The organism is Amphritea sp. 1_MG-2023, assembly GCF_030547545.1.
In the GTDB taxonomy this organism is placed as follows: Bacteria; Pseudomonadota; Gammaproteobacteria; order Pseudomonadales; family Balneatricaceae; genus Amphritea.
In genome coordinates, this window is the sequence record NZ_JAUOQE010000002.1 from 1 (window position 1) to 57,671 (window position 57,671).

Below are 57,671 nucleotides of genomic sequence, written 5' to 3' on the forward strand. Positions count from 1 at the left end.
CGGCGGTACACTTCATCGAGGCTGACGATGAGGGTTAGATCACCCACTTTCACGGCTTGATTGCTGCTATCGGTGTAGTTGAGGGGGTAATGTCGTTCGACGATCGCGCCGACTTGAGGTTTATGACCGGCAGTATACTGATCATCAAAAGGGGTTTTTAGCGCCAGATAATGGACATCGGGTAGCTGCAAAATACCATCTAATTGTACCTGAATCTGAGTTGGACTGATCTCCCACAGGCTATTAGCGAGGCTGTTGAGTGAACTGGCTTCAATCTGTTGCAAACGCTCTTCGATGGCGGATCGTTCATAGCGATAATCGAGCCAGAGTTGGGTGGCGGTGGCGACTAGGGTAATGACGGAGCTGTAGAGCAAAATCGCGGCAAGCAGGCGTAATCCCAACGGTTTTTGGTTGCATAATTCGTAAAAACGTTGGCTTAGAGGTGATCTATTCAATCGGCTCATCGAACATTGATCTCAGCCCTTAAACCGATAACCTTACCGACCGTGCGGTTCCAGTTAGCAGCACATTCAGGGCCACAGCGCTGCGTCCAGCGGGGTAATATAACATCTTTGGCAATCTGATCACGAATGGCGAGATCTGCTTCGGAGGGCGCAACGAGTATCATATTGCCAATGTCGCCGATCGGGCAAGGCCCTCTTGATAAACAGGTCAGTGCGCTGTCGTCAACGGTTGCGGTTTCCTGCCACATGTTGTCTGTGAGGGTGGTGATCTCCTGTTGCAGTAATACTTTTTGAGGGGCACTTAAGCGATTCCATTTATCCAAGTTCATGGCGCCGAACGCCAGCCCCCAACCGACTCTGAGGGTAAAGCCATAGGGTGTTTGTGAATACAGCTTGGCGGTATAAGCCGACATGCTGCCGGTGATGACACAATCGATTTTGTGCTGTGCGAGTGCATCAGGCACATCATGATAAGGCACGCTGACCGGAATTGCGCCAGCGCCATCAACGAAGTCGGCGAGGGTTTTTAGGAAGACTCTGATGCGTCGTCCTTGCAGGTCCTTAATGTTGTTGACCGGCTCCGTACACCAGATCATCTGGCTTGGAAATGGATAGAGCATCATTAACTTAGCATTGTACTTCTCAGAAAACGCCCGCTCTAACGTCGGGAAGTAAGCATTCGCTACTTTTCGTTGGATGGCTATATTCTGCACCAGTGAGGAGAGGTCGGCGCCTTCGAATATTTCACTTTCTTCCATGGTGTAAGCGGGTAAACCAAAGGCGAAATCGAACACGCCATTCTTTAACAGGCGCATGATTTCGAAGCCCCGTACACCGAGTTCATCCTGAGGTTTTATCTCACCGACAATTTGTCCCTTGGACACTTCGGCAATATGTTGATTCCAAAAAGGTCCTTCATGTTTTGGGTAGTTATGGAAATAGCTCCAAGTACCCACGGCTTTGATAATGATGGTATCGTTAGCCACACTTAAACGGCTGATGCCGGTGATGACTAGGCCGATTAACAGTACCGCTATGTAGTATTTAATGGTTTTCATATCTGCCGTTTTTATACACAGGGGGCGCTCGATGCGTCATGTCGCCTAGCCTATTATGATAAGAGTTGAGTATAACCTACTGTCTTAGGGAAGGTGAGAGGTGGATTTTTAATTAACTGCTGAAATAGCTATTATTCAGTATCGTTTTATTATGGCGTCCTTTTTATGAAGAGTGGTTATAAGTTAGGTATTAGAGGACGTTTTTTCTTAGCCTTTGGTGCCTTGAGTGCGCTGACTCTGTTGGCAACGATGATTAGTTGGATCTCCTTTGACCGTTTAGGGGATGAACTGAGCCGTTTGGTTGAAGGCAATATCCAGACCCTCAGTCTGATCTCTGATTTAAAGGAGGGCGGCACCAAAATAACCCTTATGGCACCGACCCTGCTGGCGGCAGAGGATGAATCGAGCCGCCAACAAATATTGGCGGATCTTGATCTCAGTATCACGATGATGAAGGGCTTGTTGCCGTTGATTGCTGCGGTGACGCCCGATCCACAACGGCAAGGCTCTTTGCTGAAACAGATAATAAAACTGCAGACGACCCTGTCTGAACTCGATCAGAATGTTGGCAATAAACTCGCCATACAGCAGCACAAAGCACAGGAGAACCGGCGTCTTCGGTGGGCGGGTGCGAGTTTCCTGGCGGATATTAAAACGGTCACTGAAAATGCCCAGTTACACTTGTTTAGTCGTATAAATGAGGATTATCCCGACGGCTGGGCGGTCACAAACTATTTTGGTAAAGCGTCGGTACGGGAGATCAATACTGATCTGCAACGTTTGTATCGTATTGAGGCGGATGTCAATTTACTGACTAACTTAGTTGATCGTGCCGGACACCTGCCGGATCTTAACTCTCTGATCGCCACCCAGTTGCATTCCGCCGATATTGTTAAACGCATTCAGCAAGATTTACAGGCCGTGAATGAACTGTATGCGCTGCAACACTTGAAACAGTCGGTGGACAATATCGTGTGGCTGGCTCAGGGAGAGGGAAATATTTTTACCATCAGACGTGAAGAGCGATTGATAGGGCAGGCGGGAGAGCAGTTGTTATTAGCGATTAGCCAAGAACTGGATGATTTAAATCAGCTGATTGCGGTGCAGACGGCAAATACCGAGGCTGCGGCGCAGAGCTCGGCTAATAACGTGCGAGCAACCATTAAGAAAGGTCGCGTGTGGATGTTGCTGCTGGTGGCCATGAGCTTATTGTTATCTATTTTGATTGTTTGGTTATACGTTGGCCGAAATATGGTGGCCAGAATCACTAGCTTAGATGCCAGTATGCGTTCAATTGCGAGTGGTAATCTTGATCAGCAGGTGGTTGTTAAAGGGGGCGATGAGATCGGCACAATGGCGGGCGCGCTCGTTAGCTTTAGGGATCAGCTCTCTAATCTGCAAGAAGAGTTGGTTCAGGCGGGTAAATTAGCCGCCCTTGGTCAGCTTTCGGCGGGTATTGCCCATGAGATTAATCAGCCATTATCTGCCATTGGGCATTACTCCCACAACGGCATTCGTTTTCTTCACGCCGGCAAGCTTGAGGAGGTCGAGAAAAATCTCAATCAGATCTCTAACCTTAAAAAGCGTGCGGCGACCATTATTACCCGGCTGAAGTCATTAGCTCGACCACAAAAAGAGAATTGGGAGGCGGTTGAACTGCAACAGGTGGTGGATAATGTATTGCTCATGTTGGCGGGGGACGAGGTCAGAAAGCTAACCGATATCCACGTTACCTTTGAAGACCCGCAAAACGTGGTCAATGCCGATCCGGTCCAGTTGGAGCAGGTGGTTTTGAATTTGGTCACGAACGCTTTGGATGCCATACATGAGCAGCCGGAGAAACAGATCCATATTGATTGCCGACATCATAATGATTGGATAACCATCTATGTCAGCGATAATGGCCCGGGTATTAGTCGTGAGCTGCGGGAGCAGATCTTTGAACCGTTTTTTACCACCAAACGCCGAGGGCAGAGTCTTGGGCTTGGATTATCGATCTCTTATAACATCATTAATAGTTTGGGTGGTAAGTTGAGCGTCGACCTTGAATCTCGTCAAGGGGCCTCATTTTCTATCCAGTTACCCGAATACCGGAGAAGCAAGTCATGAACTCATCGACCTATGATGGCCAGATAATCGTTATCGATGATGAAGAGATCGTCCGTGAATCGATGATTCAGACGCTGGAGCTAGAGGGTTATAACGCCCAAGCTTTTGAAAACCCATCGGAGGCGATAGCTGAATGTTCGTTGGGCTGGTTCGGTGTGGTGATCTGCGATGTGCGGATGGGTAGCATGGGTGGGCTTGAGGTATTGCAGAAAATAATAGACGTGGATGCTGAAATACCGGTCATTATGTTTAGTGGTCATTCGGATATTGCTATCGCGATACAGGCCATCAGGATGGGGGCTTATGATTTTTTGGAAAAGAATGATGACCCTCAACACCATCTGAATACTGTTCAGCGCGCTTGGAAGAAACGCCAACTGGTGTTGGAAAACCGTGCTTTACGGCAAGCGGTCGAGGGACAGCATGAGATCCATAATCGCTTGATTGGTCAGACCGCCAGCATCACGCGCTTGCGGGAAACCGTTATACAGTTGGCTCAGGTGGATGTTGATCTGATTATCAATGGTGCAACCGGAACGGGTAAGGAGGTGGTCGCCCGCTGTTTGCATGACTTCAGCCCGAGAGCCAAGAAGCCATTTGTTGCGCTTAACTGCGGTGCGCTAGCGGAAACGCTGATAGAGAGCGAGTTGTTTGGCCATGAAGCCGGTGCCTTTACTGGGGCCAATAACAAACGTATCGGTAAAATCGAATATGCCAGCGGTGGGACCCTGTTTCTCGATGAGATTGAAAGCATGCCGGCTTCGTTGCAGGTACGTTTAATCCGGGTGCTGCAAGAGCGAGTGTTGCAGCGGCTCGGTGGTAATGCCGATATTAAGGTGGATATCCGGGTGCTCGGCGCCTCGAAAGTTGATCTACGGGTGGCGGCAGATGAAGGCTCTTTTCGAGAAGATCTGTATTACCGTTTAAATGTTGCCAGTATTGATATTCCTCGTCTCGATCAGCGCAAGCAGGATATTCCCTTTTTGTTCAGTCATTTTGCCGATCTGGCATCTCAACGTTTTAATCGCGATAGTCAGCCGATACCGGAATCCCTTCTGTTAGCGCTCGCTTCGCGGACTTGGCCGGGGAATGTGCGTGAATTGCGTAACGTGGCGGAACGCTGGGTCTTGGGGTTAGGGGTTGATGACAGTGAACCGACTTCTCTTGACAGTGAGGGGCAGTTGGATGAGATGGTTGCCGGCTATGAAAAGCGGGTCATTACGGCGGCACTAAAGGCCAACAAGGGACAGGTGGAGTTAACCGCCGATAAGCTAGGTATCCCACGGAAGAAGCTCTATCTACGTATGAAAAAACACGCTATCGAGCGAAGCGACTTTACCAGCGGTTGAGTCAAAAGTGACTCATTGGCTTTAAATGAGTCGAGTCAAAAGTAACTCATTAGTCTTGTGATATTTGTTTTTTATTTATCTAACTCTTTGTATTTTAATTAATTATTTTATTTTTGTCGGTTTGGTATAACGATTGCTTTAGTCAGTGTTAGTGAATGGTCATTAATGCCACTGCTATTGCAAGCCAACCTATACTTGGAGAATAAAAATGAAATATCTAATTAAGCGAGCCGCGGTACTTTGTGCTTCTGTCATGATGTTGGGTTCATCCGGTGTGGCCACAGCCGCCTCTCAATGGCATATGCCAACCCCCTATGGGGATGCAAACCTACCGACAAAGATTGCCTATCAATTTGCTGAAGAGATCAAAAGCAAGACCGCTGGTGAGTTAGATATTGTGGTGCATTCCGGTGCCTCTCTGATTAAACACCCAGAAATTCCACGCGCGGTGAAAACCGGTCAGGTGCAGCTTGGTGAAGTCTTTATTGGCATCATGGGTAATACCCACCCGGTGTTTAAGCACGACAATATTCCATTTTTGGCGACCTCTTTCGATAGCGCTGAAAAACTTTGGAAAGCGGCTAAGCCTGAAGTTGAAAAGCAGTTGAACAAAGAGGGCATGATGCTGTTGTATACGGTGGCATGGCCTGCCCAGAGTCTCTACACTAAAGCCCCGGTCAATTCATTAGCCGACCTTGAAGGCTCAAAAATGCGCGCCTATAGCCCGTCGACCTCGCGCTTGGCAGATTTGATGAATACTTCACCGACTACCGTTCAGGTGCCGGAAATTCCACAAGCCTTCAGTACCGGTATTATCGACGCGATGATCACCTCACCGTCGACCGGCGTGAATGGTCAAGCATGGGATTATCTTAGCCACTACACCGATATTCGTGCTTGGATTCCAAAGAACATTGTGGTGGTAAATAAGCGTGCGTTTAAACGTCTCAATAAAGATACCCAAGCGGTCATTTTAGCTGCGGCGGCGAATGCCGAAGCGAAAGGCTGGGTCGGTGTGCGGGAGAAAGCGAAAGAAGACACGAAAACCCTAGCCGACAACGGCATTGTTGTGACTGAACCTTCTGCCGAGCTTATGAGCGAGTTGAATAAGATCGGTGCAATCATGATCGACGAGTGGCAAGCCGAAGCGCCTGAAATTGAAACTATTTTGGCTAATTTCAAACAGTAATTTTGCGACCAATAAGCCCTGTCATACTGGCAGGGCTTCCAGGCAATAGGGGAGTACTATGCGTTCTCTACTGAATAAGCTTTATCTGGCATCCGGGTATCTATCGGGAGGCTGCATTGTCCTGATTACGCTGATTATCACCGCCCAAATTGTCGCTCGGTTATTTGGCTTTATTGTGCCATCTGCCGAGGATTTCTCCGGCTATGCGCTGGCCGCCGCAACCTTCTTTGGTTTGGCCTATACCTTCCGTGAAGGAGGGCATATCCGAGTGACGTTGGTGATTCAGAGATGGCGTAAAGGGGGGCGATATTATCAGGAGTTGTTAGTGCTGCTATTGGCACTGGCGCTGGTGAGTTTTATGTCTTTCTATGCGGTTCATATGGTATGGGAATCCTATATTTTTGAAGAGGTGTCGTCCGGTTATGTATCGGTGCCGATCTGGTTACCGCAGGTGCCCGTTGCGTTGGGGATCTTGATGTTAAATATTGCGGTTGTGGATGATGTTATCGCCTTATTAAGGCGTCAAAGTCCGTCCTACCAGGTATATGAAACAGCGTTGCAACTGGAGGACGTGTAATGGATATCACTGTGATAGGCATCACGCTTGCTGTGTTGATGCTAGCTATGCTGGCGTTGGGTTTTTGGGTCTCACTGGCGTTATTCGGGGTGGGTATCCTAGGACTGTTTTTATCGGGCAATGATCAGATCGGCCTGCTGTTTGCGACCTCTACTTGGGGCGCCAGTACCTCATGGTCATTGACGGCGCTACCGCTGTTTATTTGGATGGGCGAGATACTGTTTCGCACCCGGCTGTCGGAGGATCTGTTCAAAGGTCTATCGCCTTGGCTAAGCGGTCTTCCTGGTAAGCTGTTACACGTTAATGTGCTCAGCTGTGGCATTTTTGCCGCGGTGTCTGGTTCATCGGCGGCGACAGCGGCGACCATCGGCCGCATGACGCTGCCGGAATTAAAGGCACAGGGCTATAGCGATCGTATGGCGGTTGGTACCCTGGCGGGGTCGGGCACCTTAGGGCTATTGATTCCTCCGTCGATCATTTTGATTGTTTACGGTGTGGCCGCGGAAGTCTCCATTGGTCGTTTGTTTATTGCCGGTGCGTTGCCGGGGTTATTGTTGGTCACGCTATTTATGGGCTATACGGTCATTTGGGCGTTGCTGAATAAAAACGAACTGCCGCCGCATGATAAAACCCATGTTTCACTGGCGGCAAAGATTAAAGCGCTGCGTTTACTGCTGCCGATTTTGTGTCTGATTGGTTTTGTACTGGGGTCAATATACGGTGGTTTTACCACCCCAACTGAAGCGGCGGCGTTAGGGGTTATTGGTGCACTCTTTTTAGCGGCTGTAACTGGTTCATTAAACGCACAAAGCTTTGGGGCGAGTTTGACTGGCGCGGTTAAGAGCTCCTGCATGATTGGGATGATTCTCGCCGGGGCGCACTTCCTCACATTGGCGATGGGTTTTCTCGGTATCCCTCGGGCTTTGGCCGAATGGATTGGGCAGATGTCGTTGTCACCGGGCATGCTGTTGATCTATTTGACGGTGTTGTTTGTTGCCCTGGGCTGCTTTCTCGATGGTATCTCGGTGGTGGTGTTAACGGTGGCGGTGGTGTTGCCAATGGTTCAGCAGGCCGGTATTGATCTGCTCTGGTTTGGTATCTACATCGTGTTGGTGGTTGAAATGTCGCAAATCACCCCGCCGGTCGGTTTCAATCTGTTCGTTATTCAGGCATTAACCGGTAAAAATATTTTATATGTCGCCCGTGCGGCACTGCCGTTTTTTCTGCTGATCATGTTCGCGGTGGTATTGATCTATCTGTTCCCGCAGATCGTTACCTATTTGCCGATGTCTATGAGTCAGTGAAGCTTAGAGTCAATTAAGCTTGGAGCCAGAGACGATTAACAATGCTGCGGCACTATGCTGTACCGTTGAGCTGTAAAGCGGTTGTCCTCCACTATCTACATCAAGAGAGTGATAACCGTTTTTTATTAAGGAGGAGTCTGTGTTTTGTCAGTGGTTTATTCGCCGTGTTTTTCATCTTATTAAGCCTGCTTGGCATACAAGGAGGTTTAATTGGCATGAAAGGGAGTTATTAAAAGTGCTTGCCAGCTATATTGTATTAGTATCTTCTGGGCAGCTCTCTGTCTGCACTTATATAAAATAATAAGAAGGTTTAAAAATGCCTGATCGCTCATCTGATAAATCAGTGCTGCTTACGCCGCTGAATGACTTAATTATCGAAAAACTCCCAGCAGAGATGGCCAGTACAGCGGTCAATTTCGCTTATTACTACTACCAGACGTCGACCTATGACGAGCTCAACGAACGCTCATTAGATAATCTCTATGGCTCAACCATGTCCTGTTGGCAGTTCCTGCAAAACTTTGCAGGCAGCGAGCCGAAAGTGCGGGTGTATAACCCTGATCTTGAGCAGTTTGGCTGGTGGTCACAACATACAGTGATCGAGATTGTGCAACGGGATATGCCATTTTTGGTTGATTCTGTCCGCATGGAGTTGAATCGTCGCGGGTTAGGCATTCACACCGTTCATAACGCGGTGCTTCACGTTGAGCGAGATGAGGGCAAATTGGTCAGCATTGTAGATGCTGATCATGAAACGGCCCAGGCGGAATCGATTATTTATTTGGAAATTGACCGCACCAGCGATCCGGTTGAATTAAAAGCGATACTGACATCATTGCTGTTGGTGCTTGAAAATGTCCGTATTGCGGTTGCTGATTACGCTTTGATGCAGACACAGGCTCAGACTCTGCTTGATGAGCTATCCCAAGCATCGGCCCAGCCCGATGACCTAGAGGCACAGGCATTTTTAAGTTGGATGCTTGATAATCATTTTACCTTTCTCGGTTACGATGAGCTGAGTGTCGAAGGTGAACGTGTGCGTCGTTGCGAAGGCAGCGAGTTAGGCACCTTAAAATTACATAAACATGCCGGCCAGGGACATTCGAGCCTGCTAGAGGATTTACGTGATGATGAACGGGATTTTCTCTTAGAGCCTAGCCGGCTAATGTTCGCGAAAGATTATCATTATTCTCTCGTGCACCGACCGGCCTATATGGATCGAGTGGTCATTAAGCGTTTTGATGCGCAGGGGAATGTCATTGCTAAGTGCCGCTTCCATGGGTTGTATACCTCATCGGTGTATTCCGAACCGATGCTGATGATCCCGGTGATCCGCCGTAAAGCGGAAGCGGTGTTGAAACGTGCGGGTTTTGAGCGTCGTAGTCATAATGGCAAAGAGCTTCTGCAAATCATGAGTGATTTGCCCCGTGACGAGCTGTTTCTCTCCAGTGAGCAAGACTTGCTCGATACGGCGATGGGTATTTTCAGCTTACACGATCGCCGCAAAGTAAAACTGTTGGTGCGTAAAGACCGCTGTCATCAATTTATTACTTTTCTCTACTATGTACCGCGAGATATTTTTTCCACGGCGTTGCGACGGCAGGTTCAGGATCTGTTAGTGAAGGCTTGTCATGCCGGTGAGGCTGAATTCACCACCACCTTTAGTGAGTCTATTTTGGCGCGGGTGCAATATGTCCTGCGTATCGATCCAGAGACGGCTGACGCCCTTGATCTGTCTCAGTTGGAAGCGGATGTGATTAATATTTCCCGTGACTGGCGGGATGAGCTGCATACCGCATTGACAGGGCTATGTGGCGAAGAGCAGGGTAATCGGCTGCATAACTATTATGGTCATGCTTTTACCAGTGCTTACCGAGAGCACTTTCCGGTTTTGAGTGCGGTATATGATATTCAACGTATCGAAGCCTTGAGCGATACTAATCCCGTGACCATGAGTTTTTACCGGGTGTTGGAGCAGAGCCAAGACGTTTTGCGCTTTAAATTGTTTCACGCGAACGAGCCGTTGGTGCTGTCGGATGTGATCCCGGTGCTGGAAAACCTCGGTATGCGGGTGATCGGCGAGCATCCTTATGCGGTGAGCCGCAGTGATGGCAAGCAGTTCTGGATGCATGATTTCACCCTGATCAGTCAAGGGGCTGCACCGGTTGTGCTGGAAGAGGTGAAAGACTTTTTTCATGAGGCCTTTGCTAATATTTGGAGCGGTTGCGCCGAAAATGATGAGTTTAACCATCTGATCATTGGCGCTAACCTGAGTTGGCGAGAGGTGGCGATGCTGCGAGCCTATGCTCGTTATAATAAACAGATTCGGTTCGGCTTCTCACAATCCTATATCGCCGGTACGCTGGCACGACATATTCATGTGACTAAGTTGCTGGTGACTCTGTTTCGGGCGCGTTTTGATCCGAGTCGCTGGGACAGTCCTAAAGCTGAGGCGCTGGTGGAGCGTATTAGCAATAGTGTTCTTGAAGCCCTAGAGAAGGTGGATAATCTCAATGAAGATCAGATCCTGCGGCGCTTTCTTGAGTTGATCAAAGCCACCCTGCGTACGAGCTATTTTCAGCGTGATGTCGCCGGTGAGTTGAAGGACTATTTTGCCTTTAAACTCAATCCTCGGGCGATCGCGGGTATTCCTCAACCTCGACCCATGTTTGAAGTATTCGTCTATTCGGCGCGGGTTGAAGGGGTGCATTTACGTGGCGGCAAAGTTGCCCGTGGGGGGCTGCGTTGGTCAGATCGATTAGAAGATTATCGTACCGAGGTGCTGGGGCTGGTTAAAGCGCAGCAAGTGAAAAACTCGGTGATTGTGCCGGTCGGTGCGAAAGGCGGCTTTGTCGCGAAAAAGTTACCTACAACCGGTGGCCGTGAAGCCTTTCAGGCGGAAGGTATCGCCAGTTATCAGATCTTTATCTCGGCGTTGCTGGATATTACCGACAACTTGGTGGGTGGCGAAGTGGTTCCGCCCGTTGATGTCGTGCGACATGATGAAGATGATCCCTATTTTGTGGTGGCGGCCGATAAAGGCACCGCGACTTTCTCTGATATTGCTAATGCTATCGCCGAAGAACGCGGCTTTTGGTTAGGCGATGCTTTTGCGTCCGGTGGCTCACAGGGCTATGACCATAAAGGTATGGGCATCACGGCACGGGGCGCATGGGAGTCGGTTAAACTGCACTTCCGTGAACTCGGCAAAGATATTCAATCGGAAGACTTTACGGTGGTTGCGATTGGCGATATGGCCGGAGATGTCTTCGGTAATGGGATGCTGCTGTCCGAGCATATTCAGCTCTGTGCGGCCTTTAACCATTTGCATATTTTCATCGATCCGACCCCGGATGCCGCTAGCAGCTTTATTGAGCGTAAGCGTCTATTTGAGCTGCCACGTTCTAGCTGGGAAGACTATAACAAAGAGTTGATCTCCGCCGGCGGTGGAATCTTTTCCCGTGGGGCTAAGTGGTTGGATATCAGCCCGCAGATGCAAGCCCGTTTTGATATTCAGGAGAGCCGCTTATCACCTAATGACCTGCTTACCGCGCTGTTGAAAGCACCGGTTGATCTGATTTGGAATGGCGGGATTGGCACCTATGTGAAAGCCTCCCATGAGAGTCATGCCGAGGTGGGTGATAAGGCCAATGATGGTTTGCGTATCAATGGCAATCAGCTGCGTTGTCGGGTGTTAGGGGAAGGCGGTAACCTTGGTTTTACTCAATTAGGTCGGATAGAGTTCTGTGCCCATGGCGGTAAATCCAATACTGACTTTATTGATAATGCCGGTGGTGTGGATTGTTCCGACCATGAGGTAAACATCAAGATACTGCTGAATGAGGTGGTTGCTAACGGTGATATGACCGTCAAGCAGCGTAACGCCTTGCTGCGTGAGATGACCGATGAAGTCGGTGATCTGGTGTTGCAGAATAATTATAAGCAGGCACAGGCGATCAGTATCGGCCATAGCCATGCGCGTCGTTCGATGGATGAATACATTCGTTTGATTCATCGTCTTGAAGCCTCGGGTAAGCTGGATCGAGAACTGGAGTTCATGCCTTCCGATGAGCTGCTGCAGAACCGTAAACAAGCCCGAGAGGGATTAACCCGGCCAGAACTCTCGGTGTTGATCTCCTATGTGAAAGCGGAGTTGAAAGAGGCGCTGAGCGAGTCTTGGATTACCGAGGATAGCTATCTGAGTCGCGAGGTGGTCTCTGCTTTCCCGCAACGGCTGGTGAATGAGTTTGGCCTTGAGATCTCGCAGCACCGACTGCGTTCTGAAATTATCGCCACCCAAATCGCCAATGGCATGATCAATAGCATGGGGATCACCTTTGCGGATCGGCTCTGTCAAATTAGTGGTGCTGGTTTTGGTGATGTCGCGGCGTCCTTTGTGATCGCCCGAGATGTGTTTAATATCGATGCCCTGTGGCACCAGATTGAATCCTTGGATAACCAAGTGGATTCGGCGCTACAACAGCAGATGATGGCAGATGTTATTCGTTTAATACGCCGTGCCACCCAGTGGTTCCTGCGCTATCAACGGCCTTTGGATGTTACCGGTGCGGTGGATAAGTTTAGTGAGGGTGTCGCGACGCTGAGCGGCCAGCTATCGCAGTTGCTCAAAGGTGAGCCGCTTAATCTCTGGCAGCATAAGCATGATCAACTCACGGGTGCGGGTGTGCCTGGTGATCTGGCGGCGATTGTTGCCGGTGCCGACAGCCTCTACGCGTTACTCAGTGTTATTCGGTCAGCCGAACAGACGGGTAAATCACCACAGCAGGTTGCGCAGATTCACTTTGATTTGGGTGAGCGGCTGCAGTTGCAATGGTTTGATGAGCAAGTGAAAGAGCTCGCGGCGAGTAACCATTGGGAGTCGATGGCACGGGATGGCTTCCGTGAAGATCTGACCAGCCATCAACAAGCGATTACAGTCAGTGTGTTGATGGCCGCCGATGGGACGGCATCCGACGCTGAACTAGATGGCGATGCGCTAGTTGAACGTTGGCTGAGCAGTCATGATCGTCTGTTAGATCGGTGGCAGTCGCTGCTGAACGAAGTGCGAGGCAGTGCACAGCAGGATTTCGCGATTATTACCGTGGCAATCCGTGAGTTGTTAGAGCTGGCTCAGGCGCAGTAATACTAAATGGGCAGAGGGCTATTGTTAGTCCTCTGCTACTATTCAATATGAAATATGAGTAAACCAGCGTTAATACCCGCAGGCTTAGCAGCAAGTAAATAATATTAATAATAAACGGGCAGAATGCTGAAAAATGCTAACGCGCTTTTAGCGATAAACACGTTGCAATACGCGCTGAATATCAAGCAGATGGCCGCCGATAGTTGGTGGGTTTATCGGCATGAAATTAGTGGAAACGGCACACTCAAACCGATGTCACGGGTGGTCTTCTTTGGCCGCACCCAGGATGATGTTGAGCGCTGGGTCGATACCCAACGACAAGAAGCAACAGTGTATATGTTGTCTGACAACTAGCCTGTCGTTGCCGATATTTTTACCGATCAACCTCGGTTGCCTGAGGGGCCATCGGTACAGGAGCACCAGGAGGGCGGGGTCTGTTTTAAGGCCCAGTCTTCCGCCATCTAAGGTCGGTCACTGAAGGCCGTCGGTTAGCGTTTGCTATGCGATTGAGAATATCGTCTGACGCTTTTGGCGTACTTAATCTTCGGCCTACTCGATTTCAAGCAACGGTACTTGACAGTTAATGGTGCCGCGCTCATCAGGCTCGCTTAAGCGTCCTTGCAGTTGCTGACACAAGCGTTGCAGGTGGTTTTGCAAGCACTGTGCCCAGTGACTCGATGGAAACACTGGCTGGCCATCGTTTAAGCTCACGCTGATGAGTAGTTGCCCTTGCTGCGCGGCGGGTTGCAAACTGAGTTTCAGGTCGGCACCGTTGGCTTGAAGAATCGCCAGTTCAATAGCGCTAATGAGTATCTGCCTTATAAGGGTGGGGTCGCAGTGAATCTCTGCGGCTAGCGCGGTGTCGAGTTTGTAATCTAAGAGCCAGCCATCGTGGCGACACTGGGGTAAGAAAGTATACAGTATCTCATCCATCAACGGTGCTAAGGCTACCCTGTCGGCCTGCGTGACGGGTGGGCAGGGATTCAGCATGGAGATGTTATTATCCAGCCGCTGATGATGAGCGTGTAGGCTAACGGCTAAATCATTCGCTACCGGGTTGAGATCCATCTGCTGTAAGCGTTGGCTTTGTTTGAGCAGTGGTCGAACCTGTTGATTTAACTGTTGTGAAATTGTTGCAAGGCGTTGCTCATCGAGGGCGCTAGAAAGATTGTCTTGGCTGGCTTGAGTGCGGGCATTCTTGATATCACGAAACGATCTCAGCGCCACAACCACTGAGGTCAACAGGCGGGAGGCCGACAGTTCTGCTTTGCTTAAATAATCGTTGATATCATAATTGACGATGACCTGTGATTCGGGAGCGTAACCGGGGTGTCCTGTACGCAGGATCACGCGGATATCCTGATTGTTGAGCTGGTTGCGAATATATTCGACTAACTGTAAGCCTTCATCATCATTTTCCATCACAACATCGAGTAGCGCCAAGGCGATATCGGAGTGATCGGTGAGCTGTTGTCGGGCTTCACGACCACTTTTCGCATGGATCAGTTCGATCGGATGCTGCTCAAATTCATAGCCACGAAAAATCATTCGAGTAATCCCGTGAATACCTTCTTCGTCGTCAACGACCAATACTTTCCATGGAGTCATAAATATCTACAATGCGTACTCTGCCTGAAAGCGTTATTTTGCCAGTAAAAGCTAGCGATGTACTACAAAAAGCCGACGAACTTAAGTAAACAACGGTTTTTGATGATCTGAGTAATACTGTTGATGCATGTTGAGCGTCTAGCGCTGTCGCGATGGTGTCTCAGCGTTTTAATTGATCTAACAGTGCTACTTTTGCGCTGGCTCCCCAGTGTGCATAAATATCTCGGCTTTTTTCGCGGCAGAACTGTGCCAGTCGATGTTGTTGCTGCGTCTGTAAAAACGCCCCGTAGCGTTCATAACACAGCGCTGAATGATAATTCACGCCGTGCTGTTCTGCACAGCTAATCGCCCGTTCAAATAGAGGGTAGGGGTCTTGATTTAACAAACAGGCTTTTTCGGCTTGCAGTAATAAGCGCTGAGTCGCGAAATTTTCGGGACAGTGTGTGGCCCAGAGTTCAAAGCGAGATTCTATCTGCTCAACTTCAACCCGTCGGCGGGGCAGTAGAGCTTGTTGTTGCTGAGCCAATATGAGTCGCATCATGGCGGTGCAGAAGAGGGCTTCACTGACACAGAAATAACCCGGCAGATCATTTTCTAGGCGGGCTTCCCAGGCGTATAAATCAGGCCATAGATGCTGTTGGTTGAGCAAGAAGGCCGTCATAATTGAGCTGACGCCCTGCCACCCGTGTTGATAGTCGAGCTGTTGCGGCAGTGGTTTTTGACCACTGAGTTGCTCCATCAACAGCAATGATGATGTCTGTAAGCGGGTCGCTTGATGAGGCTGTTGCTGTGTCATCATTTGTTGATAATGTTGACGACAGAGGGTTAGTTGCTCAGTCAAAGAGTGGCTGGTTAGCACCGCGAGCTGATGTTGTAGCAGACGAGATTCACTCTGCACCCACCAATGGCCGTGTTTTTCCGTTAATGAATCGATGTGCAGCAGTAGCTCCTTAGTATGACGAAGGGGGGTAAACCAGTGCTGTACTTGACTGGATTGTATTAGGGCTGCATGAGTGGCGATATTGGTGTGGGGCTCGATGTTCGAGGGTAAGGGGATTGTGGTGGCGATCAAACCACCAAACTCATTAGCCAGTTGCATTCCTTGTACCGAGAAAATCTGTGCCAGTCGAACATCAGCACAAAACCAACTGGCGACCCAAGCATAACTAACAAACGCGTAAGCTGTTAGCGAGCAGCGGCCCTGTTGTAAACTGATCATCGTCATCTGTCCGATGGCGCAGGCGGCTAGTAGGGGCTGACCTTGTTGACGCGCAATCACACTAATCTGTTCCAGTAGCTGTAATTGAAGTAGGCTTTTTTGTGCACGCAGTGGTGTCAATGGTGGTAGCCGTGAGGCGTCGATGAATGCGTTGATCTGAGAGTGTTGCGCTAACAGACGCATCAATTGATCGTTCTCGTTTTCGGGGAGTGCGTCATCGCTTATTAGGCGCAAACTGTCCTGGAGGTATAAACGTGCTCGTGGGTACTGATCTCGGTGTAGGCATATTTCGGTGTTGATGAGGGCCGCTTTAACCTGCTCGACGGGATTGTTATTGCTAGGTAGTTGTTGCATGCATTGATCCGCCAGCCGAACTTCACCCGCCAGCAGGTGAAGTGTTGCGCGCTTTCTGAGTAGCTGATGTTTCTTTTTATATTGCTCGGTGCGTAGCAGACGATAAGCGTTGGAGAGATAACGGCTGGCGTCACTGAACTGTTGTGTCGCTTCGGCGAGTAATGCGGCTTTGATATTCAGTTGTCGTAGCTGGGTTTTCTGTTTTTGATCGGTCTGTTGATAGGCACGATTGAGGTGTAGCAGTGCTGGCGTGATCTGCGCTAAGTTAAACGTCTGAGGTATTCGCGCGAGCATGATCATACCGCAGCGATGATGACGTTGACATTTTTCAGACTCACTGAGACGTTGATAGAGTGAGCGGCGAATCTCAGCATGACAAAAGCGACAGAGGGTTTGTTCATCGTTGCTGTTAAGCTCGTGGTTGACGCTATCGGCTGTTGCGTTTACACCGATATCAATTAATCCCCGTTGTTCGGCAGGCCATAGGTGAATCGCTAAGCGGGCTACCTGATGCTGAGTGACCTGCTCTAGCTCCTGCAGCTTAAACGCTTCGCCCAATAATGCTGCCCACTCCAATAGCTCGAGAGTGAAGCGGCTCAGTTGTTGTATTCGCTGTTCAATGCGTTTATTCCGTTGACGATGATTAATCTCTTCAAGCCATGCGGTTTTATGCGGTTCGTCGGCTTGCAAGGCTGAGGTTTCAATCACGGTTAAGGGCTTAATCTGTTGCCGGTAATGACTAGGCGCGGTGCCCATCCAGCGTTTAAAGGCTTTTTGAAAAGCAGATTGATTGGAAAACCCCAATTGAAAGGCGATTTCACCAAAGCTCAGCTGTCCCTGTTGAATAAGCTGCAGGCAGACTTCACGCCGAGTTTGATCATAAATATCTTGAAAATTGGTCTCTTGTAATCCGAGTTTACGTTGCAGTGTTCGTAGGCTGAGCCCAAGGGCTTCGGCCACCTGTTCCCGTCTGATACAGCCTTGCCCTTCGGCTAACTGACGACGAATCAGGTTACGGGTTTGTGCCGTGAGCGCACTCTGCTGAGCAGACTTGCTAAGCAACGAGTCGGCAAACGCCCGATGCAATTGATGCATATCGGCATTGGCATCTAAGCAACTCAGCGATAGGTAGTCGTTAGCGAATAAAACTTGATTGCGGGGCGCATCAAAACGCACCTCGGCGGCAAAAAACTGTTGATACGGTAGCGGATTTTCTGGCTCAGGGAAGCTCAATTGTACTAAGCGTACCGGCACCTGATGACCGGTTAAGCGGCGTGGCCAGTTGGTTATACAGGCGAGCAGATACTCGACGGGGTGCAGTTTAGGGTCGTTTAATTCTAGTGAAAGTACGGTACCGTCAACGGTTTGCTCCATCTGAATCAGCGCGCCCTCAAGCAGTATCGGCAGATAATCGCTTAACGCTTGATAGGCTTTGCCTAGGGTTTCAGCGGAAGACATCAAAAAACCTATCGACCCCAGCATTCTCGGTTGAGTCGCCTCGCCTAAGTTAAGCGCGATACGAGGATTGTTCGTGGCTTGCGTCAGGGTTTGTAGTATCTGCGCATAGGCAGCCGTTGGAAAGCGTGCATCGGGTTTCGTGAGTTCCTCTGCAGTGAGTGCCGCTAGATCAAGAATTTGGGCTTGATCCAGTCTAAAGTGTTGCAGCAGTTGGAAGATGGGTTCTAGGAGCTTGGTAGAGGCGGTGGTTACGGGCATTGATGAAGCTCTGGTATTGATGGAGCGCTGGCATGGCTAGACGTCTATGGGCGCTACGGTAGAGAGATAAGATTATCATAGCCTAAGTTTAAAGTATGTCCTAGCGTGCCGCTTAGCCGTGTTAGTGATAGGCGCTGATGATCTCTTCAAGACGCCCCGATTGACGCAATTGACGAATCGAGTGGTTAATACGATCAATATCCGCCTGAGGCACTGTTTTTTGGCTAAACATGAAATGAATCTGATCAATACTGGCATGCCAATCGAGGGTGGTGATCTGATCTTCAAATCCAAACTCTTGTAACAATACCTTACCGTTATAGAGATCATTTAAGACAATATTGGTGCGCCGGATATGTAACATTTTGAAAAGCTGCTCATATTGACTCAACTGATGGACCTGTAATTCATCTTTGATTTGATTCCAAGCCTCGCCATAAAAGGCGCCGTGTATCACTGCTGCTCGGGGGGTTAAGCGAGCGAGTTGTTCGAAGTTGTGCGCGGCATTCCAGATAGGATATTCATCGGTACGGACAAAGATGGCCATGGTTTCTGAACGATAAGGCTCGGAAAAATTGGCCCAGCTGGCTCGTTCAGGCGTTTTGGAGGCGCCAATGGCTAAATCGATTTCGCCAGATTTTATATAGCGTTTAGTCCGCTCCCAGGGAATGTTTTTAAGCTGATAGGGGCATCCGGCGTGATCCATGATGGCTTTAAGCAGTGCGATATCGAGACCGGTGATGCGATTGTTTTCAAGCATCTGATACGGTTTCCATTCCAGCCAAGCGACGGAAAATGTTGTTTGACAGGCGCTAGCATAACCGTTTGAAGGGAGCAGTATGACGAGTAGCACGTGGATGATGATAGAGGGGATTACACCGAGGACTCTCACGGAAATAGCTGCCTAAATAGAGTTGCTTAGCTTTAGAGATGATTATAAGAAGGCGGAGCGCAGTACTGCAATAGTCTATTTGTAATAGGGGCTTTTATAGAGAAAAGCCCGCGCTGCTAGCAGGGCGGGCTTGAGTTTATGTCGGTGTTAAATCAGGGTGACATCGTTTAGACCGATTCAACCTGTTTTTCGGTTACTTTTTCGGACACTTTTTGTTGGCTCGCCATTTTTTTCTCGTAGCGCTTTTCCCAAAAAGTGGCGTTTTTAATACCCAGTTTCAGTGGATTAAAGGTGTAATTTTTAACACCGGCTTTGTGCTGTGCTTCATAGTCATGCAATGCTTTTAGTGCCGGCTTTGACATAAAGAAAATGATTAGAATGCCGGCAATATTTAGCCATGCCATCAGGCCTACACCGATATCACCTAAGCCCCATGCTAGGTTGGCTGTTTTCACGGCACCGTAGAAGGTGGCTGCCATCAAAACGAGCTTCAGAGCACCCACCATACCCGGGATGTCAATGGTACGCTGGATATAAGCAATATTGGTTTCGGCGATGTAGTAGTAAGCTAAAATAGTGGTGAAAGAGAAGAAGAACAGGGCAAAAGCAATAAATGGATTACCTAAGCCTGGCAGTACGCTTTCGATGGCGGTTTGAGTGAACAGGGGGCCGTTGGCGGCGATATCCGCGCTGAGGTTTTGCACTAAGAAGGCATCACCTGCACCGTGAACGTTGTAGGCACCGGTAATCAGAATCATGAAAGCCGTTGCCGAACAGACAAACAAGGTATCGATATAAACGGAGAACGCTTGAACCAATCCCTGTTGTGCGGGATGCTCTACGGCAGCCGCTGCAGCCGCGTGTGGCCCAGTACCCTGACCGGCTTCGTTAGAATAAACACCGCGTTTTACCCCCCAGCCGATGGCAGCACCCATGCCAGCCATTGGCGTGAAGGCATCGTCAAGAATCATGCCGATAATACCTGGCAGCATATCGATGTTGAGTAACACGATAACGCCCGCGATAATGATGTAAGCCAGCGCCATGAATGGCACAACAATCTGAGTGAAGCTGGCAATCCGCTTTACCCCACCAAAAATGATGAAACCTAGCACCAACACAACGATGGTGCCGGTGAGGATTTTAGCGAAGCTGAGTGTCCCCATGGCGGTTTCGATCATTTCACCGGTGCCAAACGTGGCTTCAACGGCATTGCCGATACTGTTAGATTGGACCCCCGGCAGAAATACTCCGCAGGCCAAAATAGTGGCGATTGCAAAGATCCAAGCAAACCATTTTTGACCCATGGCTTTCTCAAAGTAGAACGCGGGGCCGCCACGGTATTGGCCTTCGTGCTCCTCTTTATAAATCTGTGCCAGCGTCGATTCGGTATAGGCCGTTGCAGCGCCTAAGAAGGCGACGACCCACATCCAGAAAACCGCACCCGGGCCGCCAAAGCCGATGGCGGCGGCAACACCCGCGATGTTACCCGTACCGACACGGCCTGAGAGTGAGACCGCCAGCGCTTGGAAAGACGAGATGCCTTTTTCAGAGGCTTTGCCGGAGAACAGCAGAATCCACATTTCGCGGAACATTCGCACCTGCACAAAGCGTGTCAGGATAGAGTAGAAAAGACCGGCACCCAGACACAGATAGATCAGTGCTGGACTCCAGATAATGCCGTTAGTGAAATCGACAAATGCTTGCATGTGTAAGTATCTCCTCGAAGCAACGTGCAGGGCACGAAATTAGAATTATTGTCTTGCTGTTCTTAGCCATCGTTGCGGATGGATTAGTAGTCGCTAAGAGCAACTGAACGTGCCAAGAAGAGTCATTTTCTTGGCACGTTGGTTTTAATGCAGTGATTGGTTTGACGATAGCGCATGGCTTTCGACTGATTATTATCCATTTGCTTGACGTGATGACGTTATCAAAGGATGAGCACAGGCGGCGTTTCGATGGCTTATCGACATGACTAAAACTTTAGTGGGATTGTGTGTCGCTGGGAATATCTTTGCGTGCCTTGTTGGCCTCCTTGCGTGCCAAGTCGATGCGTGACGGGTTGACGCTGTTAAATATGATGTTGAGCGTAGTGCGAAGCGTAGTGCTTATCCGTTGAGCTATAAGCTGAGTTGCTTGAGGTGCAGGTCGGCTAGGTTAGCCTGTTTGCTTAAGGGGAATGATCGCTTGGTAAACGGTTGTATGATTTTTTTTCATTATAGCTTTAGCGCTGATGGACGATAACCATTTGATTGAATCATAAAATCGGTATCGATGATGTTTAATTTCAGCTCTTTTCCTCTGTTGACGTACCCTGGGACGACGCCGTCAGATGCGCAACGCACGACTACCGCGGCGGTTAGCGATCAGTCGAGTGATGATGTGGCATCGACACGGGCGACCTATTCGTTATCCGAACGATTTAGTCGGGATGATAGTTTTAGTCTCAGCTTAACCACCCAAGATGGTGATCAGGTGGAGATAACTTTTAGCAGTGAGACGGGCTATCAAGCTGATTATGCACAGAGTAGCAGTGCGGGACAGCAGCAACAGCGATACAGTATCGACAAAGGGCAAAGCAGCGAGTTTGGTTTTTCGGTGGCCGGAGAGCTAGATGCCGATGAGATCGATGCGATTGCGAGTCTAGTTCAGGAATTATCATCACTGGCCGCTAATTTCTTTAATGGTGATTTACAAACGGCTATGCAACAAGTGGGTGATCTGTCGTTTGATTCTGAACACTTGGCGCAGATGGATCTGTCGATGCAGCAAACGATTGAATACCGCGCTGTCGAGCAGTATCGCACAGTTCAGTCGCTGACAGATAACGTCCCGACTGCCTCAGAGAATAGGCTGATGCCCTTTGTTGAGCAGCTTGAAGGCGTGGTGAGTCGTAGCGAGGCTACTATCGAAAGTGCCTCGAATGTGTCGATGAATCTCTTAGCAACTCTGGTACAGCATGATGTTCGTTTCAGTCGCATCAGTAGCGCCGAACAGGGGGCGCTGAAAGACAACCTCGCTCAACTGAGTCAGTGGATTGATAAGGGCCATCGTGATGATTATAACGTTAAGGGCGAGCGACAACAGCACTCGAAACAAGGGCACGCATATGGACATACCCATGCAGCCGATGAGTCGCATCGCACGCGGTGAGGCTGACTCGGTAATGTAAGCTGCTGACTGTGAGAGTGCCGCTTAATCTCGCCTGCGAATAACGTCATCCATTCGTATGGCGTTTTTTTTGCCGGTAATTCTATGTCTGGCTGTTAGAATAGCCGCTACTGTTTTATCGCCTATACCGGAATTATTTCACCGATGAATACTCTCCCCGTCGCGGACGTACTGGATCAGCTAAATACTGCCTTGAGCGAACACCATGAGGTGGTTCTTGAGGCACCGCCGGGGGCGGGTAAAACAACGCTGGTGCCACTCGAACTCCTGCATCATCCGCAACTGATAGGGCAAAAAATATTGTTGTTGGAACCGCGACGGTTGGCTGCACGCATGGCGGCAGGACGGATGGCGGAACAGCTTAACGAGACGGTTGGGCAAACGGTCGGTTACCGCGTGCGTATGGACTCTAAGGTGGGCCCAACGACGCGGATTGAGGTGGTGACCGAAGGTATTTTAACCCGCATGTTACAAGATGACCCCAGCCTTGATGGTTATGGCTTGGTGATCTTTGATGAGTTTCATGAACGTAGCCTCGATGCTGATTTTGGTTTGGCGTTGACGCTGCAGGGGCGGGAACTGTTTCGTGATGAGCAGCCGCTTAAGTTACTGCTAATGTCGGCAACATTGGATAAACGCGTCATTGAACAGCTGTTGCCGCAAGCACCGTTGATCAGTAGTGAAGGGCGGATGTATCCGGTTGATATCCATTACTTAGGCACCTTGGGCCGTGATCAGCGGTTAGAGCAGCAGGTCGCGCGTGCCGTATGGCAGGCGTTGGAGGATGAATCTGGCAGTTTATTGGTGTTTTTGCCGGGGCAACAGGAGATTCGTCGAGTCATGAGGGCACTGACCGATCAATTACCAGCCAATGTTGCCTTAGCCCCGCTCTATGGAGATCTCAGCATACAGGCGCAGCAGCAGGCCATCGCGCCAGCCGCTGAGGGGCAGCGTAAGGTGGTATTGGCCACCAATATTGCCGAAACCAGCTTAACGATTGAAGGTATTCGGGTAGTGATTGATGCCGGTTTGAGTCGTGAGGCACGTTTGGACCCTGCCAGTGGCATGACGCGGTTACACACCTGTCGTGTGTCGCGGGCGGCCAGTATTCAGCGGGCTGGACGAGCAGGCCGAATGCAGCCGGGTTGTTGTTATCGGCTATGGTCGCAGACGCAACAAGAACAGTTGGCCCCTCATGCAACCCCTGAAATCATGTCTACCGATCTGACCGCCTTGGCATTACAGTTAGCGCGTTGGGGTGTTGATGATCCGACTGAGCTTCGCTGGCTGAATCCGCCGCCGGCCGCGGCATTGAATCAAGCACGGCAGCTACTTATACGTTTGCGCGCGTTACATACGACTGACAAGGGTTTTCAGTTGACCGCTAGCGGTGAATTAATGGCACGATTGCCACTGCATCCTCGACTCGCTCATCTGCTGTTGGTGGGCTGGCAAGCAGGCGCTGCTCGGCTAGCCTGCGATATAGCCGCCTTGCTGAGTGAACGGGATCCATTGAACGGTGATGCCGATTTCACGCGCCGCTTGAGTTGGTTAGCGGGAGCGTTGCATTGCGATGCACGGCAAAAAGGCTTATTGCAGCGGATTCGGCAACTGAGTCAGCAGTTTTTTCGACTCTGTCGTCAATATTTGATCGATTTAACCCCCGTGTCATCGGAATTGTCGGAATTAGAGATGATCGGAGTGCTGATCGCTCAAGCGTATCCGGATCGCATTGCGGCGCAGCGGCAATCCGGCGGCGATTATCAGTTGAGTGGTGGTCGTGCGGTACGCCTCGTCGATGGCGATCGGTTGGCAAAGCACCCTTGGTTGGCGGTGGCTAATTGCGGCGGTATGCAGGGACAGAGCGCTGATCGTGTCTTTCTGGCGTGTCCATTATCGACAAGCTTGTTTGATACTGAGTTGGCCGGTTTGATTGAGCCGCAAACGGTGGTGGAGTGGGATCGACAACAGAACCGTATGTGTTGCGAGTTACAGCAGCGTATTGGGGTCTTAGTGGTGCAACGGGAAGAGCTAAAAACGATTCCGTTGGCGGCTAAAAATCGTATCTTGATTGAGCAGGTGCGTAAACAGGGGCTGACTTTATTACCCTGGAATGATGCAATCAATCGCTGGCGTCAGCGAGTGAATTTTCTCTATCAGACGCAGCCGGCGGGGGCATGGCCTGATCTGTCGGATAACGCCTTATTGGCTGAGCTGGAACAGTGGCTGACTCCCTATCTCGATCCCATCAGTCATCTGAATCATTTTTCTCGCTTGGATCTAGCATCGATTTTACAGGCAATGTTGCCATGGCCGCTGCCTAATGAGCTAGACAGGTTGGCGCCAGTACGTTTAGCGCTGCCTTCAGGTCATAGTGCTGTGATCGATTACAGTGATAACCCACCGGTGCTGGCGGTTAAGTTACAGGAGATGTTTGGTTCCATCGATACGCCGGTGATCGGGTATGGTGTGGCATTAAAAATACATCTGCTATCGCCTGCGCGTCGGCCATTGGCGGTGACTCAGGATCTCGCCAGTTTTTGGGCGAATGGTTATCGTGATGTACAGAAAGATATGAAAGGACGTTATCCTAAACATCAATGGCCTGACAATCCACAGGAGAGCCGACCGAGTGATGGTATAAAGCGAAAAAGGAAATAATAAGGCGTAAAGTTTAGGTAAATTCCCGTTTTATATTCGCTGTTTCGAGGTGTTTTCTTTCCAAGATGTAACCTTAAATGGGGTTTGAGCGTTATATTTATTCTTACTTGATGCTTTTTTTCGGCTGATACTGGGCTTTATTGTGCGCTGCGAAAAAAAAGGACCCGGCGGGCGCCGGGTCTAAATAAGCCAAATTTAGTGGCTCAAAAAGCAAAGTGCCCTTACAATATAACCAATATTTTGTGCAATGCAAAATAAATTTATAGAATTTTTATGGCATCGTCTGCTTATTGATGTCAGTCAGCCCACGTTTCGATTTTTATGCTGCTGCCAATCGACGTAAAATTTATCAGATTACCTTATGGCAATAATAGCGACTGCAATGTTGCTGAGTAGGGCTAATTCTCAATCAACTGTGATGAAAACTAGACTGATTTTAATGGCTTTAGCGCGGGGGAGGGCGATCAGGGCAGGGTGAAATAAAAACCTTCAGCTCTGTTGATACCTCTCAGAGAGATCATCGGCTCATCGTCAAACAGCATCGCGTCACCGGCTTCAAGAATGCTGCCATTCACTTCTAGTTGACCTCGAAACAGGTAAAGGAAGCCATGCCTAGAAGCGGGTAACCCGTAGCCTTTGTGGTGTAAACGAAACTGATACATCTCAATTTGCTGTGCTATTTGCAGCGAGTCATCGCGACCATCGGCCGAAATAATGAGTTGTACACCTTCGCGGCTTAACAGTTTGCGTGATTGATAACGAGGCGTTTGACCGGTTTTATCCGGCACTACCCAAAACTGCAGCATTTTGAGTGAGGTTTCGAGAGAGGCGTTTTGTTCTGTGAATTCGGCGCCGGTACCGGTACTGAGCAGTTGCAGGCTCCGTCCTTGCAGCAGCTTACGGCTGCCGAGGGAGTCTGTATGCAGGTTTTTACCCTCAAGCACGACAGAGATTATTTCCATATCAAGGTGAGTACTGGGGTCAATCGCGGCACCTGGGTGTAGTAGATCTTCATTGGCAACCCGTAACTCGGATATGCCCATCCAATCGGGATCAAAATAACTACCAAAAGAGAATATATGTCGAGATTCAAGCCAGCCGAAATGGGTGTATCCCCGATCTGAAGCGCGTTTAATTCTGATCATATCGATTCACACGTGAAACAGTTTAACTCTGTTTTACCCTGTCAGGGGGGGGCTGTAAATACGGCGATGAGTTTTCTCTACTTAAAGATCAAGATAAGATGCTGTTTTTGTGGGGCGTTATATGGATCAACTGTTATCTTTCAGTGCGGCTTTTTGGTTGTTAGCCGGCTTGGGTGTGTTAATAACCGGGATCTCTAAATCGGGGTTTGCCGGTGGAGTGGGGGTGATCAGTGTGCCGCTGATGTCGCTGTATATCGGCCCGGTGCAAGCCGCCGCAATTATGTTGCCGTTATTGATCTTGATGGATTTTTTCAGTGTGCGGGCATGGTGGCACAGTAAGCGTATTGATCTACTGAAGATTATGGTGCCCGGGGCGATTGTTGGGATCTTGATCGGTTATTGGCTGTTCGGCTATCTGAACGATGCTATTTTGCGTTTGTTATTGGGTGTGCTATCGATCGGTTTTGCACTATGGGGGCTGTTGAAAGGTTCACGTCTAGGACGCAGTGGTTCTTCGATGATTGGTTATATTGCCAGTACTTTAGCGGGGTTTACCAGTTTTATCGCCCACGCGGGTGGGCCGCCGATGAACTTTTATCTGTTGCCGATGAAGCTCCCCCGAGAGCAATTTTTGGGCACGGCGGTGGTTTTTCTGGCGATCGTTAACTTTGTCAAACTGTTTGCATACGGCGCACTGGGACAAATTAATACGGATAATCTGCTGGTTGGTTTGGTGTTGGCACCTATTGCTTTAGTTGGGATTCGGTTGGGGTTAATCATCCATAAAAAGTTGGATGATCAGTTGTTCTATCGGATTATTTTGTTTATGTTGCTAATCATCGGAGTGAAATTGATCGCCGATGGGCTTTTATAAGCTAGCATGCTGCATAATCAAAGCAACGCCGGATTAATCTAGCCGACGCTTGTCTCTTTAGTCGGTTAGCGTCCCTTGCTGATAAGCGCGGATCGCTTGATCGATCTCCGCCTGAGTATTCATGACAAAGGGGCCGTAATGAGCCACCGGTTCATTTAGCGGTTGACCGCTTAATAGTAATGCACCAGCTCCTTTAGCTGAACGGATTTGCAAAGTATCGGCACTCTGTAGTTTGGCCATCTGCTGGCTTGTTAATGGCTGGCCGTTGAGGCTGAGTTCACCTTCATAGACATACACTAACAAAGTTCGCTTGATACTCGTTTCAAGGCATATTTCGCCATCGGGCTTGAGGCATAAATCAGCCACGGCGGCGGCACTGGGAAGTTGCTGTAATGGCCCGCTGAAGGTTTGGCTGCTTGTTGTTTTGTCGCTTCCGGGCGCATCAACAATAACGTATTGCCCCGCAATCACTTTTAGCTCAGCCTTGGTTAAGGGCTGCCACGGTAGTTGTTCACAGCTAATATCTTGCCAGTCTGCCGGTTTCATTTTGTGCTTGGCCGGTAGATTTATCCACAGCTGAAAACCGTGCATTAAGCCATCCTGCTGCAACGGTATCTCTGAATGAATGATACCTCGTCCGGCTGACATCCACTGGGCTTCTCCACTTTGAATCGTTCCTTTATTACCGAGATGATCCTCATGAACAAAACCGCCATGACGCATGTAGGTAAGGGTTTCGATTCCTCGGTGTGGATGGGCTGGAAAGCCAGAGCCGTAATCATCCGGATTGTTCGAGCGGATCTCATCGAGCATTAAAAAAGGATCGAGCTGGTTTTGTTGGAAGCCATGGATGCGTTGTATTTTTACTCCGGCACCATCCGAAGTGGGGTGGCTGGGGATGATTTGAATCGTCATTGTTTTCTCCTATGGTGGCGAGAATCAGCCGCTTTATCGCGAGCGATACATCGATATTAATCCTTTATTGTGGAATGAAAATTGGTATAAATAGTCTTAAATATTCTATTTTTTAGAAAGGTATGCCGGCGTGAAAGTAACATTAGAGCAGTGGCGCATGCTAAAAGCGGTTGTGGATCATGGCGGCTTTGCTCATGCCGCTCAAGCTGTACATAAGAGTCAGTCGAGTATTCATCATGCTGTTCAGAAAATGGAACAGATGCTAGATGTCAAACTGTTAGAGGTGAAGGGGCGCAAGGCGTATCTCACCGATGCGGGACGTTTATTATTGCGTCGCGCCGAACAGTTGTTGGAATCGGCGGCCACGATTGATGCTTTGGCTGAAAGTTTTCATGCTGGGGTCGAACCTGAAATATCGATTGCAGTTGATCAGACCTTTCCGCCGGATTATATCGGCAGCGTGCTAGAGCAATTTTCAAATGAGTATCCAAATACCCGTATCCAGCTGTATGAAACTGTACTGTCGGGGGCAGCGGAAGCGTTGGTTAAGGGTCAGGTTGATTTGGCGATTGCCGGTTCGGGGGTATCTCATTTTATGGCTGAACCGTTGTTTACACTCGATTTTATGGCCGTTGCTGCACCATCACACCCCTTATTTGATCTTTATGATGGTGTGCAACCACTGTTGGTTGATGATTTGGTGAACTTTCGACAAGTGGTAACACGGGATTCGGCGTTGGATCAAAAAGTGGATTCGGGTTGGCTGAAAGCCGATGCACGTTGGACCGTGAGTAATATTGCAACCTCTATTGAGATGATTTGTCGCGGGATGGGGTTTGCTTGGTTGCCATTGACGCGTATTCGCACGCTATTGGACGACGGTTCGCTTAGACTTGTACCACTACAAATAGGCGGCAGTCGGCGCATGACGTTACAGCTTTATTATGCCCAGCACAGCAGAGTGGGTCCCGGTCTCACGCGTATGGCTGAGTTGCTACACCAGTGTTGCGAATAAGATGTTTCTAAATTTACGAATATAAAATACGAAATTAAGTAATTTTATTTCACAAAGTAGAACTTATCATGAGTTCCTGAGTAGGGAGAGTGCATAGCTCTTCATTCATTGCGTTTAGTGAATCGTATTGAGTCAATACTACTACGGGAATACCGGGTCGTTAGCCGGATCGAAACGTAGCAGATAGCATTGAGGTTGTGATGGGGTTGTTAATAGCAGGTAAGTGGCATGATCGTTGGTATGAAACCAAAAACTCAAAAGGCGAATTTGTTCGCGAGCAGGCCGGCTTTCGTCACTGGGTTACCGCCGATGGCTCGGCTGGACCTACTGGTGACGCTGGTTTTAAAGCAGAGCAAGGGCGCTATCACCTGTATGTATCGCTAGCTTGTCCTTGGGCACACCGGACGCTGATCTTTCGTAAACTTAAAGGGCTGGAGTCGCTGATTAGTGTCTCGGTGGTAAGCCCAAATATGCTGGATCAGGGCTGGAGCTTTGATCGTGCCACGGGTTCTAGTGGTGATGACCTTTATGATTCCGCCTTTATGCATCAGCTTTATACTCGGGTACAGCCGGATTATACCGGCAGGGTCACGGTGCCGGTGTTATGGGACAAGCAGCAACAGACCATTGTGAGCAATGAATCAGCGGAAATTATTCGCATGTTTAATTCAGCGTTCGATGAGTTGACGGGTAATCGCCAAGATTATTGGCCTGTAGCGAAACGGGCTGAGATTGAACAGCTGAATGAATGGATTTATAACGATATTAATAACGGCGTCTATCGCTCCGGGTTTGCTACCACGCAAGCAGCTTATGAGCATAATGTGAAAGCGGTGTTTGACAGTTTAGCGCGAGTCGAGACACTTCTTGCTGAGCAGCGTTATTTGACCGGCACCGCGATAACCGAAGCGGATTGGCGGCTGTTTACCACCTTGATTCGTTTTGATGCGGTGTATCACGGCCACTTTAAATGCAACCTAAAGCAGTTGCGTGAGTTTCCGCATATCAGTGGTTATCTGCGTGAGCTGTATCAGATAGCCGGGGTGGCTGAGACTGTCAATATCGAACAAATTAAGCAGCACTATTATTACAGTCATCAAATGATCAATCCTACCCGCGTGGTGCCGGTAGGACCTGAACTTGACTTTACCTCAGCGCATGGGCGTGAGGCTTTATAAAGCGACTGTATGACAGCAGAAAACCCGGTTCGCCTCGGCTAACCGGGTTTTATCGGTGCGTGTTAAACGCTAGCCGTATCGGCTTCTGTTGAAGCGTTATAGACCGACTCGTCCAGCTCGTTCTCGCTTTTACCCACCAAGATAGTCACCATCAGGTCACCACAGACATTGACGCTGGTACGTGCCATATCGAGAATTCGATCGATACCGGCAACAATCGCAAGACCTTCAATTGGCAGGCCTACTGTGGTGAGTACCAGTGATAGCATGATCAAACCGGCTCCGGGAACACCGGCGGTGCCGATGGAGGCGAGGGTAGAAGTCATAATGATCAGGATGTAATCCGACATGGATAAATCAATGCCAAAGGCTTGAGCGATGAAGAGGGCGCAAACGCCTTGATACAGGGCAGTACCATCCATATTGATGGTCGCTCCAAGGGGGAGAATAAAGCTGGAGATGCTTTTCGAGACGCCCATCTCTTCCTGAGCGGCTTTAATGGTGGCAGGTAATGTGCCTGAGCTACTGGTGGTGGTAAACGCAACGGCGGCGGGGTTTAACAGGCCTTTAAGGTAAGGCATTGGATTGAGTCGGCCGAGGACACTGATTAAGCCACTGTAGAAGACTAATACATGGATGAGGCAGCCGATGTAGACCACGACGATTACTTTTATCAGTGGTAATAGAATATCCATACCGTATTTACCGGAGACCCAAGCCATCAAGCCGAAGACACCGTAAGGGGCTAACTTCATGACCATTTCGGTGAGCTTGTACATCGCTTCCGCGAGGCTTTCGAACAGTTTAATCGCCGGCTCTGCTTTTTCGCCACAGAGTGTGAGGGCGATACCCAATCCCAATGCAAAGACGATGATTTGTAAAATATTACCGGCGGCCAGTGCGCTAACGGGATTTTTGGGAATCATGTTCAGGAGTGTTTGTACCAGTGTCGGGGCTTCCTTACCGGCGGCGGCTGTCTCGGTGATGGCCATATTGAGCCCTTCACCGGGTGTGAACAGAGTTGCTAGACCTAAGCCAATACTAATGGCCGCTGCCGTAGTGCATAAGTAAAGCGCGACCGATTTAATACCGATACGCCCCATCTTACGGGTGTCTTGCATGGAGGTAACACCCACCACTAGGGAGCAGAAGACTAACGGTACGATCAGCATCTTAATCGCATTGATAAACAGAGTACCAATCGGCTTGAGCATTTCAGCATCGGGTCCCATTATGGCGCCGGCGGCAACGCCGAGCACCATTCCCACCATGATCTTTTTCCAAAGTGCGAGGCGGCTCCAGAATCCTGTGCGGCTATCATTTACCTGTGTTTGTGGCATAAGTCTGATCCTTTAATATAGTTATTTGATCGGCCCCTGCTGGGCTGTGGCTGATGTGATTCACTTCATTGAGTGGTGTAATGTTGTCGGTTAATCCTCTGATTGGGTTTGAGACGGTTATTAACTGCCGCTTTGTTGATGAGCGCTGCTTGTCGTCAATGACTGATCGGCCGACTCCAAAATCGATGTCGTTTGTGTCGCTTGGATTGGCACAGCCACATCAGCTGTTCAACTTAGGCTGTTCAGGTCAAGACGGGCTGATTAGAGTACTTAAGGCAGATTACACTGCAGAGAGAGTGCCAATGTTGCATGATTTATCTAAGATGTTGTTTTTTATGGGAAAATGAGTGGAGGGAAAGGATGGTGGCAGGTTTAAAGGGTTATAACCAAACGAATAGAAAATCAGCCATGCTTTTCTGATTGCCTTAAAAAGTATTATAAATCAATTAATTAGAGTATTAGCGTTTGGTTATAGCCAAACCAGTGGTTATAGGGGTTGATGGGGGCTGAAAATACTATTGTTCAGCCTTATTGCAGAGGTCTGTTTGTTGTTTTTTTAAGCGCTTACTGAGCGCGGGTTGTGAGATACCCAGTAAGCGAGAAGCCAATGATTGATTACCTTGAGCCCGCTGCATGGCGGCGGCGACTAATAACTCGCCAGCTTCTTGTAGGGTGGGTAGGGGTTGATCTGGGTTGAACAGAGGCGCTGTATCGGTGTCGGGTTCGGCGGGCATATCTTGATTTAAAAGACGACGGAACACCTCCATTGATAGCATCCGTGAGCGGTGCTGACTCATGGCATCGTATGCCAGTGCTTTGAGTTCACGCACATTACCTGGGAAAGCGTAGTTGGCTAACAAAACGGGTAGCTCTTTCGGGATAGTGGGTTTGTTTTTGTGTAATTCCTCGGCGGCTTCTGTGAGGAAATATTCTAACAGGAGGGTAATATCCCCTTTACGTTGGCGTAATGGTGGAAGCGTCACCTGATGGAAGCGTAAACGGTAATAGAGGTCTTTACGAAACTCGCCGGATTGCTGTTTTGCTTCAAGATTGTGATGCGTGGCAACAATGACTCTGGCGCGAATGCGCTTGGTTCGATCACTGCCGAGAGGGTAATATTCGCCCTCTTGTAATAGCCGTAGAAGTTTGACCTGTGAGGCGAGACTGAGATCGCCGATCTCATCGAGAAACAAAGTACCGCCGGTCGCTTGTTCAATCATACCGGCACGAGCGGTATCGGCCCCGGTAAAGGCGCCCCGTTGATGACCAAACAGCGTGTCGGCAAACACGTTATCATCGAGTCCCGCCACATTAACGCTGATCAGTGGGCCACTGGCACGGCTGAGGGTATGAACCGCATGAGCAATCTGTTCTTTGCCGGTACCGCTTTCTCCCATAATGAGTACCGGTTGACTGCTGGTTGAGATAGATTCAAGGTATTGGAACACCGAGCGCATGCTCTTATCTTGAGTAATGATAGCGGCAAATACCTCGGGTCGTTCTAGGGTATCGGTGAGAAAGCGCTGTCGCATCGCCTGACTTTCTTGACGCATCTCCTGTAGCTGAATTGCGCGCCGGACACCTTCGATTAAGCGTTCTTCTTCGGTGGTTTTGACGAAATAATCAAACGCGCCAAGACGAATGCATTTTACGGCGGTTTCTAACTGATTTAAGCCACTGATGATGATAACGCCGACTTCGGGGTGCTCTTCTACAATCTGTTGCAATAGCCGGTCGCCTGATAGGTGGGGCATGGTGAGATCGAGTAACACCAGACCGATCGGTTCTCGTGCGATGATATCCATCACCTGTCGGCTATCATCGCAGCGGTAGATATGATTGATACCGCCAAGACGTTCCAACGCAATACTGAGGCTGCGTAAAAAAGAGGCCTCATCATCAACCAGTAAGACGCCAAAGCTAGGGTAGCGGTTGTCATTCATATTCACGGGCCTCCTGAGAGAGTAACAGTAGAGTGACCAAGGTGCCTTGGCCGAGCGTTGAGTCGTAGACGAGATTGCCACCGTGTTCTTGGACAATACTCGCGGACACCGAAAGCCCGAGGCCGGTGCCGCCTTGTTCGCGTTTGGTGGTGAAAAAAGGATCACTCAGGCGCGACATATTATCATCATCGATACCACAGCCTTGATCTTTAATCTCAAGACAGAGCTGCTTTTCTTTAGGGCGATAATAGGTTTTGATCGCAATGCACTGCTGAGTCGATGTTAGTGCCTGACAGGCGTTGACGATCAGATTGATGATCACCTGTTCGATACGTTGAGCATTGCCCCTAAAAGGAGGTATGGCGCTGGCGTAAGTCACACTGAAATGATCAGTCGCGCTACGAATGGTGTTGTCTACCAAACGAATAGCGGTGGCAAGTACCTCGTTAAGATCAACCGTTTCATTGAGATCGCTAGGGCTTTGACGGGCAAAGTCACGTAAATCATCGACAATACGACGGATGCGGTTCGTTCCCGCCAGCATATCATCAAGCATCGGGGTAATCTCATGACGCATACGGCTATAGGTTAAACCGCCCATATAAAAATCACCATGGGTTTGATAGTGGGCTTCCAGTATCTCTTCTACATCTTGATAAATCTCTTTTAATACGGGGAGATTAAGTAATAGTAGACTGCTGGGGTTGTTGATCTCATGGGCGACACCGGAAACCAGTATACCTAATGAGGTCATTTTATCGGCTTGCAGGAGTTGCTGTTGTTGTAGTTTTAGTTCTTCGGTGCGCAGGCTTACTTGGCGTTTTAACATGCGATTCCAGATAACGATACCGCCGAGAATAATCAGCAGTAAGCCGGAGATCAGTGCGGCGGCCTGGCCAATCTTTTTCCAAGGCAGGCCGGCGTTCTCTAATGGCCCTAGCCAGCGATCATAGATGGCTTGTTGGCGACCTGTATTTTTAAGAATAGCGAGCCCCTCGCTGAATTGAGAGAGTAGCTCTTCGTTATTCTTAAGCACAGCATAGCCGTAATGCTGTGCCCCGAATGGTTTACCAACCGGGACAATATTAGACAAGGCTAACTCTTGCCCTAAATAGAGACCGGGTAGATTGGCGACTAAGGCATAATCATGTTGACCCGATGCGAGTAAACGTAAGGCCGCAGTATGAGTGTCTACGAGAATAAGTTGAGCGCCCACACTGTTTAGTTGTAGATAATCATGCATGATCCCGCCGCGTTGGACAATCACCTCATGGCCTTGAAGATCGGCTAACTGAGACACTTTCGGCATCCCTTGGCGGGCAAAAATAGATTGATGCACGATGGCGTGAGGCGGTGAAAAACGGTACTGCTTAGCGCGATCCGTTGAATATACCATCCCCTGCATTGCATCCACCTCACCTTGCTCAAAGCGTTTGCGGGTGGTATCCCAATCACTCAGGGTGATTTCGATATTCATGCCCATCACTTCGGCAATGGCACGGGTTAATTCGGTGTTGTAACCATCCGCTTCACCCGCGTCATTTATAAATTCATAAGGAGGATAGTTATAGTCACCGCCGATATGAATCACGCTGTCAGGATGCGATGTGCGGGCCTGTCCCGCTAGGCTAATAGATAACAGGCCGAGGGTGAGACTGATGACGCCATGTTTTGATCTGAGGAAATTTGACCTGAGGAGATTCGACCGGAGAAGAGTAGTCAATAGGGATAGAGTCATAGGCGGCGTTGGCTGACGTGGCTGAGGGTTAATCAAATTTTACTGCACATGCAACCGTTACCCTGTTTGAATACCTGTTGAATAGGGGCGTCGGCGCTAAGGAAGGTGCGAATAAGTCAATTACGCCTCTGGCTGACAGAGAAGCTGGAGATCAAGGCAACAGTTACAGGCATACTGGTTGTACGTCGAAAAATGTTAACGCTGAGATCCTGCTTCTCTGAAAGCCCCGAAGGGCGGATATTAGAATGGTCATCTACTTTGTCAGCCAGCTTGAAAAGGTCCAGACATTTCGCTGCGCTGGCTTTCGCGTATCTGGCCATTCTAATGTCCGCAGAGAACATAACGGACTTATTCGCACTTTCCTTAGCAAGCTGACTAATCAAGTAGGTATTACGACTAAGTAAGTACAAAACTCATTCTCCCGGTCAATTGTTGGAATTTGTGTAAATTTACAAAATATCAATAGATCCTGAGCATTGCTCAGGTTTGCTGAGAGTTAAAAAATAAGAACATCCTTAAACAAGGGGCAACGCAATGAAGAAGTTCAGCGGTAGTTTTGCTGTAACAGCGCTGGTAGCAGCCATGTCTGTCACAGGCCTAAGTCAGGCAGCCGTCACTGATAACGATATTATGCAGGATCAAACCACGGTCGAGGATGTTGTATCCAATGGTCTGGGGCCGCGAGGTCAGCGTTATAGTCCGCTGGATATGATCAATACCGATACCGTTAAAGACATGCGTCCGGTTTGGTCTTTCTCCTTCGGGGGTGAGAAGCAACGGGGTCAGGAATCTCAGCCGATGGTGAAAGATGGGGTGATGTATGTCACTGCCTCTTATTCACGCGTGTTCGCTGTGGATACCAAAACCGGCGATGAGTTGTGGGAATACAATGCGCGTTTACCCGATGGCATTATGCCCTGTTGTGACGTGATTAACCGCGGGGTCGCTCTGTATGACAATCTGGTGATCTTCGGCACACTGGATGCGAAGCTAGTGGCGCTAGATGCCAAAACCGGTAAAGTTAAGTGGAAGAAAAAAGTAGCCGATTATAAAGAAGGTTACTCGATTACGGCTGCGCCCATGATTGTCGATGGCAAGGTTATTACCGGTGTGTCCGGTGGTGAGTTTGGTATCGTTGGTAAAGCCGAAGCCTATGATGCTAAAACCGGTAAGATTCTCTGGAGTCGTCCGACGGTTGAAGGCCATATGGGCTATATCTGGAAAGACGGTAAGAAGATCGAAAACGGTATCTCCGGTGGTGAAGCGGGTCAGACTTGGCCGGGCGATCTTTGGAAAAGTGGTGGTGCAGCGACGTGGCTAGGTGGCACCTATGATCCTGATACTAACCTGTTGTTTATCGGTACGGGTAACCCTGCGCCGTGGAACTCCCATATGCGTCCGGGTGATAACCTGTTCTCCTCCTCTCGTTTAGCCATCGATCCAGATACCGGCAAAATTGTATGGCACTTTCAAACCACGCCTCATGACGGCTGGGATTACGATGGGGTCAACGAGTTGATCTCATTCGATTATAAAGAGGGGGGTAAAACCGTTAAAGCGGCGGCCACCGCTGACCGTAACGGCTATATGTATGTTTTGAATCGTACCAATGGCGACTTCATTCGCGGCTTTCCGTTTGTTGATGAGATCACCTGGGCTTCAGGGTTAGATAAGCAAGGTCGGCCGATTTATAACGAGAGTTCTCGTCCGGGTAATCCAGCAGCCGATAAAGAGGGTAAAAAAGGCTCGGTGGTGCGTGCCGTGCCTGCCTTCCTAGGGGGTAAAAACTGGATGCCAATGGCGTATAGTCAGCAGACCGAACTGTTCTATGTGCCATCGAATGAGTGGGCCATGGATATCTGGAACGAGCCAACGGCCTATAAAAAAGGCGCGGCTTATCTTGGTGCCGGTTTTACCATTAAGCCTTTGAAAGAAAGTCATATCGGCGTGCTTCGGGCGATGGATCCGAAAACCGGTAAAGAGGTATGGCGTTATCAGAACTACGCACCACTCTGGGGTGGTGTACTGACCACTGCAGGTAATCTGGTATTTATCGGTACGCCTGAAGGCTATCTAAAAGGCTTCGATGCGAAGACTGGCGAGCTGAAATATCAGTTCAATACCGGCTCTGGTATCGTGGGTTCACCGATTACTTGGCAGCAAGATGGCGAACAGTTTCTCTCGGTTGTCTCTGGCTGGGGTGGTGCGGTACCACTTTGGGGTGGCGAAGTGGCTAAACGGATTAAACACCTGAATCAAGGGGGTTCTGTTTGGACGTTCAAGTTGCCTAAGTCTTAATATAAGTCTTAATTTTAGCCGTGATATAAAAAGCCGATGCTGATGCATCGGCTTTTTAGTTTTAGATGGCATTAAAAACCTTGCTTAAACGTGAGGCGAACAGGTTAATCCGCGTGTCAGGAGTCGCTGATTAAATGCTTGATTAAGTTCTTGAGTAAGTTCTTGATTAAGCGCTGGTATTTATATATCCGGCTACTCAGGCACGAGTAGATCGCAACGAGAGAAGGCGCCTTTGCCTGCATCGAGCGTGCTTGCCAGTTTTGGCAGCAGAGTTTGCATCTGTTGGAAGAGTGTCCAAGGTGGATTGATGACAATCATGCCGGATGATGTCATGCCGTGCTCCGCTGAATCGGCTTCGAGGCCGAGCTCAAAACGCTGAATATTACGGATACCGCTGTTAATAAATAGCTTTTCTAATTTACGGATACGGTGACGTTCGACAACGGGATACCAGAGTGCATAGGTGCCGGTAGCAAATTTTTTGTGAGCATTTTTAATGATTTTGAATACTTGATCATAATCGCTTTTCATCTCATAGGATGGATCCATGAGTATCAGTGCTCGACGAGATGTCGGCGGTAACAGCGATAACAGGCCGGTTAAACTATCCTGATTTAATACCTTGATGCGCCGATTAGTACGGGTGTTTTTACTCAGCAAATTAAAATCGGTTGGATGTAGTTCATACAGCGTTGCTTTGTCTTGCGGGCGCATAAAATAGTTGGCAATGAGCGGCGAGCCCGGATAGAAACGCAACTGATCATTGGGATTGCAGGCATCGATAGCGGCAAAATAACGCGCGAGGCTAGGCCAGTCTTGAGGCTTGAGTTTAGCGATCCCGTTGCTATATTCCCCCAGCTTCTCAGCGTGTTCTGATTGCAGATCGTATAATCCCGCACCTGCATGAGTATCGATATAGTCGAACGGTTTATCTTTTTTGATCAGGTGTTCTAAAATTTCTGTTAGCACGATATGCTTGAGAAGGTCGGCAAAGTTGCCTGCATGAAACGAGTGACGATAACTTAGCAAAACAGCGTCCTGATCAGGTGATGGAATGGATGCAGACTATCGGTTTATTCAGCCACGGGGTCAAGGGAATAGAAAAATTAAATAGTATGAGGTTAATAAAACACGCTGTTTGCCGCTACGTTTATTATACGCGAGATTCATCTTCAGTCTGAGTGATGACATCGGTATGAGTGGTGTAAGGATATTCGTTGCGCAGCGGTGAGTCGCTGCGCTATCTTTCTTGGCCAAGCAGGTGTGGCGACGAGGCGACCATCATCTGTTTTTGAATAACGGAGCAGGGTACGTTATTGTTAAATACAGTGACTGATATCGAAACATGGAGCGTAGATTTTGCTATAATGCGCGATCCAATCAACATATGGCGTGAAAAGACTGTCTGCTGTCGTTCATGTGGGTCTAGACGATGTTAGCAAGGACTAATCATTTTTTTCTCAACAGAAGCCTATTGTTAGCAATAATTACCGGTATTCTGTGTGCCTTGCTGAGTATCATCGCCTATCAGTACAACGCCGCTATCGAGAATGATAAATTACATGGGCAGATCGTTCTTAGTGGCGTTCAGCAACGGGATAAGGTAGAAAACAGTGTTAATAGCACCGTTGAACTGTTAGAAACGGTCGGTCTTTTTGTTTCTCAAAGTCAAAACCTCAATCGCACTTCATTTGCCGCCTTTACGCGCCCGATCATACAGCGACATCCAGAGCTTTGGGCTATTCATTGGGTGCCTCGTCTCGACGACAGTCAGCGGAGTGCATTTGAGCAGCATTTAGCTCAGGAGGGCTTTCCCGAGGGGATCACGGCGCTCAATCGCTCAAATAATTCCGCTCTTAGCGCTCCCAAGCAAGCGGTTTATTACCCTGTCCTATACTCTGAACCGTTAGAAAGAAGCCATATGTCGATCGGCTTCGATACCCATTCAAGAGACCTGAATGCAACCGTCATTGATGCCTTAATCCGTGGTGATGAGCCATACTTGGGAACCGCACCCTTTTATCTGTTTAAGTCTGCCTCAGACTTACAGACACTCAGCTATTACCGTCCTGTCTATGAGACAGACCCTATTGAAGGTAAGCAACTGAGAGGCTTTGTACTGGCGTTAATCCAACCGCAGAGACTGTTAGACGCTATAGCATCGTCAGCATCAGGGATAAAGATGAGGCTGCATGATATCACTGACGCAGGCTTAGTGGAGATCGCTACAACGGCTGTCTTGAGTACGACGACCCCCACGATTTCTTATAGCACCGAACTTGAAATACTCGGCCGTCATTGGCTCTTAGATGTTTGGAATGACGATCTTCAGCCCGAGAGTAACCCAGCTTCAGCTATCTGGGTACTTATCCTAGGACTCTTTTTAACCTGCCTTATGATGGTCACCCTTTTTTGGCTATCGAGAACACATCGACAGGTTTTGTTGGAACGAGATAGAGCGCAAAGTTATCTCGACACGGTCGAAACAATTTTGCTGATGCTCGATGCCGAAGGCACAATTCAGATGATTAATCGTAAAGGCTGTGAGGTGGTGGGCGCTCCGCTGACGAGCTTGCTGGGTAAGAACTGGTTCAGCAGTGAAATATTGGTGGATTATCAGTATGAACATAAACGCTTTAATGAGCTGTTTACGCGCCAGCCTACGGATGACGATCTGTATAAAAATGAAAGTGAAATACGCCGATGCGATGGGCAGTTAAGGTTGATCTCTTGGCGTAATCGGTTGCGTTACGATGAAAGCGGTCACTTGGTGGGAGTGCTCTGTGCCGGTGTTGATATGACGCAACAGCGTCAGGCCGAACAGCTAGACAAACTTCGCAGCCAAGCGATGGAAGCCACCCTAAAGGGAGAGCCACTGAATTGTATCTTGGATGAGCTGCTTAGCGGTATCGAGCAACAGCACTCAGGGATAAGTTGTTCTATTTTATTGTTAGATAGTCGTGGTGAACACCTCAAAAGCTGTGCCGCACCCTCACTGCCTAAAGAGTATATTATGGCGATCGATGGTGTACCGGTGGGTGAGGGGATCGGCTCGTGTGGTACGGCGGCGTTCCGACGAGAACGGGTGCTGATCGAGGATATTACAACACATCCTTATTGGGCTGATTTCTCCGCAGTGGTAAAGAAGTTTAAGCTGCGCAGTTGTTGGTCAGAACCTATTTTTGGTAAGAAGGGGCGTCTGCTCGGTACCTTTGCTATCTATCATCAAACGGTGTCTAAGCCGACGCGCGCTGATCTCGAGTTGACGGAAAGCATTGCGGCTTTTGTCAGCATCTTGATCGAAGAGTTTCAGGCTGAGGCTGCGTTGATGAAAATGGCCAATACCGATGCGCTGACCGGATTACAGAATAGACGTAAGTTGATAGAGCTGCTTGAGGCTGAATTTCAGCGCGCTAAGCGTTATGGTCGATCCTTTAGTTTGTGCATGCTCGACCTGGATTACTTTAAAAAGGTCAATGATCAATATGGCCATGATGCGGGCGATCAAGTGCTTAAAACGGTTGCTGACACCATCACTGAGGTATTACGCGAAAGTGATGTCTGTGGTCGTATCGGCGGCGAAGAGTTCGCTATTCTGCTGCCGTATACCAGCCTTGAGGATGCCACCATTTTTGCTGAGCGATTAAGGTTAGCGGTTGCATCGAGTGAGACTATTCTCGATGATGGTCAAAAAGTGACTTTAACCTGTTCTATCGGGGTTGCTGAATATCGGCGTCAGCATCGAAAAGCGACAGCGGTACTGTCTGAGGCAGATGAACAGCTCTACTACGCTAAATCTCATGGCCGAAACTGTATTAGTAGCGCGCAGTAATGGCGTGAATTAGTCGCGAGATATCGGCGCTTGTTCGAGATGGCATTGGCAGTATCGAATTAATTGTTCGCTGAGTTGATGGCCCGTATCGGTGGCTAAATTCCAGCTATGCCAATACAGAGGAACCGCGATACTCTGCCCCGCAACAATCTCGGTAACCGCGCCACTATTCAGCAGTGCTTGCATCTGTAGATCGGGTGCCATGCCCCAAGCAAAGCCACGTTTAATTAACTCTGTAAACGCCTCGGAAGAGGGCACACGGTGACGCTGATAATGCTGAACGTCTGGATAAAACCGACTGATAAAACTGTTTTGTAAATCATCTTTTTCGTTGTATTCGACCGCAGGTGCCTGAGTTAATGCATCGCTGCAGACACCGTTTGGAAAGTAGCGTTGAATAAACGCAGGGCTGGCCAACGCTAGATAGCGACTGATACCGAGAAACACCGCGCTGCTACCTTGTAACGGCTTGCTACTGGCACTAATACAGCCCTGCACATCTCCTTGACGTAACAGCAGATGGGTTTGCTCCTGATCGTCAATTCTTAGATCCAGTAGAATCGGGCTCTGTTCCATCAAGGGTTGCATCGCATCCATAAACCAAGTGGCGAGCGAATCTGCGTTAAGGCCGATGGTTAGCCGAGTAAAACCCTGCTGCTTAACATCTTTGAGTTTATTTAATAGTTCGCTTTGTAACAGACTGATCTGATGATAGTGACGTTGCAGATGTTGTCCGGCATCCGTTAAGCGTAACGGTTGACTACGAATCAACAATAGCTGACCGGCGGCTTCCTCAAGCTGTTTAACTCGTTGTGAAATGGCCGATTGAGTCAGAAATAACCGTTTCGCCGCGCGTTCGAAACTCTGCTCTTCAATGACCGTGGCTAAAGCCTGAAGCTGACGATATTCAAACATAGGGCCTCGTGAGATGGGTTAATCAATGTGTTAAGGAATGGTTTGCTTAAGCCATATTAAAATTTTTAATGAAATATAAATATTATTAGTTTTACTAACCTATGTCGAATGCTTACGCTATGCCGATCATTGTGTATTCCCTTAAATCGGACGGTTAATCATTATGTTACTCTCAATTCCTGCTGCGTTTTTCACCGGTTTGGCAACCAGCGCTGGGCTAATTATTGCTATCGGTGCGCAAAATGCATTCGTCCTCAGTCAGGGAGTGCGTCGGGAATATCATTGGCCGATAGCCGGTTTATGCAGTCTGTTGGATACGCTACTGATCATCGCGGGGATCTCGGGTATGGGGGTGTTGATCAGTCAGTCGACCTTGATCTTACAGTTGATCACCTGGGCAGGAGGCGCGTTTTTAGTGGGGTATGGCGCACATGCTTTGCGCTCGGCGATGCGTGGCACGACCCTTGATGTCGCCGCCAATCAGTTTGGCAGCCTGCGTGCGGCTCTGCTGGCGACACTGGCCTTAAGCCTCTTGAACCCGCACGTCTATCTGGATACGGTGGTACTGTTAGGCAGTATTGGTGGCCGTTATGCGGAACAGGATCGGTATTGGTTTGGTGCGGGCGCTGCGCTGTTTTCTTTTATTTGGTTTTTCATGCTCAGTTTAGGGGCTCGATGGTTAGCCCCGTTGTTTCGCCAGCCGATAAGCTGGCGGATTCTCGATGGTTTGGTGTGCATCATGATGTGGACGCTGGCTGCCTTATTACTGACGGGCAATCTCAGCGCCTGAGCAAGATCGCGGTTAACGCGGTTTGATTTTATGATTCACGATTTGGGAAAGATCGGTCACCAGACGTGCCAGATTATTGATGGCTTGGTTGGTATTGGTGATGGAATCTTTATTGTTATCGGAAATATCACGGATCGACATAATGTTACGGCTAAGACTCTCGGCGGTATCGTTTTGCTCGTCGGCGGCTAGCGCAATCTGCTGACTCTGATCGGAGATCTGATTCAATGACTGTGTCAGTTGATCGAAGGCGTTGCCGGCGGTTTCCGCCTTAACGATACTGTCTTTGACCTGCTCATGGGTTTTACTCATGGTGGCGGTGGTATTGATGACCTTATCTTGCACCGCTTCGATACTGGTCTTGATCTGCTCAGTGGCCTTCTGTGTGCGAATGGCTAATTCACGTACTTCATTGGCAACCACGGCAAAACCACGGCCATTGTCGCCGGCCCTTGCGGCTTCAATCGCTGCATTCAGCGCCAGGAGATTGGTTTGATTGGTAATATCGTTAATCAGCGTGGTGATATGGCCGATCTCTTCGGTTTGCGTATGTAACTGTTCAGATAGGTTTGATGCCTGTTGAATCTCTTCTGCCAGCACCACAATTGTTTGCAACATATCGTTGATGATGGTTCTACCATGTTGCGCATCGAGCGCCGCCTGATGGGTTACATTGGAGGTGCGAGAGGTATTTTCGGCGACATTTTGTGAAGAAGATGCCATCTGCGTACTAGCGGAGGCGAGCATATCACTTTCAAGGTTTTGTTTATCGATACCGCTGGTGGTTTGATTCAGGCTTTGATGCGTGGCATTCATAACCTCTGTGAGCGTGGCAATCGCATCTTCTACGCGCCCAGAAATCGTACCAATTTTAGCTTCTAACAGTCGCGTGGCGATGTTGGCGGCGCCTACTTCATCCATTCTGGCGCTAATAACCTTTTGCGACAGGGGATTATCATAGATCGCTAATGAGTGCTTGAGCATGGCTTGTAAGGGCTTAAGCTGACGATAGCATAACGCGGTGAACGAAACTGTTAAGACGCCCGAGCAGAGTAATTTCATCAGGTTATCGAGCGGCGCTATATGAATGAGTGTGATCGACAGTAAACCGGTAAAAACACTGCCCAGTAACCGTTGAGCTAGCGATGTACGAGACAGTGATAGTCGCTTAGGGTTGGTCTTAATATGCTGATACAACTGCTCGGCTTGCTGTTTGATGTCGTTGGGTAAGCGAATGCGAACCGATTGATAGCCAATTTTTATACCGTTGTGATCATATTGTGGCGTGATATACGCCATAACCCAGTAAAAATCACCATTTTTACAGCGGTTTTTCACTGCGCCTAGCCAGGGCTTATCGGCTTTAGCACTGCGCCACAGATCCTCAAAGGCCGCGGCAGGCATATCGGGGTGGCGCACAATATTATGCGGTTGTCCAAGCAACTCTTCGCGACTATAACCCGCGATATCGATAAAATTTTGGTTGGCATAGGTGATGCTGCCAGAAAGAGATGTGGTGGAAATTAAACGACTGCTTTCCGGAACCTCTATTTCTCTTGCACGATGACGATCACCCATACCAAAACCTCTTATCCATTGATTGTTTGCCGGTAACACTCAGTATGATACATGCGCGGCGAGTAGAGCACAGTGAGTTTAAAGCCATAGCTATTGTAGGCTTATTTTAAGGTCGCTAAGTATACACGCTCAAAGTGCTAAAGAAAGCGGTGCCGACACTTTGTGCTAGCGGCTTTAAAACTACTACTAAATAACTAATTTATCAGTGCCAAGGAGGCATAGGTAAAAAAGCGCGCGCTTAGCTACTATGTATGGGTAGTCAAACGGCCCGCAAAGAAAGTGCGGTGTATAACAAAAAGAGAGGCATGGACAATGATTTACGCACAGCCAGGAACCGAGGGTTCTGTTGTTTCCTTTAAAGAACGTTATGAAAACTATATCGGTGGTGAGTGGGTTGCGCCAGTCAATGGGCAATACTTCGATAACGTATCACCTGTTAACGGTAAGCCATTTTGTCAAATTCCACGCTCCGATGCTGACGATATCAATCTTGCACTGGATGCCGCTCATGCTGCTGAGGCTGCTTGGGGTAAAACATCGGTTGCTGAACGCTCTAATATTCTGTTACGAATCGCAGACCGTATTGAGCAAAACTTAGAATTACTGGCGGTTGCCGAAACCTGGGATAACGGTAAAGCTGTGCGTGAAACATTGGCTGCCGATGTGCCGCTGTGTGTTGATCACTTCCGTTACTATGCGGGTTGTATTCGGGCACAAGAAGGCTCGATCGGTGAGATCGATGAGAAAACGGTTTCTTATCAATTCCATGAGCCACTGGGTGTGGTTGGTCAAATCATCCCGTGGAACTTCCCACTACTGATGGCGGCGTGGAAATTGGCACCGGCGCTGGTGACCGGTAACTGTGTGGTGATGAAGCCGGCTGAACAAACACCGGTTTCGATTCTTAAGCTGGTAGAAGTGATCGGTGATCTGCTACCCCCTGGCGTACTGAATATCGTCAATGGTTTCGGTAAAGAAGCCGGTGAAGCACTGGCGACGAGTACGCGTATTGCTAAAATCGCTTTTACCGGTTCAACGCCGGTGGGTTCTCACATTCTGAAATGTGCCGCGGAAAACATTATTCCTTCAACGGTTGAACTCGGTGGTAAATCACCTAACGTGTTCTTTGCCGATGTTATGGATCAGGAAGATGAATTTGTTAACAAAGCGGTTGAGGGTGCGGTATTAGCCTTCTTTAACCAAGGTGAAGTCTGTACCTGCCCATCGCGTTTGTTGGTGCAAGAGAGTATCTATGAGGCTTTCATCGCTAAAGTGATTGAGCGTTCTAAGCAGATTAAGCGTGGTAACCCGCTGGACACCGATACCATGGTGGGTGCACAGGCATCTCAGCAGCAGTTTGAGAAGATCCTGTCTTATATGGAGATCGGTAAAGAAGAGGGCGCTGAGTTCCTGATCGGTGGTGATGTGCACGAACATGAAGGCGAGTTTAACTCGGGCTATTATGTGCAGCCGACCCTGATGAAGGGGCATAACAAGATGCGCGTCTTCCAAGAAGAGATCTTCGGCCCAGTCGTGGCGGTGACAACCTTTAAAGATGAAGCTGAAGCGTTAGAAATTGCCAATGATACCGAGTTCGGTTTGGGTGCTGGAGTTTGGACGCGTGATATGAACGTGTCTTTCCGAATGGGGCGCGGTATTCAGTCCGGTCGAGTATGGACGAACTGTTATCACCTTTATCCTGCACATGCTGCGTTTGGCGGTTATAAGAAATCCGGTGTGGGGCGTGAAACGCACAAGATGATGTTGGATCATTATCAGCAGACTAAAAACCTGTTGGTGAGTTACGACATTAATCCATTGGGCTTCTTCTAATCCACTCAATCACGTTGATTTTAAGATAATCAAGATTAATCCCTAGGGGTAGCGTGCTACCCCGCTTCTCGATCTCCAATTGTCGTTTGGAGATTAGCACCGCAATCAGCCATCACGACGGCTGAATGCACTCCGCATCCGGTAGTGCATCTTTTACCGGATTATGTCGGTGTTCTTCGCGGCCTTAGGCCGCTTTTTTTTGCTTCCTACATTCTGAGTACAGTTTTTTCGCCGAAACCGCGAGTCTCTGATAAGCTTAATGACACTAATAGCGTTACATAGTCGTTTTCGTAGGGTTCACGAGGCGGGGTAGTAATGGATTTTACAAAAGTATCCGGTAGATCAGGTTTTAATGTTTTCTGGTTGATATCAGTCTCAATGGTGTTTTTGTTGGCGGGGCTATTCGCTTATTTTTTTATGGCCAGTCAGCAATACAACCATCTTCATCTTGATAAGCTACAGGCTTCCATTCAGTTGCATATTAATCGTCGCCTGCAAAATGAGGTGAATGATGCAATACACTTCATCGACGCTCGCTACCATAGCGCTGAACGCATGATTATGGCTGAATCGCAAAACGAAGTGTCACAGGCAATCACGCTGATGAACCGTTTTTATGCGCAAAACCGGCACACCATGTCTGATGTAGAGCTCAAACGACAGTTAATTGAGTTACTAAGAGGTATGCGCTTTTTTGACCACCGAGGTTATATCTTCGTCGGTGATCAGCACGGCAAAGGCCTGCTCGTACCAGAACAACCCGACCTTGAAGGCACTTCCATGATCGATATTAAGGATGATCAGGGATATTATTTCGTGCGCCAGTTTCGTCAGATAAGTCAGTCTGAGACGGGGCGAGGGTATGTGCGTTATCGCTGGTATCCACCGGGTGAACGTCAGCAGATGGAAAATAAAATTGCCTATATTGCTCAATTTAAACCGTACAACTGGTTTGTCGGAGGGGGAGATTATATCTCTCATATTAAGCAGGATCTGCAACAAGAGGTGATTGAGCATCTACAGGGTATTCAATTTGGTAAAAATGGCTATTTATCCGTTATTGACCTTGATGGCAAGGTGATTGCCGGTCAGGGTGTGCAGCAGTTTGTTGGCAAACCTCTGGCTGAGCTGCAACAACCGACCGATAGGAGACGTATCGCTCAGCTGTTGGAACGGGTGGAACAGGGAGGGTTCATGCTCAGCGCGTGGTATCAGGAAGATGGTCAGCCAGCGCCAGAGCAACTGCTTTATGCCAGTTTATTCCCCGCCTGGAATTGGGCCGTGTTGGCGGGTAGTTATGATGATCCTTCGCTGGAGCTATTACTGCAGCAGCGAGCACAGATTGATCAAAATGATCGCGACAGCAATATCACATTGGCGCTGCTGATCATGGTGTTGGTATCGATTGCGGCGGTGTTGATGCGCTATTACGTCAGAGGCTTTAAAGAGGTATATAGCCATATTCAGAACGACTTAGAGCAGCAGAGTATTGCGCTGAATGAAAATGCACGGGCCTTGGAAATCAGTAAGCGGGTGGTCGATGCCGCCCATGAAGGAATTATGATTACCGATGCCGATAATCATATTATCCGTATCAACGAATCCTTCACGCGGATTACCGGTTATGTCTTCGATGATGTCAAAGATATGAATCCTAAAATCCTTTGTTCATCTTCGCATCCCCCTGCGTTTTATCAGGCAATGTGGCAGGCTTTGAATACGCAAGGCGAGTGGCATGGTGAAATATGGAACCGCCGGAAAAACGGCACGCTCTATCCACAAGCGCTGTCGATCACTATTTTTCGAAACGCTCAAGGAAAGGTTGAAAACTATATTGGCACCTTCACCGATATCAGTCAGCGTAAAGCCTTTGAGGAACAACTTGAGCATATGGCGCAGACGGATTCATTAACCGATCTACCCAATCGTCGTTCGCTAAGTCATCGTTTGCGTCACGAGCTCGATGTGCTCAAGCGACACCCCGACCGTCAGTTAGGCTTAATCTTTATGGATCTCGATCTGTTTAAGAATATTAACGATACCTTCGGTCATGGTGTTGGCGATCAGGTGCTCATTACCATTGCTCGTCGCTTGAATGATACGGTGCGCGTAATTGATATGGTGAGTCGAGTGGGAGGGGATGAATTTATTATTCTGCTCGGCAGTCAACCCGGTGACATGCAGCAGACCGCGATTTGCTTGGCGCAACGAATCATACAGGCGGTATCAAAGCCGTTAACGATAGCGGACACAGAATTACAACTGACCACCAGCTTAGGCATTGCCTTAGCGCCCGAGCACAGTGAAGATGCCGCGCAATTGATGGAATATGCCGATCTCGCACTGTATCGAGCCAAAGAAGATAGTAGTAATAACTACCGACTCTTTTCAATGCGAATGCTTGAGGAAAAATTAGCCACTAACGTCACGATTGAGAAGGCGATCAGTGAATGAATTGGGGAAGATGCTGCTGTTTTGATAGCAATGATGCTGTCATTGACGTGACGAATTTCAGTCACCTTTGGTATTCTCAGCGCTGCTGACGGGCCACCGTCTCTGATACAATAGCTTGTTTTCTCCAATAGGTCGCAATAGTGCTGGTTATCTCTAATAATGTTTCGATTCCCGATGATGAAATTGTCTTGAGTGCTATTCGTGCGCAAGGGAGTGGCGGTCAGAATGTCAACAAAGTCTCATCAGCGATTCATTTGCGCTTTGATATTGCCGCGTCATCGCTGCCTGAGTTCTATAAAGAGCGCTTACTTCAGCTTAAAGATTCTCGCATTACCAAAGAGGGTGTGGTGGTGATCAAAGCGCAACAGTTTCGCACGCAAGAGAAAAATCGTGAAGATGCGTTGCAACGCTTACAGGCACTCATTAAAACCGTCACGGTGGTGCAAAAGGCTCGACAGGCGACTAAACCGAGCCGTTCCGCAAAACGGAAAAGGGTTGATAGCAAGACCAAGCGGGGTCAGGTGAAAGCGCTGCGTGGTCGAGTCTCGGATTAATCTGTAACGCATGAATGCACTCAAGGTGACATTCTGGAGTGTCGCTTGCTAAGCCGGTCAATCATCTGTTTTATCGGCAAAGAGATAGCCGACCCCGTAAACCGTGTTGATCAGGGCATTCTCTTTGCTGTAATCATTCAGCTTTTTTCGGAGTCGTCCTATCAGCATATCAATGGTACGGTCTGAGGGGTGCCAATCTCGGTGATAAAGCTCGTTCAATAGTGCTTCCCGTGGCATTAGCTGATTACGGTTGTTTAGCAAGGTTGTTAACAGGGTAAACTCATTTTTGGGTAGTTTAGTTAGGTGGCCTTCAGGTGACTTAAGCACGTGACGTACAAGGTCGAGTTGCCAACCGGCAAAATAGCTTATCTTAGGCGTTTGCTGTGTTTCGGCGTCGAGGCTAAGGCGTGACCAGCGACCGAGATTACGCACCCGTGCGGATAACTCACGATAATTAATCGGTTGAGCGAGATATTCATCGGCTCCCATCTCTAGGGCAACGATGAGATCTTCGGGGGTTTTCTGTTGACCGATGAGAATAATGCCGCAGCGATGTTTGCTGCGCAGTTCTCGGGTGAGGTGAAAGTCTGGTTGTCGTGCAGTCGAACAATCGATAATAAAGACATCGGTACTATCAGTATTATTCGGCGGTAAGTCTGGCAGCGTATTAATATTAAAACCGAATCCATTTTGTTGCTGGAATTCAGCAAGGTTATTCGTAGCGTATTTATCGATAACGGTGATATTCATGCACATATTATTATTCTTTTATTATTAAATAGATTTATCGGGCTATTTATATCAATCGAATAATAGAGCTTTATGGGCAATGAGGTCTGGTAAAAAATTGCTTAACCTTGGTAAAAAATCAAGTCACTAGTCTGTTGCTGTTTAACCCTCGATGGGGCGGCTAGCGAGCACGTATTTGGCTGGCGCTCATATTAAATTCTCGCTGTAACTGTTTATTCATATGGCTTTGGTCGCTAAAACCAGTGGTTTGGGCAATTTGGCTGGGAGTCCGTTGACTGTTAAGCAATCGCTGTCGAGCAGCATAAGTGCGGCGTAGCATGACAAACTGATGAGGAGTGTAACCACTACTGTGCTTGAACGCCCGGCAGAAATGATAGCTGCTCATATTCAGTTGGTTGGCCATCTGGTCTAGGGTGATTTTTTGATCGAGGTGTTGATCAATATAACTGATGAGTTGCTGTAAGCCTTTTGCAGTAATCTTACCCGCTTCTTCGTGTCGATGGATGCTTTTATTGGAATAGCTCTTCAATAAATGGATGATGGCTGCGTTAGCCAAGCTCTCCATATAGAGATTACCGCTGGCAAAGTTATCTTGCATATCTCTGAACATCAGTTCCGATAGGCTTTGGAGTACCGGGCTATCGACATCGAATAGGGCTTGGAGTTCGAGGTTGCTAGGGTCGAGATTAAAGCTTTCCTGCATCACTTTGGCGACCGCTGTATAGGGAAACAGGATATGCAAAGTGCTAGAGTCGGGCTCAGGGATGAGCCACTGGTTATCTTGAAACGCCGGAATAAAGGCAAAAGATTGGCGTTTCCACACCCCGTTATAGTGTTGCCCCGCACAGTGATAACTGACCGCTGCCGCCGGTGGTTTATAGTTGTAGATCATTACATGGTGATCCATACCGGGCAGGTTCAGATCAACATAGGGCAGTCGGGCATAGTTTTCTAGCCGGATATTGGTGAAGCTATGGCCGTTGCTAGTCTCACTGGCTTCAAAGGGAATAGTACTGAGTCGCTGCTCGGGCGTAATCAGGCGTGCTTTGCTATCAGGCATAGTACAACCGTTTCTCTTTTTATTATTAAATAGTAATGCTTGATAAACTCATCATAAAAACTATCGGGGCATAAAACAAGATTTGAGTTTGGTTAGTATATTAATTAATTGTCCTGCTGGTTTGTTACGTTCTGTTACATATTGGCATAAATGTTATCAAGTTTTCACAATATTTCATTGGTATCGTCGCCCTGTTGTCACAATGTACCAGAGGAAATTAACGTGAAAAACAATAACTATAAAGCCTTGTCAGTGTCCGCTTTGCTGTGCGGAAGTCTGCTGTCGAGTCAAGCTTTTGCCGTGGCTGAAACGGTTCACCCTCGGGATTATATCCCCGCTCCTAAGGGCGTTAATTTGTCGGTCACTTATCTGCAAAGTGTGTCCGGTGATGATTTCAATGTCGGTGGTGACACCGTGTCCAATGATGCAGATCTGCGGGTCAACGCTGTTATTCAACGTTTTATACATTACACCGAATTGTTCGGCATGCCTGCTGATCCACAAATTATTATCCCCGTGGTTGATCAGGATGTGGGTATTCAGGGAGAACAGAGTTCTGGAATTGGCGATATTTTTGTTGGTTCAACCTTCTGGCCAATTGCTGATAACGAGAATAAAGAGTGGTTTGGCATCACCCCTTTTGTGTATCTCCCTACCGGTGAGTACGAGAGCGATAAGGCGGTCAATGTGGGCGCCAACCGTTGGTCTTTTGTTTTGCAAGCGGGCTATACCAAAGGGTTGACCGATGACGGTCTATATATGGATTTGATCGGTGAGGTTGAGATCTACGGGGACAATAATGACTTAGCCGCAGGTGATACGCTCAGTCGTGACAATATGTATCGCATGAGTGCGATGTTGTCTCAAGATGTGACTCAAGGTGGTTATGTTTGGGGGCGGTACAGTAAGCAAATAGGGGGTGAGATCGAGGTTGATGGTGTCGCTCAAGTGGCTTCCGACGTCGATACCGGCACCTTAACGTTGGGTTATACCCAATGGATTGGTAAGCGCTTTCAGCTACAGGGTGAATATAGTAAAGACCTGCATGTTGATAATGGAATTGAAACCGATGGCGTGACCTTGCGGGTTGCGATCCCGTTTTAAGTTCTAAGGTGAAAATAATGCAATTTAATAAACAATTTATGTCGGTTTTGTTAGGTGCAGCCTTGACGCTACCGAACCTCGCTCAAGCGGCGGCAGCGGTGGATACTGAGCGCCTGATCAATGCTGATCAAGAGCCGGGCAATTGGTTAGCCCATGGGCGTGATTATACTGAACAGCGGTTTAGCCCGCTCAAGCAGATTAATAAACAGACGGTCGCGGATTTAGGGCTAAGTTGGTCTTATGGGTTTGATTCTACTCGCGGGCTGGAGGCGACCCCGTTGGTGATCGATGGCACGATGTATGTGACCGGCAGTTGGAATGTGGTATATGCGTTTGATGCGGTGACGGGTGAGCTTAAATGGCGCTTCGATCCGAAGATTGATCGTGGTGCGGTTGGGCCAAAGCTATGTTGTGATGCGGTGAATAGAGGCGTGGCAGCTTGGCAAGGCAAGTTGTATACAGGCACCTTGGATGGACGCCTGATTGCGCTGGATGCTGAAACCGGACAGCCGCTTTGGTCGACTCAGACCACCGATAATGATCAATATTACTCCATCACTGGCGCGCCGCGTATCGTCAAAGGGAAGGTGATGATCGGTAATGGCGGCGCTGAATTTGGTGTGCGCGGTTATTTCTCAGCCTATGATGCCGATAGCGGCAAGATGCTATGGCGCTTTTATACCGTGCCGGATGATCCGGCTAAAGAAACGAATCCCGTTCTGATCGAGGCCTCAAAAACCTGGGCCGGTGAGTGGTGGAAACTCGGCGGTGGTGGCACCGCCTGGGATTCCATGGCCTATGATCCAGAGCTGGATCTTCTGTATGTGGGTATCGGTAATGGCTCGCCTTGGAACCGAGAAATCCGCAGTAACGGTGAAGGCGATAACCTGTTTTTATCGTCCATTGTCGCGGTACGCCCCGATACCGGTGAATATGTTTGGCATTATCAAACCACGCCCGGTGAAGAGTGGGATTACACCGCGACTCAGCATATGATTTTGGCCGACCTAGAGGTGGATGGGAATCCCCGTAAAGTGTTGATGCAGGCGCCTAAGAATGGTTTTTTCTATGTGCTTGATCGGGTGACCGGCGAGTTTATTTCCGGAGAAAACTATGTGGCGGTTAACTGGGCCGATGGCATCGACCCCACCACAGGGCGACCCAATATTAAACCGGAAGCGCATTACAGCAGCGCTGGAAAGCCCTTTCTGGCCCAGCCTTCGCCTTTTGGTGGGCATAACTGGCAACCCATGAGCTTTAACCCGAACACCGGCTTGGTGTATTTCCCAACACGGGAGATGGCATTCCCTTATATAGCCGATGAGCAGTATCAAGTTAAATCGATGACCGTCAACCTGGGGGTGAGTTTACTGGGAGCATCGCTGCCGGAAGATCCTGCAGTACGTAAGGCGGTTAAAGCGGCCACTAAAGGTCGATTAGTCGCTTGGGACCCCGTCGCTCAGAAAGAGGCGTGGGGTGTCGATATGCCGGTGCCGTGGAATGGTGGTACGTTGAGTACCGCTGGTGGCTTAGTGTTCCAAGGTAATGGTCAGGGTCGTCTGGTGGCCTATGATGCGGCCAGTGGTGAGCCGTTATGGTCTTACCATGGGCAAACTGGCATGGTGGCGCCGCCGATCAGTTACAGCGTTAATGGTGAGCAGTATATCGCTATTATGGCGGGATGGGGTGGTGCTGTTCCTCTTGTTGTTGGGCCGTTAGTCAGTGAAGCGCTGACCACTAATACCAACCGTTTGCTGGTGTTTAAGCTTGGCGGTAAGGCAACGTTGCCTGAACTAAAGGTTACAGCTAAAGCGTTGAATCCACCGTCAGCTACCGCAACGGCTGAGACGGTTGCTGAAGGCAAAGCGGTTTATCACATTTACTGTAGCTCCTGTCATGGTGATAGTGCAGTGAGTGGCGGGGTGCTGCCGGATCTACGTTATGCCAGCCAACATAGTTTTGATTACTGGGAAGATATCGTGGTGAACGGCTTGAAAAAAGGCAACGGCATGGCCGCCTTTGGTAGTGTGCTGAGTGTCGAGCAAGCCGACGCGATTAAAGCCTATGTCATCAAACGAGCCAATGATGAGTTAGCAGCCCAAAAGGCTAAGCAATAAGCATCAGCACGGTTGATTGAGTCCTCCGTGGGCGGTTACCAATTCTGGCGTAACGGCTCAAGGCTTGAGGTGGCTCAGCGGAGCCACCTCTTTTTTCGGCACCCGTGAAGCCTGCTACGATGGCGCAAGAGGCCAATTGATGGCCAGATTACGACTAAAAAGCCCCGTCGATTAGTTCCAAAGTACCATATGGAATTAATCATTCGGTTTCTATGATGAAAGACAGTCACAAGACTGGAAGAAACTAATAACAAAAGAGGTAATACCTATGTGGACTAAGCCAGCTTATACAGATCTGCGTATCGGTTTTGAAGTCACCATGTACTTCGCAAACCGCTAAGCACCATACCAAGTCCCGCCTTCGGGTGGGGCTTTTTTATTGGTTTCGATACGAACACTCCGACAATACGACAAGATAATAATAACAATGAAAATACAGGTTTTAGGTTCAGCCGCCGGTGGCGGTTTTCCTCAGTGGAACTGCAACTGCCGTAATTGTGCCGGTTATCGTGCTGGCACACTCAATGCCAAAGCGCGTACCCAGTCTTCCATCGCCGTAAGCGCGAATGGCGAAGATTGGATACTGTTTAATACCTCTCCGGATATCCGCCAGCAACTGGCTGATTTTGCGCCGATGCAACCTAATCGTCAGATTCGGGATACCGGTATCGCCGCGATTGTCTATATGGACAGTCAGATCGACCATACCACCGGTTTATTGATGTTGCGCGAAGGTTGCCCCCATGAGGTTTGGTGTACCGATATGGTGTATCAAGACCTCACCACCGGCTTCCCCGTGTTTAAGATGTTAGAGCATTGGAATGGCGGCATTACCCGCAACCGGATTTCGGTTGCAGCGGGTGAGAATAGCTTTGTGATTCCCCAAGTACCCGAATTTAAACTAACCGCCGTGACCCTGCTCAGTAGTGCGCCGCCTTATTCGCCACACCGTAATGATCCGCATCCGGGGGACAATATCGGTATCTTGATCGAAGATACCCGCAGCGGCAAAACACTGTTTTATGCACCCGGCCTAGGGCAAATTGAACCGCACCTGAAACCGATCATGCAAGACGCCGACTGCTTATTGGTGGATGGCACGATATGGCGCGACGATGAGATGATCACCTCGGGTGTGGGCGATAAGTTAGGCGTCACCATGGGGCACTTAGCACAGATGCCCAATGAAGCCACCGGTGAGGCGGGCATGCTGGCATTTCTTGATACCCTAGAGAAACCGCGCAAAGTGTTAATACATATTAATAATACCAATCCGATTTTAGATGAAGACTCTCCGGAACGGGCCGAAGTGCTGGCCCGTGGGATCGAAGTCTCCTATGACGGCATGAGTATCGAACTCTAAGAGGTCAGCTATGAACGCACAACTGAAAGAGGCCTTACCGGCGCTCAGTCGGGATGAATTTGAACAGGCGTTGCGGGCTAAAGGGGCGTTTTATCACACCGAACACCCTTACCATGTGGCGATGTACAACGGTGATTGCAGCAAGGAACAGATTCAAGGTTGGGTCGCGAACCGTTTTTACTATCAGATCTCGATTCCCCTCAAAGATGCCGCGATTATGGCTAATTGCCCTGACCGTGACGTGCGTCGTCACTGGGTTCAGCGGGTGTTGGATCACGATGGTTATGATGGCGCGGTGGGTGGCATCGAAGCTTGGCTGCGTTTAGGCGAAGCCGTGGGTTTGAGCCGCGAAGAGATTCTGTCGCAAGAGCATGTGTTGCCGGGGGTTCGTTTTGCCGTCGATGCCTATGTTAATTTCGCCCGACGGGCCACGTGGCAAGAAGCCGCGAGTTCATCGCTCACCGAACTGTTTGCCCCAACGATTCATCAAAATCGGTTAGACACTTGGCCGACCCACTATCCTTGGATTAAAGAGGAGGGCTATCAGTATTTTCGTGGCCGCCTAACGGAAGCCCGTCGCGATGTGGCCCACGGGTTGGATATTACGCTGGATCATTACACCACCCGTGAGCAGCAGGAACGGATGCTAAATATCTTACAGTTCAAATTGGATGTGCTCTGGAGCATGCTCGATGCGATGACCATGGCCTATGAACTGAAGCGACCGCCGTATCATACGGTCACCGAAGAAAAGATCTATCACAAAGGCCTATTCGCATGAGCGGCGTTGAGATTACCCCAGATCAGACCCCGGTATTAAGCCGAATGTTTCGCTTTCAATGGGAGAAAGCACAGGATAGTTATGTGCTGCTCTATCCTGAAGGGATGGTTAAACTCAACGGCCCCGCGGGTGAAGTGCTAGCCCTAGTGGACGGGCAGCGTACTGTAACCGATATTATCCAGAGCCTGCAGGCGAAGTTCCCCGATGCTGACGGGATCGAGCAAGATATTCTGGAATTCTTAGGAGATGCCCGTGAGCAACGCTGGATCAGCCTGTAACGGTCAGCCATCACTAAATGCGGTGCCGACCCATGGTCAGCCGCTGTGGTTGCTCGCCGAACTTACCTATAAATGCCCACTGCAGTGCCCTTACTGCGCCAATCCAACCAATTTCGCCAGCAAGACCGATGAGTTAACCACCGCCGAGTGGGTCGATGTGTTCACCCAAGCCCGTGAATTGGGCGCTGCACAGTTAGGTTTTTCAGGCGGTGAGCCGTTGGTGCGCCAAGACTTAGCGGAATTGATCAGTGAAGCACGGCAGTTGGGTTACTACACCAACCTGATTACCTCTGGGGTAGGCTTAAACGAACATAAAATTGCCGATTTTTGTGAAGCGGGGCTGGATCATATTCAGGTCAGCTTTCAGGCGGCCGATCCCGAGGTCAACAACCTGCTGGCGGGTTCGAAAAAAGCCTTTCAGCAAAAACTAAAGATGGCCCGAGAAGTGAAAGCTCAGGGTTACCCGATGGTGCTCAACTTTGTTACCCATCGGCATAATATTGATCAGATCGATCGTATTATCGAGCTGTGTGTCGAACTTGAAGCGGATTATGTCGAGCTGGCCACCTGTCAGTATTATGGCTGGGCTTATGAAAACCGGAATAACCTGCTGCCTACGCGGGCGCAGTTGGAGCGGGCCGAGCGCATCACCAATGAATACCGTGATCGCTTAGCCGCCGCCGGTAACCCGATCAAAATCATCTTTGTCACACCGGATTATTATGAAGAGCGACCCAAAGGCTGCATGAATGGCTGGGGGCAGGTGTTTTTAACCGTCACGCCGGATGGCACTGCCTTGCCTTGTCATAGTGCGCGGATGTTGCCGGTCGAGTTTCCCAATGTGAAGGAGCAAAGCATCGAGCAGATCTGGAACCGCTCGAACGGCTTTAACCACTTCCGGGGTTATGAGTGGATGAAAGAGCCCTGTGTCTCCTGCGATGAGAAAGAGAAAGACTTTGGCGGCTGTCGTTGTCAGGCCTTTATGCTCACCGGCGATGCCAA

General features: G+C 49.0%; 40 protein-coding genes and 1 pseudogene (1 of these 41 running past the window's edge). 25 read left to right on the plus strand and 16 right to left on the minus strand.

Going from position 1 to position 57,671, the window contains the following annotated elements; all coding sequences use genetic code 11:
• Together Q4488_RS01410 and Q4488_RS01415 are read right to left on the minus strand one after the other, a co-directional pair.
• Window positions 1-455: pseudogene (locus Q4488_RS01410) on the minus strand (histidine kinase); the annotation flags it as partial.
• A 5-nt stretch (window positions 456-460) separates the two neighbouring features.
• Window positions 461-1,522, minus strand: a complete 1,062-nt coding sequence (locus tag Q4488_RS01415) for a TRAP transporter substrate-binding protein (RefSeq protein WP_303578664.1) — start codon at window positions 1,520-1,522, stop codon at window positions 461-463.
• 165 nt (window positions 1,523-1,687) lie between these two features.
• On the opposite strand from Q4488_RS01415, the gene Q4488_RS01420 reads away from it, so the two are divergent.
• From Q4488_RS01420 to Q4488_RS01450, 7 genes are all read left to right on the plus strand, one after another.
• Window positions 1,688-3,631 carry an ATP-binding protein gene (locus tag Q4488_RS01420; protein WP_303578665.1) on the plus strand — a complete coding sequence of 648 codons (1,944 nt, stop codon included), beginning with the start codon at window positions 1,688-1,690 and terminating at the stop codon, window positions 3,629-3,631.
• Window positions 3,628-4,980: a sigma-54 dependent transcriptional regulator gene (locus tag Q4488_RS01425; protein ID WP_303578666.1), complete on the plus strand. Its 1,353-nt coding sequence runs from the start codon at window positions 3,628-3,630 to the stop codon at window positions 4,978-4,980. Before Q4488_RS01420 ends, Q4488_RS01425 begins: the two co-directional genes overlap by 4 nt.
• A gap of 208 nt (window positions 4,981-5,188) precedes the next feature.
• Window positions 5,189-6,169: a TRAP transporter substrate-binding protein gene (locus tag Q4488_RS01430; protein WP_303578667.1), complete on the plus strand. Its 981-nt coding sequence runs from the start codon at window positions 5,189-5,191 to the stop codon at window positions 6,167-6,169.
• 58 nt (window positions 6,170-6,227) lie between these two features.
• Window positions 6,228-6,746, plus strand: a complete 519-nt coding sequence (locus tag Q4488_RS01435; RefSeq protein ID WP_303578668.1) for a TRAP transporter small permease — start codon at window positions 6,228-6,230, stop codon at window positions 6,744-6,746.
• The gene (locus Q4488_RS01440) at window positions 6,746-8,050 is read left to right on the plus strand and encodes a TRAP transporter large permease (protein ID WP_303578669.1); all 1,305 of its coding nucleotides are present in this window, start codon (window positions 6,746-6,748) and stop codon (window positions 8,048-8,050) included. Before Q4488_RS01435 ends, Q4488_RS01440 begins: the two co-directional genes overlap by 1 nt.
• A gap of 316 nt (window positions 8,051-8,366) precedes the next feature.
• Complete coding sequence (locus tag Q4488_RS01445; protein WP_303578670.1) at window positions 8,367-13,193, plus strand: NAD-glutamate dehydrogenase; 4,827 nt, start codon at window positions 8,367-8,369, stop codon at window positions 13,191-13,193.
• Between the two features lie 123 nt (window positions 13,194-13,316).
• Window positions 13,317-13,547 carry a hypothetical protein gene (locus tag Q4488_RS01450; protein WP_303578671.1) on the plus strand — a complete coding sequence of 77 codons (231 nt, stop codon included), beginning with the start codon at window positions 13,317-13,319 and terminating at the stop codon, window positions 13,545-13,547.
• Window positions 13,548-13,742: 195 nt separating this feature from the next.
• Here Q4488_RS01450 and Q4488_RS01455 read toward each other — a convergent pair whose 3' ends face one another.
• The 4 genes from Q4488_RS01455 to Q4488_RS01470 all read right to left on the minus strand — a co-directional run bounded on the left by Q4488_RS01455 (window position 13,743) and on the right by Q4488_RS01470 (window position 20,691).
• Window positions 13,743-14,801 (minus strand): response regulator, encoded by a 1,059-nt coding sequence (locus Q4488_RS01455; protein WP_303578672.1) that lies wholly within the window; start codon window positions 14,799-14,801, stop codon window positions 13,743-13,745.
• A gap of 160 nt (window positions 14,802-14,961) precedes the next feature.
• Window positions 14,962-18,090, minus strand: a complete 3,129-nt coding sequence (locus tag Q4488_RS01460; RefSeq protein WP_303578673.1) for an AraC family transcriptional regulator — start codon at window positions 18,088-18,090, stop codon at window positions 14,962-14,964.
• 121 nt (window positions 18,091-18,211) lie between these two features.
• Entirely contained in the window at window positions 18,212-18,982 is a 771-nt protein-coding gene (locus Q4488_RS01465) for a substrate-binding periplasmic protein (RefSeq protein WP_368411563.1), read from the minus strand.
• Window positions 18,983-19,149: 167 nt separating this feature from the next.
• Window positions 19,150-20,691 (minus strand): sodium:alanine symporter family protein, encoded by a 1,542-nt coding sequence (locus Q4488_RS01470; protein WP_303578674.1) that lies wholly within the window; start codon window positions 20,689-20,691, stop codon window positions 19,150-19,152.
• Window positions 20,692-21,259: 568 nt separating this feature from the next.
• On the opposite strand from Q4488_RS01470, the gene Q4488_RS01475 reads away from it, so the two are divergent.
• Window positions 21,260-22,135, plus strand: a complete 876-nt coding sequence (locus tag Q4488_RS01475) for a hypothetical protein (RefSeq protein WP_303578675.1) — start codon at window positions 21,260-21,262, stop codon at window positions 22,133-22,135.
• Window positions 22,136-22,297: 162 nt separating this feature from the next.
• The gene (gene hrpB / locus Q4488_RS01480) at window positions 22,298-24,814 is read left to right on the plus strand and encodes an ATP-dependent helicase HrpB (protein ID WP_303578676.1); all 2,517 of its coding nucleotides are present in this window, start codon (window positions 22,298-22,300) and stop codon (window positions 24,812-24,814) included.
• Window positions 24,815-25,278: 464 nt separating this feature from the next.
• Here hrpB and Q4488_RS01485 read toward each other — a convergent pair whose 3' ends face one another.
• Entirely contained in the window at window positions 25,279-25,959 is a 681-nt protein-coding gene (locus tag Q4488_RS01485; protein ID WP_303578677.1) for a pirin family protein, read from the minus strand.
• A gap of 121 nt (window positions 25,960-26,080) precedes the next feature.
• Between Q4488_RS01485 and Q4488_RS01490 the strand changes: the two genes are divergently transcribed.
• Complete coding sequence (locus tag Q4488_RS01490; RefSeq protein ID WP_303578678.1) at window positions 26,081-26,833, plus strand: sulfite exporter TauE/SafE family protein; 753 nt, start codon at window positions 26,081-26,083, stop codon at window positions 26,831-26,833.
• Window positions 26,834-26,890: 57 nt separating this feature from the next.
• On the opposite strand, the gene Q4488_RS01495 is transcribed toward Q4488_RS01490, so the two are convergent.
• Complete coding sequence (locus tag Q4488_RS01495) at window positions 26,891-27,748, minus strand: pirin family protein (protein ID WP_303578679.1); 858 nt, start codon at window positions 27,746-27,748, stop codon at window positions 26,891-26,893.
• Between the two features lie 130 nt (window positions 27,749-27,878).
• Between Q4488_RS01495 and Q4488_RS01500 the strand changes: the two genes are divergently transcribed.
• Together Q4488_RS01500 and Q4488_RS01505 are read left to right on the plus strand one after the other, a co-directional pair.
• Window positions 27,879-28,763 carry a LysR family transcriptional regulator gene (locus tag Q4488_RS01500; RefSeq protein ID WP_303578681.1) on the plus strand — a complete coding sequence of 295 codons (885 nt, stop codon included), beginning with the start codon at window positions 27,879-27,881 and terminating at the stop codon, window positions 28,761-28,763.
• 200 nt (window positions 28,764-28,963) lie between these two features.
• A complete protein-coding gene (locus tag Q4488_RS01505) occupies window positions 28,964-29,941 on the plus strand; it encodes a glutathione S-transferase family protein (RefSeq protein WP_303578682.1) in 978 nt (325 codons plus the stop codon).
• Between the two features lie 62 nt (window positions 29,942-30,003).
• Here Q4488_RS01505 and Q4488_RS01510 read toward each other — a convergent pair whose 3' ends face one another.
• The 3 genes from Q4488_RS01510 to Q4488_RS01520 all read right to left on the minus strand — a co-directional run bounded on the left by Q4488_RS01510 (window position 30,004) and on the right by Q4488_RS01520 (window position 34,815).
• Window positions 30,004-31,281: a dicarboxylate/amino acid:cation symporter gene (locus Q4488_RS01510; RefSeq protein WP_303578683.1), complete on the minus strand. Its 1,278-nt coding sequence runs from the start codon at window positions 31,279-31,281 to the stop codon at window positions 30,004-30,006.
• 515 nt (window positions 31,282-31,796) lie between these two features.
• Entirely contained in the window at window positions 31,797-33,224 is a 1,428-nt protein-coding gene (locus Q4488_RS01515) for a sigma-54 dependent transcriptional regulator (protein ID WP_303578684.1), read from the minus strand.
• Window positions 33,217-34,815, minus strand: coding sequence for a transporter substrate-binding domain-containing protein (locus Q4488_RS01520; protein WP_303578685.1), 1,599 nt, complete (start codon window positions 34,813-34,815; stop codon window positions 33,217-33,219). The genes Q4488_RS01515 and Q4488_RS01520 overlap by 8 nt, the downstream gene beginning before the upstream one ends.
• 681 nt (window positions 34,816-35,496) lie before the next feature.
• Between Q4488_RS01520 and Q4488_RS01525 the strand changes: the two genes are divergently transcribed.
• Window positions 35,497-37,260 (plus strand): PQQ-dependent methanol/ethanol family dehydrogenase, encoded by a 1,764-nt coding sequence (locus tag Q4488_RS01525; protein WP_303578686.1) that lies wholly within the window; start codon window positions 35,497-35,499, stop codon window positions 37,258-37,260.
• A gap of 192 nt (window positions 37,261-37,452) precedes the next feature.
• Here the strand turns inward: Q4488_RS01525 and Q4488_RS01530 are convergent, their stop codons facing one another.
• Window positions 37,453-38,289, minus strand: a complete 837-nt coding sequence (locus Q4488_RS01530) for a 23S rRNA (adenine(2030)-N(6))-methyltransferase RlmJ (protein ID WP_303578687.1) — start codon at window positions 38,287-38,289, stop codon at window positions 37,453-37,455.
• Between the two features lie 445 nt (window positions 38,290-38,734).
• On the opposite strand from Q4488_RS01530, the gene Q4488_RS01535 reads away from it, so the two are divergent.
• Complete coding sequence (locus Q4488_RS01535; protein WP_303578688.1) at window positions 38,735-41,092, plus strand: diguanylate cyclase; 2,358 nt, start codon at window positions 38,735-38,737, stop codon at window positions 41,090-41,092.
• 9 nt (window positions 41,093-41,101) lie between these two features.
• Here Q4488_RS01535 and Q4488_RS01540 read toward each other — a convergent pair whose 3' ends face one another.
• Window positions 41,102-42,007, minus strand: a complete 906-nt coding sequence (locus tag Q4488_RS01540) for a LysR family transcriptional regulator ArgP (RefSeq protein WP_303578689.1) — start codon at window positions 42,005-42,007, stop codon at window positions 41,102-41,104.
• 163 nt (window positions 42,008-42,170) lie between these two features.
• On the opposite strand from Q4488_RS01540, the gene Q4488_RS01545 reads away from it, so the two are divergent.
• On the plus strand, window positions 42,171-42,797 hold the full coding sequence (locus Q4488_RS01545; protein WP_303578690.1) for a LysE/ArgO family amino acid transporter: 627 nt from the start codon (window positions 42,171-42,173) through the stop codon (window positions 42,795-42,797).
• A 12-nt stretch (window positions 42,798-42,809) separates the two neighbouring features.
• On the opposite strand, the gene Q4488_RS01550 is transcribed toward Q4488_RS01545, so the two are convergent.
• Entirely contained in the window at window positions 42,810-44,375 is a 1,566-nt protein-coding gene (locus Q4488_RS01550; protein WP_303578691.1) for a PAS domain-containing methyl-accepting chemotaxis protein, read from the minus strand.
• 312 nt (window positions 44,376-44,687) lie between these two features.
• On the opposite strand from Q4488_RS01550, the gene Q4488_RS01555 reads away from it, so the two are divergent.
• From Q4488_RS01555 to arfB, 3 genes are all read left to right on the plus strand, one after another.
• Complete coding sequence (locus Q4488_RS01555) at window positions 44,688-46,208, plus strand: aldehyde dehydrogenase family protein (protein ID WP_303578692.1); 1,521 nt, start codon at window positions 44,688-44,690, stop codon at window positions 46,206-46,208.
• A 315-nt stretch (window positions 46,209-46,523) separates the two neighbouring features.
• Complete coding sequence (locus Q4488_RS01560; RefSeq protein ID WP_303578693.1) at window positions 46,524-48,662, plus strand: cache domain-containing protein; 2,139 nt, start codon at window positions 46,524-46,526, stop codon at window positions 48,660-48,662.
• Between the two features lie 140 nt (window positions 48,663-48,802).
• Window positions 48,803-49,216, plus strand: a complete 414-nt coding sequence (gene arfB / locus Q4488_RS01565) for an alternative ribosome rescue aminoacyl-tRNA hydrolase ArfB (protein ID WP_303578694.1) — start codon at window positions 48,803-48,805, stop codon at window positions 49,214-49,216.
• Window positions 49,217-49,273: 57 nt separating this feature from the next.
• Here the strand turns inward: arfB and Q4488_RS01570 are convergent, their stop codons facing one another.
• Both Q4488_RS01570 and Q4488_RS01575 read right to left on the minus strand, forming a co-directional pair.
• Window positions 49,274-49,972 (minus strand): response regulator transcription factor, encoded by a 699-nt coding sequence (locus Q4488_RS01570; RefSeq protein ID WP_303578695.1) that lies wholly within the window; start codon window positions 49,970-49,972, stop codon window positions 49,274-49,276.
• Window positions 49,973-50,126: 154 nt separating this feature from the next.
• The gene (locus tag Q4488_RS01575; protein ID WP_303578696.1) at window positions 50,127-51,026 is read right to left on the minus strand and encodes an AraC family transcriptional regulator; all 900 of its coding nucleotides are present in this window, start codon (window positions 51,024-51,026) and stop codon (window positions 50,127-50,129) included.
• 222 nt (window positions 51,027-51,248) lie between these two features.
• Here Q4488_RS01575 and Q4488_RS01580 point away from each other — a divergent pair, with 222 nt between their 5' ends.
• The 7 genes from Q4488_RS01580 to pqqE all read left to right on the plus strand — a co-directional run.
• Window positions 51,249-52,130, plus strand: coding sequence for a transporter (locus Q4488_RS01580; RefSeq protein WP_303578697.1), 882 nt, complete (start codon window positions 51,249-51,251; stop codon window positions 52,128-52,130).
• 17 nt (window positions 52,131-52,147) lie between these two features.
• A complete protein-coding gene (locus tag Q4488_RS01585) occupies window positions 52,148-54,247 on the plus strand; it encodes a PQQ-dependent dehydrogenase, methanol/ethanol family (RefSeq protein ID WP_303578698.1) in 2,100 nt (699 codons plus the stop codon).
• A 268-nt stretch (window positions 54,248-54,515) separates the two neighbouring features.
• Window positions 54,516-54,587, plus strand: coding sequence for a pyrroloquinoline quinone precursor peptide PqqA (gene pqqA, locus Q4488_RS01590; RefSeq protein ID WP_003243383.1), 72 nt, complete (start codon window positions 54,516-54,518; stop codon window positions 54,585-54,587).
• Window positions 54,588-54,674: 87 nt separating this feature from the next.
• On the plus strand, window positions 54,675-55,610 hold the full coding sequence (gene pqqB, locus Q4488_RS01595; RefSeq protein ID WP_303578699.1) for a pyrroloquinoline quinone biosynthesis protein PqqB: 936 nt from the start codon (window positions 54,675-54,677) through the stop codon (window positions 55,608-55,610).
• Between the two features lie 10 nt (window positions 55,611-55,620).
• Window positions 55,621-56,391: a pyrroloquinoline-quinone synthase PqqC gene (pqqC, locus tag Q4488_RS01600; protein WP_368411564.1), complete on the plus strand. Its 771-nt coding sequence runs from the start codon at window positions 55,621-55,623 to the stop codon at window positions 56,389-56,391.
• On the plus strand, window positions 56,388-56,669 hold the full coding sequence (pqqD, locus tag Q4488_RS01605) for a pyrroloquinoline quinone biosynthesis peptide chaperone PqqD (RefSeq protein ID WP_303578700.1): 282 nt from the start codon (window positions 56,388-56,390) through the stop codon (window positions 56,667-56,669). The genes pqqC and pqqD overlap by 4 nt, the downstream gene beginning before the upstream one ends.
• A protein-coding gene (gene pqqE / locus Q4488_RS01610; RefSeq protein WP_303578701.1) for a pyrroloquinoline quinone biosynthesis protein PqqE crosses the window boundary here: on the plus strand, window positions 56,644-57,671 show its 5' portion. 136 nt of this gene lie beyond the right edge of the window; 1,028 of the gene's 1,164 nt are visible here — the first part of the coding sequence; the start codon lies at window positions 56,644-56,646; the stop codon falls past the right edge of the window. The genes pqqD and pqqE overlap by 26 nt, the downstream gene beginning before the upstream one ends.

Coding starts and splice junctions, on each gene's coding strand:
- Q4488_RS01545 (WP_303578690.1), top strand. CDS start 42,171: ATGTTACTCTCAATTCCTGCTGCGTTTTTCACCGGTTTGGCAACCAGC.
- pqqD (WP_303578700.1), top strand. CDS start 56,388: ATGAGCGGCGTTGAGATTACCCCAGATCAGACCCCGGTATTAAGCCGA.
- Q4488_RS01555 (WP_303578692.1), top strand. CDS start 44,688: ATGATTTACGCACAGCCAGGAACCGAGGGTTCTGTTGTTTCCTTTAAA.
- Q4488_RS01510 (WP_303578683.1), bottom strand. CDS start 31,281: ATGCCACAAACACAGGTAAATGATAGCCGCACAGGATTCTGGAGCCGC.
- Q4488_RS01450 (WP_303578671.1), top strand. CDS start 13,317: ATGCTGAAAAATGCTAACGCGCTTTTAGCGATAAACACGTTGCAATAC.
- Q4488_RS01490 (WP_303578678.1), top strand. CDS start 26,081: ATGGATCAACTGTTATCTTTCAGTGCGGCTTTTTGGTTGTTAGCCGGC.
- Q4488_RS01460 (WP_303578673.1), bottom strand. CDS start 18,090: ATGCCCGTAACCACCGCCTCTACCAAGCTCCTAGAACCCATCTTCCAA.
- Q4488_RS01505 (WP_303578682.1), top strand. CDS start 28,964: ATGGGGTTGTTAATAGCAGGTAAGTGGCATGATCGTTGGTATGAAACC.
- Q4488_RS01475 (WP_303578675.1), top strand. CDS start 21,260: ATGTTTAATTTCAGCTCTTTTCCTCTGTTGACGTACCCTGGGACGACG.
- Q4488_RS01560 (WP_303578693.1), top strand. CDS start 46,524: ATGGATTTTACAAAAGTATCCGGTAGATCAGGTTTTAATGTTTTCTGG.
- Q4488_RS01430 (WP_303578667.1), top strand. CDS start 5,189: ATGAAATATCTAATTAAGCGAGCCGCGGTACTTTGTGCTTCTGTCATG.
- Q4488_RS01575 (WP_303578696.1), bottom strand. CDS start 51,026: ATGCCTGATAGCAAAGCACGCCTGATTACGCCCGAGCAGCGACTCAGT.
- Q4488_RS01485 (WP_303578677.1), bottom strand. CDS start 25,959: ATGATCAGAATTAAACGCGCTTCAGATCGGGGATACACCCATTTCGGC.
- pqqC (WP_368411564.1), top strand. CDS start 55,621: ATGAACGCACAACTGAAAGAGGCCTTACCGGCGCTCAGTCGGGATGAA.
- pqqB (WP_303578699.1), top strand. CDS start 54,675: ATGAAAATACAGGTTTTAGGTTCAGCCGCCGGTGGCGGTTTTCCTCAG.
- hrpB (WP_303578676.1), top strand. CDS start 22,298: ATGAATACTCTCCCCGTCGCGGACGTACTGGATCAGCTAAATACTGCC.
- Q4488_RS01440 (WP_303578669.1), top strand. CDS start 6,746: ATGGATATCACTGTGATAGGCATCACGCTTGCTGTGTTGATGCTAGCT.
- Q4488_RS01445 (WP_303578670.1), top strand. CDS start 8,367: ATGCCTGATCGCTCATCTGATAAATCAGTGCTGCTTACGCCGCTGAAT.
- Q4488_RS01415 (WP_303578664.1), bottom strand. CDS start 1,522: ATGAAAACCATTAAATACTACATAGCGGTACTGTTAATCGGCCTAGTC.
- Q4488_RS01455 (WP_303578672.1), bottom strand. CDS start 14,801: ATGACTCCATGGAAAGTATTGGTCGTTGACGACGAAGAAGGTATTCAC.
- Q4488_RS01470 (WP_303578674.1), bottom strand. CDS start 20,691: ATGCAAGCATTTGTCGATTTCACTAACGGCATTATCTGGAGTCCAGCA.
- Q4488_RS01570 (WP_303578695.1), bottom strand. CDS start 49,972: ATGTGCATGAATATCACCGTTATCGATAAATACGCTACGAATAACCTT.
- Q4488_RS01550 (WP_303578691.1), bottom strand. CDS start 44,375: ATGGGTGATCGTCATCGTGCAAGAGAAATAGAGGTTCCGGAAAGCAGT.
- Q4488_RS01515 (WP_303578684.1), bottom strand. CDS start 33,224: ATGAATGACAACCGCTACCCTAGCTTTGGCGTCTTACTGGTTGATGAT.
- Q4488_RS01425 (WP_303578666.1), top strand. CDS start 3,628: ATGAACTCATCGACCTATGATGGCCAGATAATCGTTATCGATGATGAA.
- Q4488_RS01585 (WP_303578698.1), top strand. CDS start 52,148: ATGCAATTTAATAAACAATTTATGTCGGTTTTGTTAGGTGCAGCCTTG.
- Q4488_RS01495 (WP_303578679.1), bottom strand. CDS start 27,748: ATGACGATTCAAATCATCCCCAGCCACCCCACTTCGGATGGTGCCGGA.
- Q4488_RS01540 (WP_303578689.1), bottom strand. CDS start 42,007: ATGTTTGAATATCGTCAGCTTCAGGCTTTAGCCACGGTCATTGAAGAG.
- Q4488_RS01420 (WP_303578665.1), top strand. CDS start 1,688: ATGAAGAGTGGTTATAAGTTAGGTATTAGAGGACGTTTTTTCTTAGCC.
- Q4488_RS01525 (WP_303578686.1), top strand. CDS start 35,497: ATGAAGAAGTTCAGCGGTAGTTTTGCTGTAACAGCGCTGGTAGCAGCC.
- Q4488_RS01435 (WP_303578668.1), top strand. CDS start 6,228: ATGCGTTCTCTACTGAATAAGCTTTATCTGGCATCCGGGTATCTATCG.